The organism is Propioniciclava sp. LT432, assembly GCF_059515965.1.
The window spans coordinates 54,950-109,066 of the sequence record NZ_JCAKNE010000006.1 but is presented as its reverse complement, the minus strand read 5'-3'; the positions used below and the strand labels follow the sequence as shown (position 1 = coordinate 109,066).

Genomic DNA, 54,117 nt, shown 5'->3' with positions numbered 1-54,117 from the left:
GGCGTCCACATAGACCCAGCGCGCCCCGTTGGGCCCGGCCTGGAAGGGCGCGAGCGCCTCCTTGAGGGTGTTGTTGAGCTTGGTGAACACCTGGTCGAGGAGGAGCAGCGCCGGCGGCAGTTGCAGCCAGCGGGTCGTGCACGTGAGCGCGGTGTCGACCAACGGCGTGCACAGCAACGGGACGTTGGTCGTCGCCGACAGGGCGGACGGGTACGGGTTGGGGTAGTTGACCACCGCGATCACCAGCGCGGGCCGCTGGGAGGCCATCATCCGTGTGTACTGCAGGGCCGTGGTGTAGTTCGACCTCAGGTCACTCCAGATCGTGGGGTTGGCCAAGATGGCGGCCGCGCAGGCGTTGGCCTCCGCGAAGTCGTGGTCCTTGACCTTCTTGAAGCAACGGTCCACGAGGTCGACGATCGTCGCGTTCTGCTCGCCGAGCTGGATCGTCAGGAGGTCGGGACGCTTGTTGTAGGCATTCGCGACCCCGCCGCCGGTGAGGTAGGCCGACGACGTCTGACCGTTCTTCCCCTGGTTGTAGGCGACCCAGCCCACCTTCTGCAGGTGGTTCTCCAGGAGCTGCTCCGGATAGCGCTTGGCGTCGTCGTTCAGGTCGTGCCCGGCCGGGATGTCGTCGCCGCTCGCCACGTAGATGCGCGGCCCCACCGCGGCGTCCGCAGTGGTCGGTGCCACCACGGCGGACGCCGCCGCCAACCCGGCCAGCGTCAGGGCCAGCAGGGCCCGGACGCCACGGGTGCGGGTTGTGCTCATGGGATCCCCCTCAGCTGACGACCATGACGGTGTAGTCGGCGTAGTTGTTGGCGTTGGTGAACTCAGTGGTCAGGGCCGTCGGCGCCAATTCCACCCACGTCGAGGCGGCGAAGAAGTCCCCCGCGTTCGGGGCGGTCGCGGTCGTGGCGAACGTCGCTCCCGCGCCCCCTGCGAGGTCACCGGTGCACACCCACCAGTCGAACCCAACGACTGACGACGGGTCGAGCGCACACGTGAAGCCGGCCGGCGCCGCCCCCATCGACGAGGTGGCTGTGGCTCCGAACACGTAGAGGTTGACCTTCACGTTGGGCGTCCCCGCGTTCACGGTGGACAGGTCACCCACGTTGACCACGGTCGTGGTGAACGTCGCCGTGCCGCCCTGCTGGACGGGGCTGGGCGCCCCGACGACCTGGGCCGCGACGAGGTCGATGCACGGCGTGCCGGTGCAGAGGTCACCCTCGACCGTGGTGACGGCGGTCTCGTCATTGTTGCCCTCGTTGGACTCGGGCACATGGTGGCCCGGGTCAGCGGTGGCCGTGAGCGTAAGCGTCGGCGGAGTCCCGGGAACCACTCCGGCCACGACGGTGATCGTCGTGTTCCCACCGCCCGGCAGGACGCCGGTGCAGGTGAGCACGGCCCCGGACGGCGTCCCACACAGGAAGCCGTTGCTGCCGCCGGCGGACGTGAACGAAATGCCGTTCTGCGGCAGGTCGATCCGCACCTCCATCGGGTCGGCGGAGGTTCCCGCCTCCGCCGTTCCGGCGTTGGTCACGACGACCGTCCACGTCACGGCGTCGTTCACGTTGACCGGGTCCGGGGCGTCCGTGATCGGCGAGACGACGAGGTCGACACTCGCCCCACCCGCGGAGACGCCCACGCTGCCCGCGTTGTTCGCGGTGACGGTCTCGGCGCCATCGGTCGACACCGTGGCCGTGTTGGTGAAGGCCGCGGTCGCCGTGCTGTTCACGGTGGTGTGCACGGTGATGACCGTCGACTGACCGGCGGTCAGGCTGGGGCCGGTGCAGCTCACGTTGGGTGCGGCGCTCGCGGAGCAGTCGAACCCGTTGGTGCCGTCCGCGTTCACGAAGTCCACCTGGCTGGGCAGCGCGTCCGTCACCGCGATCGCACCGGTGGTGGGCCCGTCCCCGACGTTCGACACCGTGAGTATGTACGTCAACGAGTCACCGGCCGTGACCGTGCCCTTGTCGGCGGACTTGTTGATGCTCAGGTCCGGCTTGGGGGGCACCACCACGGTGATCTGGTGGGCACAGTTGTCGGTCTCGTTCGTCTCGGCGACGGTGCTGTCCGGGTCGACGCACGCCTCGTTGTCGAGCTGGCCGCTCTCGGCCGTCACGAACACGTGCACCGTGATCTCGACGTCACCTGGCGGCATGTCACCGATGCACGTCACGACGTTGACCGGGTTCTCGCTGACCGAGCACCGGAAGTTGGTGCCGGCGTCCACCCACAGCGGGATCAGCCCGATCGGCAGCGTGTCGACGACCTTGACGCCGTAGGCGTTGTCCGGTCCGCTGTTGGTCACGGTGATGCGGTAGTCCTGCTGGGTGTTCTGGCTGGCAGAGCTGGGGCCGGACTTGGCGATGGTGAGGTTCACCCCCGGCCGCACCTTGGTGGTCACGGACGCGGCGTTGTTGGTCTCGTCACTCTCCGGGATGGCGTTGCCCGGGTCGATGGTGGAGTTGTTGACCAGGTCGACGAACACGTCCGCCGGGGAAGCGGACAGGCTCGCCACGTCCAGCGGGGCGATCACGACCACGCTGATCGTCCGGGTGGTGGGCGCGGCTCCGCCCAGGTCGGTGCTGCCGTCGAGGGTGCCGCCCGTGCAGACGACGGACGTCCCCTGCAGGCTGCAGGCGAACGACCCCGGCGTGTTCGGAGCGGTGTCGGACGCCGACACGAACGTCGACTGGGCCGGGAGGTCATCGCGGACGACCACGTTGAACGCCGGGTCGGTGCCCGCGTTCGTCACCGTGAGGGTGTAGCTGATCTGTCCGCTCGGACGGACCTCGGCCGGGCCGCTCTTGGCGATGCGCAGGTCGATGAACCCTGCCCCGACTGTCACGGAGGTGGTGGCCTGGGCGGAGTTGTTCGACTCGTCACCCTCGGGGATGAGGTTCTCGGGGTCGACGACCGCGGTGTTGGTGTACGTGCCGGGGATCGGCGACGCGAACGCCTTGAGGTGGATCGTCCGCTGCTGGGGAGCGCCGGACTGGGAGAGCGCGGTCCCACTCAGCGTCGCGCCGGTGCACGTGACGACGCTCGCGGCGACCGAGCACGTGAACGCCAAGGGACCGGGCGTCGTGTCGGCGGCCTCGATGTAGGTGAAGCCCACCGGCAGGGTGTCGCGCAGCACCACGTTGGTGGCCGGATCGGTGCCCGTGTTGCCCACCACGAGGTCGTACTCGACGACGCTGCTCGTGGCGACCGTGTTGCCGGCCGGGGCGGTCTGCGTCTTGCTGATCGTCAACTCGTTGAAGGCACCGATCGTGGAGTCGCCTGTGCTGACGGTCGTGTCCTGGGTGGCCAGGTTGTTGGTCTCGTCGTACTCGCCGATCTCGTCGAGCGGGTCGACGCGGACCTCGTTGTGCATGGTGCCGACGGTCGGCATGGCGAACACGACGATCGTGATGGTGGCGAAGTCGTCCGTGTTGGGCGTACCGACCGGGCCGGCCGGGTCATAGAACTCGGCGTTGGTGCCGAGCAGGTGCCCGCCGACGCACTCGACGATGCCGCCGGTGGGTGAGCCGTCGTGGCTGCAGGTGAACCCATGTGCGGTGTCGGAGCCCACGGAGCGGAACCGCGTGCCCGCTGGCAGGGTGTCGCGCAGCCGGATGCCCGAGGCGTCCTGGGTGCCGACGTTGTCGACGGTGATCGTGTAGGTCTGGGTGCCGCTGGTGGCGACGGGGTCGAACCCCGCGGTCACGTTCTGGGCGCCCGGTGGGTCGACCAGGGAGTCGTCCTTGCGGACGACGAGGTCGATGCCCGTGCTGACCTGCGTGGTCTGGGAGAACGTGTTGTTGGTCTCGTCGGCCTCGTAGAGAGCGTTGTTCGGATCGACGGTGACCGTGTTGCTGATGGTGCCCACGCCGGCGGGAGGAACGACCAGCAGGGTGAGTGTGCGGGTCGACTCGGCGGGGATCGTGCCGCCCGTGCAGGTGACGACGCCCGCGGCGTCCACTGCACAGGTGAAGCCGGCGTCGCTGCTGTAGCTGTCCAGGAGCACGCCCGCGGGCAGCGGGTCACGCACGGTGACATTGCCGGCGACCTCGATGCCGCTGTTGCCGACGGTCACGGTGTAGGTGAGGCCGCCGAGGCAGCCGGGCGCCGCGAGGAGCGTCGGCACCGCGCCGCCGGCCGGGGCCATTCCGGTGGCGGTCTGGGCCAGGTGCGTGGCACCACTGGGCCACGAGGACGCGCAGACGGGGTCAGGGGCGTCCGCCTTGGTGACCGAGAGGTCGACGGCCGGCTTGACGACGGTCTGGGCCTGCGCGGTCGCCCGGACGCCGACGTTCTTGAGGTTCGCCGTCGCCGTCGCCGTGTTGAGGATCTTCGCGCCGGCCGGGAGGGTCACCTGGCCGGTGATGGTGATGGTCTGGCTGCCGCCGGGGTTGAGCGTGCGGAGCGAGCAGGTCACCTCCGGTGCGGACACCACGCAACCGCCCGTGTTGCCGATCGTGCCGTTGACCACGACTTGGCTCGCGGTGATGCTGGCGGCCTCCAGTCCCTGGGTACCGTCGACCGTCACCACGTCGTCGGCGCGCGTCGTCGACGTGTTGGTCACGACGATCGTGTAGGTCAGCAGGGAGCCGGGCGTGACCGGGTCCGGGGCATCGACGTTCGTGATGGTCAGGCCCTGCGGGGCCGGTGCGGACGTCACCGCGGTACTCACGGTCGCCGAGGCGTTGTTGAGTTCGTTCGACTCCTCGACCGTGTTGCCGGGATCGACCGAGGCGGTGTTCGCCAGGTTGGTCGCGCCCGCGGGGGCGGTCACGCGCAGGGTGATGGTGCCGTTGGCACCGGCGTTCACGCTGCCGCCGGTGCACGTCACGGTGACGGGGTCGCCGCTCGGCGAGCAGGTGAACAGGCTGGTGGCGTCCGCGGAGACGAACGCGACGCCGGCCGGGAGCGTGTCCACCACCGTGATGCCGGAGGCGGGCACGCCGCCCACGTTGTTGACGGTGAGCACGTAGTTGAACGACGAGTCGACGACCACGCTGGAGGGGCCCGTCTTGCTCAGGGTCAGGTCGGGCAGCGTGCCGCCTCCGCCTCCGCCGATCGTGCCCGACACGAGGGTCTGCAGCGTGGACGACGTCGTGAAGTTCTGCGCCGCCTTGGTTCCCGTCACCGACACGGTGTTGTTCAGGGTGCTGCCCGCGGGCGCGGTGACCACGCCGCGGATGGTGACCGTGGCCGACGCCCGGCCGCTGAGGCTGCCGAGGGAACAGGTGACCTTGAGGCTCGTCTGCGCGCAGGTTCCGGCCGTGCTGGTCAACACCAGTTGGGGCGGCGTGCCGATACCCCCGACACCGTTCACCTGGTCGGTCAGGTTGACGTTGGTGACCTGGGCCCCGCCGGCGTTGGTGACCGTGATGGAGTACGTCAGTTCGTTGCCCGAGGCGACGGGACTCGGCGTGGCGGTCTGCGTCACCACCAAGGGGCTGGCCGGATCCGCCTGCGCCGGCGCCGCGCCGAGCAGGCCCGAGAGGACCAGGACGAACGCGAGGACGAGGTGGACGACGGGGACTCGGAACTTCTTGGCGGATTCGGCGTTCATGACGTCGCTCCTGTCGGGCGCGTGGGAGTGGGGCACGGAAGCTGTCCTCGTCATCGTCGACCTGCCCGCGTGCAATCCACCTCCGGCCGGCGTGGGCGCGACTGGTGTGCGAGGTGCGTATGAGTTGCGTGCGACTGGGATGCGCCGTGGCACGCGACGGGGCAGGACCGCGGAGGCGGTTGGCGTGCCTCGGTCCGTCCTCCATGTGGGCGCCAGAATTGCCGCGGGGCCACTGAGCATGACCGAGGTCAGGACGGCCGTGACCGTCGAGCACCCCGGGTAGGAGTCGAACCTACTTCGCTAATCCTGATTCAAAGTCAGGCGGGCCCTGCCGAAAGACCAACCGGGGTTCGGACGCCGCCGGCGTCCGACAGCCGAGTCTAGGCCACAGGCAGGCCATCGTGCCCACTCGCGGGCCTGCGTGGAGCCCTCGGCACGGTCAAGGGGAGCCCTCGGCGCGGTGAAGGGGAGCCCTCGGCGCCGGGAAGCCGAGCCCTCGGCAGCTTGAAGGGGAGCCCTCGGCGGGGGTCCCATTGGCAGGTTTCGCCCGAGCAGGCCAGACTGGCCCGGTGACCTCGTCCAACCCCGCCACCGCGCGTGCCCGCCGCGGGCGCGTCCGCATGACGCGCGCGGAGCGACGGGAGCAGCTCATCGAGGTGGCCCGCGCGCTGTTCGCCGAGAAGGGGCTCGACGGCACCAGCGTCGAGGAGATCGCCGGGCACGCCGAGGTGAGCAAGCCCGTCGTGTACGAGCACTTCGGGGGCAAGGAGGGCCTCTACGACGTCGTCGTCGACCGTGAGGTCCGTCGCCTGCACGACTCGATCTATGCCGCGATCAGCCGCCCCAACACCGACCCCCGCTCGCTGATCGAGCTCGGCACGCTCGCCCTCCTCGACTACATCGAGGAGGAGCCGGACGGGTTCCGCATCATCAGCCGCGACTCGTCCCCGTACTCGCGGGGCGGCAGCTTCCAGACGATCCTGTCGTCCATCGCCAGTCGCGTGGAGGGCCTGCTCGCGGCCCAGTTCCAGCGCCGCGGCTTCGACCCCGGGACCGCTCCCCTGTACTCCCAGATGCTCGTCGGCCTGGTGGCACTGGCCGGGCAGTGGTGGGTGGAGTCCCGCGAGAACACCACCCTCACCAAGCCCCAGGTCGCCGCCCACCTGGTCAACCTGGCCTGGCACGGCATGCAACGGTTGCACCCTCAGCCGGTCCTGCGGGTCACCGACGTGGAGTGACGGGCTCCGCCCTCCGCCACCGGTTGGCTCAGCCGCCGATCAGCTCAGCCGCGTGATCGTCACCGCCACGGTCAGGTCGGCGTCCTGGTCGCCCAGGTACACGCCCTTGAAGGGCGCGACGTCCTCGTAGTCCCGCCCGCGCGCGACCGCGATGTGGCCGAGCGACACCGGTTGGTCGTTGGTCGGGTCCACGGCCCGCCAGCCCTCGCCGTCGAACCACTCCACCCAGGCGTGCGACTCGGACGTGACCGGCTGCCCCAGCGGGGCGGCGGCGTCCGGCATGAGGTAGCCGGACACATACCGGGCCGGGATGCCCAGGTGGCGCAGTCCGCCGAGCGTGGCGTGGACGAAGTCCTGGCACACACCCTTGCCCTCGGCCCACGCCTCGGCCGCGACCGTGGTCGCCACGGTCACGCCGGCCTGGTAGTCGAGGTGTCCGCGCACGACGGCGAGAACGGCCTCGACGGACGCCTCCGGGTCCCGCCCGTGGGCCGCCGCGGCGAACGCGTCGAGGACGTCCTCGGGGAGCGCGGTGAGCGGGCGCTTCTCCAAGTACTCGAAGCAGCGGTCGCGAACGGTCCAGTCGCGCAGCGCCTCCCAGGTCGCCGGCCCCAGGACGGGGTCCACGGGGTACCGCTCGACCGTCGAGATGGCCTCCAGCTCCAGCGCGTCGTGGAGGCCGGACGCCTCCAGCGCGGTCACCTGCGTGCCGAAGTAGTCGCGGTAGGAGTTCGACCAGGTGAGCGGACGGATGCGCAGCCGGGACTCCAGGGTGGCCTGACCCTCCTCGGTGAGCGGGGTCATCCGCACCTCGTTGTGGGAGGCACTGATGGGGCCGGTGTAGGCGTACGTGCTCGCGTGCACCACGCGGTAGCGCTGGGGGCTCACCGGTGCTCCTCCGTCCAGGACTGTTCCGGCCCGCCCGGGAAATAGCGGGCACCCACGGCGTCCGACACGGCCGTGACCATCTGTTGCACGCGCAGCATCTGCTGGGGCAACTCGTTCATGATGCTGGCCGGGAGGCGGTACTCCAGCGAGGTGCGGATCCGGCCCAGCAGGCGCCGCCCCTCCCCGGTGAACCCGATGGGGGTCTCGTCCGGATCGAGACGGGCCAGCGCCGACTCCGCCTCGGCGAGCGCGTACAGGACCGAGCGGGGGAACTGGCGGTTGAGCACCAGGAACGCGGCCACGTTGCGGTCGCTGAACAAGCCTTGGTTGCTCCGCATGAACGCCTGGTTGCCGCCGCAGGAGCTCAGGACCGACTGCCACGACAGGCCGCCGATCGGGAGGGTGCCGGTCGTGATGATGCGCGCGGTCATGTCGGCGCGCTCGAGGTAGCGCCCGAGCACCAGGAAGTCCCAGGCCTCGTCGTGGTTCATCGTCGAGTCCGCGATGCCGCTGATCAGGATGGACCGCTCGCGGGCCCACGACAGGTGACGCGCCGTTCCGTCCGGGGAGCCGAGGCGCCCCCACCGCAGCCACGCGGTGTTGATGGCCTCCCACAGGTCGGTCGACAGCGTCTCGCGGGCGCGACGCGCGTTGTCGCGGGCCGCGTTGAAGGACCCGGTGATGGAGCTGGCGCTGCCGGCGTCGAAGACGAGCCGGTCGCGAAGGTCGGTGTAGGTGACCTTCTCGTCCGGGTCGCCGCCCATGACGACGCTCAGCACCATGTTGGCCGAGTCGTCGTTCGGGCCGAACCCGCCCTCGAGCATCGAGAGCCGGACGACGTCGACCAGGCGCGCGGTGCCGTCGACGCGCTCGACGTAGCGGCCGATCCAGAACAGGGACTCGGCGATACGGCTCAGCACGACGATCCTCCAGCCTCGACGAGCGCCGCGACCCGGGCCGCCTGCTGCTGCTGCTTCTGCTGCTCCTTGACCGACCGGACGGCCTCCTCGGTGAATTCGTCGGGCGCGGCCATGACGACGATCTCGGTGGTCTCCAGGCCACCCTCGTCCGCGCCCTCGACCGGCTCGACGCGCTCGGGGCGGGCCAGGACCCAAGTGTCCTTGGAACCACCGCCCTGGGAGCTGTTCACCACCAACTCCCCCTCCGGAAGCGCGACCCGCGTCAACCCACCGGGCAGAACCGTCACCGTCTCGCCGTCGTTGACCGCGAACGGACGCAGGTCGACGTGACGCGGCTTGAACTCGCCGTCGACGAGCGTGGGCACCGTGGACAACTGGACGACCGGCTGGGCGATCCAGCCGCGCGGGTCCTCCTGGAGCCGGGCACGCAGCGTGTCGAGGGTCTGGCCATCGGCCTCGGGGCCGATGACCAGGCCTTTGCCCCCCGAGCCGTCCACCGGCTTGACGACCATCTGGTCGAGGTGGGCGAGCACGTGGCGCAGCGCGTCCGGCTCGACGCACCGGAAGGTGTCGACGTTCGGGATGATCGGGTCCTCGTCCAGGTAGTAGCGGATGAAGTGGGGCACGTACGAGTACAGGAGCTTGTCGTCGGCCACCCCGTTGCCGACGGCGTTCGCGACGGTCACGCGTCCGGCGCGGACGGCGTTGATCAGCCCCGGGACCCCCAGCATCGAGTCGGGGCGGAAGTGCACCGGGTCGAGGAAGTCGTCGTCCACGCGCCGGTAGATGACGTCGACCTGCTGGTCGCCGCGGGTCGTGCGCATGCGGACGGTGCCGCCGGTGCAGATGAGGTCGCGGCCCTCGACGAGCTCGACGCCCATCATGCGGGCCAGCAGGGAGTGCTCGAAGTAGGCGGAGTTGTAGACGCCCGGGGTCAGGACGACGACGGTCGGGTTCGGGTTCCCGTCCGGGGCCGCGGCGCGGAGCGCACGCAGCAGGTGACGGGGGTAGTCGTGCACCTGACGGATGCGCAACGCCTGGAACGCCTCGGGGAACGTGTTGGTCAAAGCCCGCCGGTTCGAGATGACGTAGGAGACGCCCGACGGCACGCGGACGTTGTCCTCCAGCACGCGGAAGGTGCCCTCCTCGTCGCGGATCAGGTCGATGCCCGACACGTGCACCCGGACGCCGTTGTGCGGCCGCAGACCCGACACCGCCCGGTGGAAGTGCTTCGAGCTGACGATGAGCTCGTACGGCAGGATCCCGTCGTCGACCACGCGCGGGAACTGCCCCTCGTGGGCGTACACGTCGCTCAGGAACGCCTCCAGGGCACGCACCCGCTGCTGGACGCCCCGGTCGATGACGTCCCACTCGTCCGCGGGGATGATGCGGGGCACCAGGTCGAGCGGGAAGGCCCGCTCCTCCCCGGCGTAGTCGAAGGTGACGCCCTGGTCGACATAGCTGCGCGCGAGTTGGTCGGCGCGCTCGGCGAGCTCGGCGGGACCGAGGCGGCTGAGGGTGTCGTGCATGACTTCGTACGGGGCGCGGGGCCCGCCGTCGCGGGCGATCATCTCGTCCCAGGCGAGGCCTTGGGGATAGGAGTGGAACAGCGCCATGGAGCGCAGCTTAGGGGGTCCCCCCGCGCTGGACGTCAAACCCCATCAGGCGAGCTGGCGGGCACCCGGAACCGGCCCGGATGCCCTGCGCACCGTCCGGCACATCCCCAGCGTGCTGATCTCGTTCGAGAGCCGGACGGCGGCGTCCTCATTGGCCGCCAGGAAGGCACAGGTGGGTCCTGAACCGGACACGATCCCGGCCAGCGCCCCGGCCGCGACGCCGGCGTCCAGCAGGTCGGCGAGGTGCGGGCGCAGCGAGATCGCGGCGGGCTGGAGGTCGTTCACGAGGTGCTGGGCGACGCGGCGGACGTCCCCGCAGGCCAGGCCCTCCAGCAGCTCGGGCGGGACGGGCGGGGGCGTCGGGTCGGCGTCCGGGTTCAGCTCGTCGAAGCGACGGAAGACGGCCGGCGTGGACAACTCCACGTCGGGCAGCGCGAGCACCCAGTGGTAGCCCCCGCGGCTGAGCACCGGGACGAGGTCGTCGCCGCGCCCGTGCCCCAGCGCGGTGGAACCCAGCAGGCAGAACGGGACGTCGGCGCCGAGTTCGGCGCCCAGCTCGAGCAGTTCGTCGGGGTTGATGTCGATCCCCCACAGCGCGGAGCACGCGACCAGCGCGGCCGCGGCGTTCGCGGACCCGCCGGCCATGCCGCCCGTCACCGGGATCGTCTTGCGGATCGAGAGGTGCGCGCCGTAGCGGTCCTCACCGCCGTGTCGGGCGGCCAGCAGGCGGGCCGCCCTCACGGCCAGGTTGGAGTCGTCCGCCGGGACGAGGTGGGCCTGGTCGCCGGCCACGGTGATGTCGTACGAGCCGGGCTCGGCCGCGCGTGCGCCGAGGTCGTCGAACAGGGAGAGCGCTTGAAACACCGTCGCCAAGGAGTGGTAGCCGTCCTCACGCAGGCCGCCCACCCGAAGGGCAAGGTTCACCTTGCCCGGGGCCCGAACCTTCACGTGGTCGGGCGCGGCCTCACTCGCGGTCATGAGCCCTTGTCTACCAGCCCCGCCGCCGGTGGGGAAGGTCGGGCGGCCACGGGATCAGGCCAGGGACGGCAACTGCTCCGCAATCCGGGCGAAGTCGGCGATGCCGAGGACCTCCCCCCGAGCCTGCGGATCCACCCCGGCGGCCTGCAAGGCCGCAGCGGCGGACGCGCTGCTCCCGAACAGCCCCGACAACGCGCCGCGCAGCATCTTGCGCCGCTGCGCGAACGCCGCGTCGACGACCTTGAACACGTCGCTGCGGGTGGCGGACGTGACGGGCGGCTCGCGGCGGGTCAGCCGGACCAACCCCGAATCCACGTTCGGAACCGGCCAGAACACCTTCGGCGGGACGGTCCCGACGCGGGACGACTCGGCGTACCACGCGAGCTTCGCGCTGGGCACGCCGTACACCTTCGAGCCCGGGGGCGCGACGAGCCGGTCGGCCACCTCGAGCTGGACCATGACCAGGCCCCGCTCGATCGACGGCCACAGCGCCAGCACGTGCAGCAGCACGGGCACGCTCACGTTGTAGGGCAGGTTCGCCACCACGGCGGTGGGCTGCGGGTCGGGCAGCTCGGTCACGTCGAGGGCGTCCGACTCGACGACGGTGAGCTTGTCGGCGCCCTCGGGGAGGCGTTCGGCGACGGTCCGGGGCAGGCGGCGCGCCAGCGACGGTTCGATCTCGATCACGTGCACGTGGCGGGCCACCTCGAGCAGGCCCAGCGTCAGCGAGCCCAGGCCAGGCCCGATCTCGAGCACGACGTCATCGGGCGTGATCCCGGACGCGGCGACGATGCGCCGCACCGTGTTGGCGTCGTGCACGAAGTTCTGGCCGCGCTGCTTGGTGGGGCGCAGGTCCAGCTCGGCGGCGAGCTCGCGGATCGTCCGCGGGTCCAGGAGTGCGTCAGCCATGGCTGTTTCCCAAGCTCTTCGACGGCACCCAATCGCCGAAGAGGGCCGTGGCGTTGGCGTCCAGGGCGGCGCAGAGGACGTCGGTGTCCTCGCCGCGCAGGTCGGCGAGGAAGCGCACGGTGTGGGGCAGCAGGTAGCTGGCGTTCGGACGCCCCCGCGACGGCACCGGCGTCAGGTAGGGGGCGTCGGTCTCGACCAGGAGGCGATCCAGTGGGGTGATGCGTGCGGCTTCGCGCAGGTCCCCGTTGGCCTTGAAGGTGACCGTGCCCGGGAACGACAGGTGCGCCCCGCGGTCCAGGCACCGGCGGGCGAACGTGGCGTCGCCGGAGAAGCAGTGCATCTGGACGCGCTCCGGCCACCCCTCGGCGTCCAGCACGCCGAGGACGTCGTCGTGGGCGTCCCGGTCGTGGATCACAAGGGCCAGGTCGTGTGCCCTGGCCCAGCCGATGTGGGCGGCGAACGCGTCCTTCTGGCGGGCGCGGCCGGTCTCGTCCTTGACCCAGTAGTGGTCCAGGCCAGTCTCCCCCACGCCGCGGATCCGGTCCGACGTGCCCAGCAGCGCCTCCACGCCACGCAACGCCTCGTCGAGGCCGTCACCGAGCTCGACGACGTCGTGCGGGTGGATCGCGATCGTGGCGATGACGGCGTCGAACTCCTCGGCCACGGCAACGGCGGCCCGCGAGCTGGGCAGGTCGTAGCCGACGTCGACCAGGCGGTGGACCCCCACGGCTCGGGCTCGGGCGATGGCGTCGGCCGTCGACAGCTCGGTCTTGCGCGTGGTCGTGCCGAGGTGGGTGTGGGCATCCGTGGTCGGCACGGCCAGTGGTTCGGGGGCCTGCGGCAGCTCAGCGGTCACCGCGCCATCTTCCCACGCACGACAGGGTGAACTTGTTCCCCGACTGCGGGGGACGACGTCACGGCGTCTGGCGCCGAGCAGTGAGCGCCGCTTCGTACAGCACGTTCTTGGCCAGCCCCGAGGCCGCAGCGACCTCGGCGACGGCCGGCTTCAGCCGCTCGCCGGCCTCCACGCGGGCGAGGACCTCGGCGACGGCGTCCTCGACGCCGACCGCCGGCCCGGACGCCCCGGACACGACCACGGTGATCTCGCCGCGGACCTCCCCGGTCGCCCACTCGGCGAGCTCACTCAGTCCGCCGCGCACGACCTCCTCGTACGTCTTGGTCAGCTCCCGGCACACGGCGGCGGGGCGGTCGGCGCCCAGCGCGTCGCGCGCGTCGGCGAGGAAGTCAGCCAACCGGTGCGGCGCCTCGAAGAACACCATCGTGCGCTCCTCGCGGGCCAACGCGGCCAGCGCGCGACGACGCTCCCCCTGCTTCCGGGAGACGAACCCCTCGAAGCAGAAGCGGTCCGTGGGCAGGCCCGAGATCGCGAGGGCGGTCAGGACGGCGGACGGGCCGGGGACCGCGGTCACCCGGATTCCCGCCTCGATGGCCGCCTGGACGATGCGGAAGCCGGGGTCGGAGACCGCGGGCATCCCGGCGTCGGTGGCGACGACGACGCGTTCCCCGGCGAGCAGGGCGTCCATCAGGGTGCCGACCCGCGAGGCCTCGTTCCCGTCGAAGTAGGACACGACGCGCGCAGCGGTCTCCACGCCGAGGCGGCGGAGCAGGTCGCGGAGCCTCCGGGTGTCCTCGGCGGCGATCACGTCCGCCTCGACCAGCGCCTTGATCATGGCTGGGCTGGCATCGGCGACGTCCCCGATGGGCGTCGCGGCAAGGACGAGCACACCGTCGGTCATGGGCCCCAGTATGGCGTGGATAGCATGGCCCGGTGACGAGCCCGGCCGCCCCCAGCACCCTGGACCGCCTGCGCGACGGCGTCCCGGGGAACCCGTGGACCGGCTGGGCCGTGACGCTCTCCATCGGACTGCTCGCCTTCATCATCCGCCTGGTCGACGTGGCGCGCCCCCACGCTGTCGTCTTCGACGAGACCTACTACGCCAAGGACGCCTGGTCCCTGCTCACGCTGGGCTACGAGGCGACGTGGGCCGCCTCTGACATCGCCAACCCGCAGGTGCTGGTCGGCGATGCGTCCTCGCTGGGAACCGCCGGGTCCTTCATCGCCCACCCCCCGGTCGGCAAGTGGCTGATCGCCCTGGGGGAGGCAGTGTTCGGGCTGAACACCTTCGGCTGGCGGATCATGGCGGTGGTGTTCGGGTCGCTGCTGGTGGTCGCCACGATCCGCCTGGCCCGGCGACTCTCCCGCTCCCTGCTCATCGGCGCGATGGCCGGCCTCATGCTGACCCTCGACGGGCTCGCGTTCACGATGAGCCGCATCGCGCTCCTCGACATCTTCCAGGCCACGTTCATCGTCGCCGGCGTCGCCGCGCTCGTGGCCGACCGGGACCACCACCGGCATCGCCTCGCCGATGCGGTGGAGGCCCGCGGCACGACGACGCTGGCCGGCTCCTTCGGCCCGCTCCTGTGGTGGCGTCCGTGGCGCTGGACGGCCGGCGTCCTGTTCGGCCTCGCCACGGGCGTGAAGTGGAACTCCGTGTACGTGATCGCGATCTTCGGCATCCTCACCGTCCTGTGGGACGTCGGGGCCCGCCGACTGGCCGGCGCCGGGTTCCGGTCCTGGACGGCCCTGTTGCGCGAGGGCGTGCTCGCGTTCGTGTCGATCGTCGTCACCGCCCTCGTCGTCTACGTGGCCTCGTGGGCGGGCTGGCTGACCAGTTCGGGAGCCTGGGGGCGTGACTGGGGGAGCAAGAACCCCGACCACCCGTGGGTGTCCGCGTTCGGCGAGGGCCTCGCCTCGCTGTTGAACTACCACCGCGAGATCCTCGCGTTCCACACCGGTGACTACATCCGGAGCCAGGAGCACGCCTACAACGCGCACCCGGCGGGCTGGCTGCTCATGTTGCGGCCCACGAGCTTCCACTCCGAGAACGACATCCTCGGCGGGACCCAGGGGTGCCCCCCGGGCACCGAGAAGTGCGTCGCCGTCATCACCGGCATGGGCACCCCGATCCTGTGGTGGATGGCCGCCGCCGCCCTGGTCGTCGCCCTGATCTGGTGGCTGGGCGGCCGCGACTGGCGGTTCGGCGTCCCGGTCCTGGGCGCCGCCGCGACCTACGTGCCCTGGTTCGCCACCACCGACCGCCCGGTCTTCTTCTTCTACGCGATCACCATCATCCCGTTCTCGACGATCGCGCTGGCCATGGCACTCGGGCTGGTGCTCGGCCCTGCCCGGGCCCCGAGCCGACGGGTCGGCGCGATCATCGCCGGCCTGGCTGTCGGTCTCGTGGCCGCGAACTTCGCCTACCTGTACCCGGTGCTGGCGGACGTGGTGATTCCGCACGGGCAGTGGTGGGCCCGCATGTGGTTGCGCTCCTGGATCTGAGTCCTTGTCCGAATCGTGACCGTTGGTGCCTGAATCGTGACCGCAACACGGCATGCCCGTCGCTCGCCGGAACTAGGGTGAAATCCGTTGTCCCAGCCTCAAGGACCCCCAGGAGGATCCACCCGTGAGAAAGCCGCCGCGCCCCCACGCGCTCGCCGGCGCCCTCGCGGCCATGCTCCTGGTGGCGTGCACGGCCCAGACCGTTCCGGAGCCGAGCACCCCGCCCCCCGTGTCCGCCGACGCCGAGCGCGACATCAACCCCCAGCCGCGGGAGCGCGTCCGTGACGGTGGCCTGCTGCGGTTCCCCATCAGCCACCTGCCGACGCAGTGGAACCCCCGCCACCCGGCCGCGGACGCCGACACCCAGCGCGTCCTCGCCCCCCTGACACCCGCGCACGTCACGCTGGACGCCGCGGGCCGGGCGACGGCCAACCCCGACTTCATCTCCGACCTCACCGTCTCGCACGGCGGCGGCCACACGGTGGTGACCCTGCAACTCGACGAGCGGGCCGTCTGGGGCGACGGGAGCCCGATCACCGCTGCCGACTGGGTCGCCACGTGGCGCGCGGCGTCGGGCCAGGTCGACGGCGTCCGCCCCGCCACCACGGACGGCTGGGAGCGCGTGGCGGAGGTCCGCCAGGGGCAGAACCCGCACGTCGTCGTCATCACCCACACCGCGGTCGACCCCGACTGGGCTCAGCCCTTGGTCGCGGGACCGGAGCGGGCCGTCGACCTCGCGAGCGCCGACGCCTTCTCGTGGGGGAGCTACGGGGCCGCCCGGTACGCCGGACCGTTCATGGTCACCCACGTCGACAAGGTGCAGGGCCTGGTCACGCTCGAGCGGAACCCCCTGTGGTGGGGCGACCGCCCGAGGCTCGAGACCATCATGTTCCGGACGGTTCCGGACGAGGCCCTGGCCGCCGCGTTCCAGCACAACGAGCTCGACGTCTGGGAGACGGGCGCCGACTCCGACCGCCTCACGCAGTCGCGGGTCGCCGCGGACACGGCCGTCCGGTCCGCTCCCGGCACCACCGGCCGCGCGCTGCGGGTGTCGCGTACGGGAGCGCTCGCGGACGTGGCCGTCCGGCAGGCGATCCTGATGGCGCTCGACCGCTCCGCGGTGGGTCTCACCGAGCTTCCCCAGGGGACCGAGCCACCGCGCGCCTGGTCGAACACCCTGCTGCTCCCGACCCAGCCCGGCTACGCAGACCAGGCGCGCGCCACCGGACTGGGCTTCGACCCCGTCCGGGCGGGCAAGATGCTGGACGAGGCGGGGTGGGTGCTGGACGGCAGCCGCCGGCTGAAGGACGGCCGCGCCTTGGTGGTGACCTTCCAGCGGCCGGTCGGCGACGCCCATGCCGCTGCCGAGCTCAGTGACCTCACCCAGCAACTCGGCGCCGTGGGTGTCACGGTCATCCCTGTCACGGGCGACGCCGACCTGGCGCCGGTGTCGGTCCGCATGAGCGCGTTCCCCCTGGCCCGGCTCCCGGAGGGCACCGGGGACGTCGCCGGGGCGTCCGACCTGGCCAAGCGGGTCGGGAGCGAGGTCGATCCGGTCCGGCGCGCCGACCAGGCCAGCCAGCTCGCCCGTCTGTTGTGGCAGGACGTCGTGACGATCCCGCTCCACCAGGAGCCCGAGTACGTCGCCGTCCGCTCCGGGGTCGCGAACCTCGGGGCGCACGCGTTCGCCACCGTGGAGTGGGAGGACGTGGGCTGGACCTCCTGACCCGCGGGGCATCCGGGGAGTAGAGTGCAGCCGTTTGCCCGGACGCTGGTTCCGGGCACGGAGGTGAGGACGCGGCATGGCCCTGTGGAAGCTGCACGGAGACGGAACCCTCAAGCCCGGGGCGGTCGTCGCCCCTGACGAGCGGCTGGGTTGGGGGAAGACCATCGGGTTGGGCGCCCAACACGTGGTCGCGATGTTCGGGGCGACGTTCGTGTTCCCGATCCTGATGGGTCTCAACCCCCAGCTGGCGATCATGATGTCCGGCATCGCGACGCTGATCTTCCTGGCCGTGGTGAAGGGTCGGGTGCCGTCCTACCTGGGCTCGTCGGCGTCCTTCGTCGGTGTGGCCACGGCGATCTACGCCGCCGGCGGCAACCCGACCCACGTGTCCGGCGCGATGTTCTGGGTGGGCGTCGCGCTGCTCATCGCCGGCGTCATCGTCCACTACGCCGGCTCGGGCGTGATCCACAAGGCTCTGCCGCCCGTGGTCACCGGCGCCGTCGTCATGCTGATCGGCTTCAACCTGGCCCCCGTGGTCGCCAGGACCTACTGGCCGCAGGACCAGTGGGTGGCCGTCATCACGATGCTCGTCGTCGTGGTCCTGTCAGTGGGCGTGCGCGGATTCATGAGCCGCATCGCGATCTTCCTGTCGCTGATCATCGGCTACGTGCTCTCGTGGATCCTCGACCTCGCGACCGGGCCCATCACCTCGTTCTCCCCCGCCGCCGGCGAGGCGACGACGCACTTGCGGGTCGACTGGTCCGGGGTGGCTGCGGCGCCCTGGTTCGGCCTGCCGCCCGTCACCGACCTCGGCTCGTGGACCCTCCACGGCGCGAACAACGTGGTCGGCTTCCACCTGCCGACGTTCAACGTCGCCTTCGCGCTGATCGCGCTGCCCGTCGTGATCGCCCTCATCGCCGAGAACACCGGCCACGTGAAGGCCGTCGCGGAGATGACCGGCGCCGACCTCGACGGCGAGATGGGCAAGGCCATCGGCGCGGACGGCTTCACCTCGATGATCGCGACCGCCGCGGGCGCCGGCCCCACCACCACGTACGCCGAGAACATCGGCGTGATGGCGGCCACCCGCGTCTACTCCACCGCCGCCTACGTCGTCGCGGCGGTCGTGGCGATCGTGTTCGGCTTCTCCCCCAAGTTCGGCGCCATCATCTCCGCCACCCCGGGTGGCGTCCTGGGCGGCATCACGGTCGTGCTCTACGGCATGATCGGCCTGCTGGGCGCCAAGATCTGGAAGGAGAACCAGGTCGACTTCGGGAATCCCCTGAACCTCGTCCCGGTCTCGGCGGGCATCATCATCGGCGTCGGTGACGTCACCCTCCAGTTCAGCGACAGCTTCGTCCTCGGCGGCATCGCCTTCGGCACCCTCGTGACCGTGCTCGTCTACCACCTCGCCCGGTGGCTGGCGCCCGCGGAGATGAAGGCGGCCGCCGATGGTGCGGTGCTGATCGTGGACGCCCCGGGTGCCTACAAGGACCACGACACGCGCGTGTGACTGGGCGCCCGCGTCACCCGAGGTTCTGTCGCACACCCTTGCGACGGCGCAGTACCACGAGCCGGGTGACCACCCCGACGAGGTAGACGGCCACACCCACCACCACCGACGGCCAGGGCAGCGTCACCACGAGGACGGCGCACAGCACCATGCCGAGCACCTGGGCCGCCTTGGGGTACAGGCGCCCTTGGGTCTGGGTGAACGCGGCCGCGTTGGCGACGAAGTAGTACAGCAGGACGCCGAACGAGGAGAACCCGATCGCGCCGCGCAGGTCCACGGAGAGCACCACCAGCGACACGATGACGGCGAGAGTCACCTCGGCCACGTGCGGCACCTGGTACCGCGGGTGCACCGCCGCGAGCGGACGCGGTAGGTCCCCGTTGCGCGCCATCGCCAGCGACGTCCGTCCGATGCCCGCCACGAGCGCCAGCATCGAACCAAGGGCCGCGATGGCGGCGCCGATCCGCACGACGGGTCCCAGCCAGGGCGCCGGGCCGGCGGCCACGGCGTCCAGCACGGGGACGGTGCTCGCGGCGGTGCGCTCGACTCCGAGGACGCCGACGATGCCGGTTCCGACCAGCACGTACACGACCAGGGCCCCGACCAGCGCGACGATGATCGCCCGCGGGATGGTGCGGCGAGGCTCCATGACCTCCTCGCCCATGGTGGCGATCCGGGCGTAGCCGGCGAACGCGAAGAACAGCAGCCCGGCCGCCTGCAACACGCCGTAGGGGCCGGACGCGTCGAGCCGCACGGTCGCCCAGGCGGCGGGCGTCCAGCCCGTCCAGGTGGCGACGACGACGCCCGCGAGGACGACGAGCACGATCGTCACGATGATCCGTGTGAGCCGTGCGGTGCGGGAGACACCGTGGTAGTTCACGGCCGTCAGGGCGATGATGGCGAGCGCGGCGAGGGGCCGCTGCCACCAGCCCTGGGGCACCAGGTAGGCGGCGAAGGTGAGCGCCATGGCGGCCACCGAGGCCGTCTTCCCGATCACGTAGCCCCATCCGGCGAGGAACCCCCACCAGTCGTTGAGTTGCTCGCGCCCGTAGACGTAGGTGCCGCCCGAGGTCGGGTACGCGGCTGCCAACTGGGCCGAACTGGTGGCGTTGCACCAGGCGACGAGGGCGGCCAGCGCGAGGCCGATGAACAGCGCTCCCCCGGCTGCGGACGCGGCCGGGGCCCAGACGGCGAAGACGCCCGCTCCGATCATCGATCCGAGGCCGATGACGACGGCGTCGGTGAGGTTGAGGCGGCGCGCGAGTTGGGTCACCGGTGCACTGTAACCACGTCCGCGTGACCGGAGGGTGACCCGGTCTGCCCCGAGGGCTCAGTCCTGCAGGGCCCGGCCCAGGGCGTCCAACCGGCGCTCCAGCGACGACACCCGCTCCCCGAGCGGGCGGAGGTCCTCGGCGTCCGCGTGGCCGGCTTGCAGCGATTCAGTGGCCGGGGAGCGGCGGATGAACGTCAGGTACCCGATGCCGACGGTCACGACGAGCGCGGCCAGGGCGACGAAGAAGCGGGCCAACTGCCCCTGCGCGCTCGACATCGACTGCCCCACGGCGTAGATCATCGTGAAGATGCCGCCGAGCAACAGTCCGTTGGAGATCACGGCCATGCGGGCCGGACGCCACAGCGACACGGCGAGGATCAGCGTGGCGGCAACCAGCAGGATGATGCTCGTGGTGAGCGACCACTGCTCCTGCGCGAGCTGAGCCGCGCGCTGGGCGGCCTCCTGCTCCGCCATCTGCTCCGGCGTCGGGGCGCCGTCGAACTTGTCGTACGGGAACTCGGGCCAGCGCGGCTGGGGATGGAACGTGTTGATCCCGATGGCCACGAGCCCCACGACCACCAGGCCCAGGAAGAAGGAGTAGATGACCTGCAACAGCGACACGGCTTTCATGGCGGCCTCCTGCAGTCATGGTCCCACTGCGGGGTCGGCCGTGACAGGGTTTCGGCTCATCCCCCGCCGGCGACAGGGCCTGCCTATTGTCTGGGCATGGACAGACCAGCCTGGGCCGAGGCCAGCGACCTCATGCGCGACTACTACGACCACGAGTGGGGCTTGCCGGTGCGGGACACGCCGGGTGTCTACGAACGCATCGTGCTGGAGGGGTTTCAGTCGGGGCTCTCGTGGGCCGTCGTCCTGCGCAAGCGGCCCGCCTTCCGTGCGGCGTTCAGCGACTTCGACCCCGAGGTCGTGGCGCGCTACACCGAGGCCGACGTCGAGCGGCTGCTCGGCGACGAGGGCATCGTTCGCAACCGGCGCAAGATCGAGGCGGCGATCACCAATGCGCGCGCCACCGCGGCGATGACGGACGCCGGAGTCGACCTGGCCGAACTCGCCTGGTCGTTCCGGCCCGACGATCCCACCCTGGGCGCGGACGCCAGCCAGTCACCGGAGTCGGTCGCGTTGTCGAAGGCCCTGAAGAAGCATGGCTTCGTGTTCGTTGGCCCGGTGACGATGTTCGCCCTCATGCAGGCGATCGGCATCCTGGAGCACCGCGGCCCGGGGGCCGCGGTGCCCGACGCCGGTGGTCAGGCGTGCGCCTGACCCGGGGTCGAGCCCTTCGTCGGGGCCGGCGGCACGCCGTCCGCGTCGGAGCGCACCGCGTGCCCGCCGAACTGGTTGCGCATCGCGGCGATCATCTTCATGGTCGGGCTGTCGTCCTGCTGGCTGACGAAGCGGGCGAACAGCGCCGCCGAGATCGTCGGCACCGGGACGCCGAGGTCGACGGCCGCGTTCACGGTCCAGCGGCCCTCGCCGGAATCGGCGGCGTAGCCCTCGATCTTGTCGAGGTGGGGGTCCTCGTCCATGGCGCGCACCATCAGGTCGAGCAGCCAGGAACGGATGACGGTGCCCTCGCGCCACGACTCGAAGACCGCCGGCACGTCGGTGACGATGTCCGCCTTCTCCAGCAGTTCCCAGCCCTCGGCGTACGCCTGCATGAGGCCGTACTCGATGCCGTTGTGCACCATCTTGGCGAAGTGGCCCGCACCGACCTCGCCCGCGTGCACGAAGCCGAAATCCCCCTCGGGCTTGAGAGCGTCGAAGATCGGCTGTGCCGCGGCGACGGCGTCCGCCGAGCCGCCGACCATGAGCGCGTACCCGTTCTCGAGGCCCCAGACGCCACCGGAGGTGCCACAGTCGACGAAGCGAATTCCCCGGGCGGCCAGTTCCTCGGCATGGCGCTGGTCGGCGGTCCACTTGCTGTTGCCGCCGTCGATGATGATGTCGCCCTCGGACAGCCGCCCGGCCAACTCGCCGATGACGGCGTGTGTGACCTTGCCCGCGGGGACCATGACCCACACGACCCGAGGCGAGTCCGTCAACTGGGCGACGAGGTCCGCCTGGTCCTTGGCGTCCGAGATCTCCGGGTTGGTGTCGTAGCCGATGACGGTGTGGCCGGCGCGACGCAGGCGCTCGCGCATGTTCCCGCCCATCTTGCCCAGTCCGATCAGCCCCAGCTGCATGATGCACCCCTTCGTCGTTTGGCACTTCCTTGTCGCCTGTCGTACGCCGCGAGCCTAGTGGGGGCGCGGACGGCACGCCACGGAACCAGCGGGTCCGAGCGGGCACCGTGTCGGGAAGTGGCAGCCGCGCGGACTAGACTCTCGGCCGAGGCCGATGCCCCTGCCTCGGTCCCCCTGATCCATCGAGGTAGTTCGTGAGCACGCCGCAGCCGTCGTCAACCGTTCCGAGCCGACGGAGCACCGCCGTCCTGTTGTCCCTGGCGGGAGCCGTCGTGGCGGCCTACCTGGCGGTCTGGTGGGTGGGTCTGGGCCTGGCGACGCGTCCGCCGCTGCCGGCCCGCATCCAGGCCGACGAGGTGACGGGCCTGATCTCCCTCGTCGGCGACCTCACCGCCCGGCTGGCCGCCTTCGGCACGCTCGGCGCGCTGGCCGCCATCGTCAGTTTCACCCCCCGCGACGACGACCACCTGGTCGCCGACGCCGGGCACCGCCTGCTGCGATGGGCGGGACGCCTCGGTCAGGTGTGGTTCGCGGCATCGGTGCTGAACACCTTCGCCAACCCCGCCTACGTCAACGGGGTCCCGATCGGCGTCACCATGCGTCCGGGCGCGTGGTGGACGTTCCTGTGGGCCTCCCCGTCCGGCTTGGCCTGGCTGGCGTCCGCCCTCGTCGCGGTCGCGATCGTCGTGGCGTCCTACGTGAGCCGGCACTGGGCCACGAGCCTGATCGGCTTGGTGGCCGGCGTGGTCGCGATCGCGTTCGTCACGGTCACCGGCAATGTCACGGTCGGCCTGAACCACGACTGGGCGACGGACGCCGCCGTCGCCGTCGTGTTCACGGTGGTCCCGCTCATGACGGCGGCGGTCGGGGCGTGGCTGGGCGGGACGCCGGCGTCCGTCAGGCGCTACCAGCGGCTGGTGCCGCTCCTGTTGCCCGTGGCCATCGCCGGGCACGCCGTCATCGCCTGGCAGCAGTTGGCCGGGGTCCCGATCACGGCCACCGAATACGGGTGGTGGACGATCGGCATCTTCGTGGTGCTGGGCCTCTTCGCCCTGAGTTGGGCCGTCCGGCAGTTCGTGGGTGGCCGGACGGCGGGCAGCATCGGGCGCGACGTCGTCCTCGCCGTCGCGTACGTGACCTGCGTGACCGCCGAGAACCACATCCCGACGCCGCGGTTCCTCGAGCCGCAGTCCATCATGGTCAACTACCTGGGCTACGAGGTGACGGTCGCGCCGACCATTGAGCGCTTGGTGTCCATCGCCCGCCCGAACCTGCTGTGGGTCGCCATCGTCGTCGTCGCCCTGGCCGCCTACGCCGTCGGCATGGTCCGCGCCCGCAAGCTGGGCACCCGGTGGCCCGTGATGCGCGCCGTGGCGTGGGCGGGCGCGTGGCTGCTGACCCTGTTCCTGGCGATCACCGGCATGTGGGAGTACTCGACGGTCCAGTACAGCTGGCACATGGTCGTCCACATGACCGTGAACATGCTCGTCCCGGTGCTCGGGGTGCTGGGGGCGCCGCTGGCCCTGATCCGCGCCGCCTCTCAGCCGTCGGAGCACCACGTCTCGCTCGGTGACGCCCTCGACTCGCTCGAGTCACACCGCCTGTGGCAGTTCCTGACCAGCCCGCCCGTGGCCTGGGTGGCGTACGTCGGGAGCCTGTTCGCGGTCTACTACACGCCGGCCTTCGCGTGGCTCATGAAGTACCACTGGGCCCACCAGCTCATGCTGCTGGTGTTCATGATGACCGGCTACTTCTTCTTCACGATGATCATCGGTGCCGACCGCACCAGCAAGCAGCTGCCGCACCTGCTCAAGCTCGCCCTGGTCATTTCGATCATGCCGTTCCACGCCGTCTTCGCGGTCGGCATCCTCTCCTCCCAGACCCTGCTCGGCGGCCCGTTCTACGAGACGATCGAAGTGCCCTGGCTGCCCGACCGCGCCGCGCTGATGGCCGACCAGAACATCGCCGGCCAGGCGACCTGGTTCCTGGGCGAGATCCCGCTGTTCCTGGTCATCGCCGCTCTGGCGGCCCAGTGGTTCCGTTCCGACAGCCGCGAGGCCACCACGATCGACGAGGCGGTGGACGTCGGCGCCGACGACTCCTTCGATGCCTACAACGACATGCTGGCGGAGTTGGCCCAGCGCGACGAGCGCATGGCCCGCGAGGCCAAGCTGAAGCGGTTCGAGTCATGACCACCACCCCGGACGCCCCGGTCACCAGCGGTCTCGACCAGCGTGTCGAGCTCGACGTCTCCGGCATGACGTGCGCCGCCTGCGCCAACCGCATCGAGAAGAAGCTCAACAAGATGCCGGGGGTCCGCGCGACGGTGAACTACGCCACCGAGCGCGCGGTGATCCTCGGACTGTCGCCCGACCAGGCTCCCGAAGCCGTGGGCGTCGTCGAGGCGGCGGGCTACGGCGCCTCCCCCGTGGTCGAGGGTGAGGAGGGGCAGGGATACGCCGACCGCGTGAAGATGCTCCGCAACCGGCTCATCGTGGCGGCCCTCCTCACCGTTCCGCTCGGCGACGTCGCGATCGTGCTGGCGCTGGTCCCGCAGATGCGGTTCCCGGGCTGGCAATGGGTGCTGCTCGTCGCATCCCTGCCCGTGGTGTTCTGGAGTGCCTGGCCGTTCCACAAGGCGGCTTGGCGCAACCTCCGCCACGGCTCGACATCCATGGACACCCTGGTCTCGCTCGGCATCCTGGCGGCGTTCACGTGGTCGCTGGTCTCCACCATCCTCGGCAGTGAGGACACGACCGGCTACTGGCTCGGCTACGGCATCGCACCCGCCGGCGCCGACTCGCTCTACCTCGAGGTCGCCGCCGCCGTGACGACGTTCCTGCTGGGCGGCCGGTACATGGAGGCGCGCTCCAAGAAGTCGGCGCGGTCCGTCCTCTCCGCCCTCGGACGCCTCGCCCCCACCTCCGTGCGCGTCATCCGCGAGGGGGTGGAATCGGTCATCCCGATCGGCGACCTCCGCGTGGGCGACCGCTTCGGCGTCCGACCAGGCGAGCGGATCGCGACGGACGGCACCGTCGTCATGGGCTCGTCCGCGGTCGACACCTCGATGATGACCGGCGAGCCGGTCCCGCACGAGGTCACCGAGGGTGACGCCGTCCTCGGTGGCACCATCAACACCAACGGTGCCCTCATCGTCCGTGCCGATCGTGTGGGCGCCCACACCCAGTTGGCCCAGATGGCGGCGACCGCCGAGCAGGCCCAGGCGCGCAAGGCGTCCGTCCAAACCATGGTGGACAAGGTCGTGGGCTGGTTCGTCCCGGCCGTGCTGGGCATCGCCGTCGTGACGCTGGTCGTCTGGCTGCTCGCCGGCGGCGGCACCCGGGCGGCGTTCTCCGCCGCGCTGTCGGTGCTGATCATCGCGTGCCCGTGTGCCCTGGGCCTGGCCACGCCGACCGCGCTCATGGTCGGCGTCGGCCGCGGCGGGCAACTCGGCATCCTCATCAAGGGTCCCGACGCCCTGGAGGCCTCCGGGGTCATCGACACCGTCGTCCTCGACAAGACCGGGACGCTGACGACCGGCGAGATGAGCGTCGAGTCGGTCCACGCCCTCCCGGCGGCCCAGGGCCGGCCTGCCCCCGAGGCCGACGCCGTGCTGGCCCTCGCCGCGGCCGTCGAACACCACTCCGAGCACCCCATCGCGCGCGCCATCACGCGACGAGCCGCCGCCGCGGGCGTGGTGGTCCCGGACGCCACCGGCGTCAGCGCGTTGCCCGGCCTCGGTGCGAGCGGCCAGGTCGACGGCGCGACGGTCCTCGTGGGCAACCTGGGCCTGTTCCGCGAGCGCGGGTTCGCCGTCGAGGCGTCCGTCGAGACCGCGCTGGAGGAGTCCGCCCGCACCGGGCGCACCGCCGTCCTGGTCGGGGTCGGCGACGAGCTCATCGGCACGATCGAGGTCGCCGACACGATCAAGGAGTCGGCCACCGCCGCCGTCTCCCGCCTCAAGGAGATGGGCCTGCGGACGGTCCTGCTCACCGGCGACCGCCGCGCCGCTGGCGAGGCCATCGGTGCCATCGTGGGGGTCGACGAGGTGATCGCCGAGGTCCTGCCGACGGACAAGTCCGCCGTCATCGAGCGACTCCAGGGCGAGGGCCGCCGGGTCGCCATGGTGGGCGACGGCATCAACGACGCCGCGGCGCTGGCGTCGGCCAACCTCGGCCTCGCCGTCGTGTCGGGCACCGACGTGGCGATGAAGTCGGCCGACATCATCCTGGTCCGCCGCGACCTCAACGTGATCCCGGACGCCGTCGCCCTGTCCCGGCGCACGCTGCGCACGATCAAGGGCAACCTCGTGTGGGCGTTCGGCTACAACATCGCAGCCATCCCGCTCGCGGCGCTGGGGCTGCTGAACCCGCTCATCGCGGGGTTCGCCATGTCACTGTCGTCGGTGTTCGTGGTGTCGAACTCCACGCGGCTGCGGCGGTTCACCCCCGCGCGCTGAGCGGGACTGCCCGGCGCCCCGGGCGTTCCCGAACCGCCCACCCCGTCAGAAGTCGGACGCGCTGGCCACGAAGTCCGCGGGGAGGGAGCGATCCGCGGAGGCGGACGACCCCGGACGCACGCGCGGGTCGTCCTTCGTCTCGGCCATCCTCCAGTAGACGACCGCGGACCCGAGGCAGAGCAGGACCATCACCACCTGGAAGACCCAGAAGGCTCCTTGGGCGACCATGGCCGTCGCGAGCACCGGGGACAACCCACCGAAGAGGGCCACCGCGATGCCGTAGGGCAGCGAGATGCCGGCCGTGCGCACCTCGGTCGGGAACTGCTCGGCCATCACCGCGGCCAACGAGCCCGCGTAGGCCGCCAGCAGCACGGCGCTGACCGAGACGGCGACGAGCGCGCTGGACATCGTCTCGCCGACCGTGTTCAGCAGCGGGATGAACGTCACAGCCGAGCCGATGGCGAAGAACAACAGCATCGGGCGGCGTCCGAGGCGGTCGGAGAGGTAACCCGACACGGGCTGCAGGATCGTGAACAGCGCCAGACCGAGCATCGCCGCCAGCTGTGCCTCGCGGAGTTCGGCGCCGGTGTGCAGGTGCAGGATGGAGGGCAGGGAGACGAACCAGAACTGCACCAGCGCTGTCCCGGCCGCCACCAGGCCGATGACCCGCAGGACGGCCCGGGGGTGCTCGCGCAGCACGGCCGTGAGGGGGCGGCGCACCAGGCGCCCGTTGTCCCTGACGCGGGTGAACGCCTCGGTGTCGGGCACCGACATGCGCACCCACAGGCCGAGCAGACCGAGCAGCCCCCCGACCCCGAAGGCAACGCGCCAGCCCCAGGACGCCAGGGCGTCGTCGGACAGGCTCGCGAACATCACGGCGGCGAGGATCGACGCCGCAAGGGTGCCCGCCCCCACCGAGACCTGCTGCCAGGACCCGGCCCACGCACGGCGTCCGGTCGGCGCGTTCTCGACGAGGAAGGCCGAGGACGTGCCGAACTCACCCCCGGCCGAGAAGCCCTGGATGCAGCGGCCCACCGTCAGCAGCACCGGGGCCGCGACACCGATCTGTCCGTACGTGGGGATCAAGGCGATCATCAGGCTGGCCCCCGCCATCAACACGATGGCCAGGGTCAGGCCGGCGCGGCGTCCGTGCCGGTCGGCGTACGAGCCGAGGACGGCCCCGCCGAGGGGCCGGAAGAAGAAGCCCACGGCGAAGATCGCGAAGCCCGCGAGGATCTGCGCGAATGGGTCCTCCATGGGGAAGAACGAGGCCGCGAAGACGGGCACGAAGAACCCGTAGACGGCCCAGTCGAACCACTCCACGAGGTTCCCGACGGTACCGGCGAAGAGGGAGCGGCGCCTCGTGCGGGCGCGCTCCGCCTCACGCCGGGCAGCCTTTCCTCGCGCAGCAGTCATCGTGTGCAACGTCCCCTCCCCAAACTCTGTGCAGCGTACTCGCCGACGGCGCGTCGATCCACCTTGTGGGTGGGGCGGAGGGGGAGGACGGGCATGGTCAGGACGTCCTTGGGGCGCTCCGCGGGTGCGAGGTGCGCGGTGGCCGCACGTACCGCGTCCGGGTCGGGCGGGACGCCGTCCGTGACGGCCACCACGCGTTGTCCCCAGTGGGGATCCTGCACGCCGACGACCACCCACCGCCCGCCCAGAGCGGCCAAGGCGTCCTCGACGCGCGCGGGGTGGACGTTGACGCCGCCGGAGATGATCACGTCGTCGGCGCGGCCCAGGACGCTGAGGCGCCCCTCCTCCCACGCCCCCACGTCGTTGGTGACGAGCCAGCCGTCCTCGGAGAACGGCTGGTCGGCCGAGTCGAGGTGGCGCGTGAGCAGCGTCTCCCCGGCGAGGTGGATCCGCCCGTCGACGAGCCGCGCGCGCACGCCCTCCAGGGGGACGCCGTCGTACACGCAGCCGCCGCTGGTCTCGGTGGAACCGTAGGTCCGGACGATCCGGACTCCCGCCGCTGCGGCGCGGCCGGCCAGCTCGGGCGTCAGGGCCGCCCCTCCGACGAGGATCGCCGCGAACCCGCGCAGCAAGTGGGGTGCCTCCTCGACGATTCCGTGCAGTTGGGTCGGCACGAGGGACAGGTAGTGCGGGATCCCGGGCACCAGGCGGGCCAGGGCATCCTCGAAGAGGGCCGCGTCGAACCCGCGCTCCGGCGCGTAGACGACCGGACGGTGGCCGGCCAGCACGCTGCGGTTGACCACTTGGAAACCGGCCACCCCGTGCACCGGCAGCGACGTCACCCACTGGCCGGGCCCGTCGAGTCGGGCATGGGTGGCGCGGGCGGAGGCGTCCAGCGCCGCGCGCGACAGGCCCACCAGGTGGCCACGCCCATCGGTCGACCCGGACGTCTGGATGACGACGTCGACCCCGTCGAGGGGCTGGGTGACGCGGGACGCCGCGTCCTCGAACGCGGTCTCCGACGGTGCCATGACGATGACCGGTGCCTGTGGGCGTCCACTCGAGTCACGAAGCCGGTCGTAGAGCGCTTGCACTGCCGCGGCGGACGTGCCGCCGCCGCCCCAGGTGAGGGGACGCATCAGAAGTAGTAGGGGTAGCCCGTCCAGTCCGGGTCGCGGCGTTGGACGAAGGCGTCGCGCCCTTCCTGGGCCTCCTCGGTCATGTAGGCCAGGCGCGTCGCCTCGCCGGCGAACACCTGCTGGCCGGCGAGCCCGTCGTCGGCGAGGTTGAACGCGAACTTGAGCATCCGGATCGCCTGGGGCGACTTGGTGGCGATGGTCCGCGCGTACTCCAGCGCGAGGTTCTCGATCTGGTCGTGGTCGGCCACCTCGTTGACGACGCCCCAGCGCTCGGCGTCCTCGGCGGAGTACTCGCGGGCCAGGAAGAAGATCTCGCGGGCCCGCTTGTCGCCGGCCTGCCGGGCGAGCAGCGCCGAGCCGTAGCCGGCGTCGAAGGAACCCACGTTGGCGTCGGTCTGCATGAAGCGGGCCTCCTGCCGGGAGGCGATCGACAGGTCGCAGACGACGTTCAGGGAGTGCCCGCCGCCGGCGGCCCAGCCGGACACGACGGCGATGACGACCTTCGGCATGGTCCTGATCAGTCGCTGCACCTCGAGGATGTGAAGGCGTCCGGCACGCGCGGGGTCGATCTGCTCGCGCCGTTGGGCGGGGGCGGCCTCGTCGTCGGCGCCGTCCACCTCGTAGCGGTAGCCGTCCTTGCCGCGGATGCGCTGGTCGCCGCCCGAGCAGAACGCCCAGCCGCCGTCCTTGGGCGAGGGTCCGTTGCCCGTCAGGATCACCGTGCCCACGTCGGAGGTCATCCGCGCGTGGTCGAGGGCGCGGTACAGCTCGTCGACGGTGTGCGGACGGAACGCGTTGCGCACCTCGGGGCGGTCGAAGGCGATGCGCACCACCGGAAGGTCGGCCCCGTCCCTGCTGATTCCCCGGTGGTAGGTGATGTCGGTCAGGTCGAAGCCTTCGACAGCGCGCCAACGGGTCGGATCGAACGGGTTTCCCATGGGGCCCCAGCCTAGCCACGGCGACGGTAAGGTGAGCCATCGTGACAATGGCCGAGTTGAGCGACCCCCTCCGGGTCGAGGAGCCCTTCGCAGCCTCCCTGCGCCGCGGGCTCCCCCTGGTGTGGGCGACCGGCGCCGGCAAGCACCTGACGGCCATGCTCGGGTGGGGCGAGGCCTTCCGCGCCACGGCCCACGGCATGGACCGCTTCGAGCGCCTGGACGAGGCGTTCTCCCGCTGGACCGCCACCCTCCCCGCGGACGCCAACCCGGTGGCCTTCGCCACCTGCGCGTTCGCCGACGACTCCTCGGCCGAGTCCGTCCTCATCGTCCCGGCGCTGCTGGGCCGCTGGGCCCAAGGCGTCCTGACGGTGACCGCGAACGGCGTCCCCACGAGCGAGTCGCTCCCCCGGCCGAGCGAGCCGCACGAATTCGAGGAGCTCGAACTCCTGCCCGGCACCCTCACCCGCCAGCGCTTCCGGCAGGCCGTGCAGGCGGCCGTCGACCGGATCGCCGACGGCGAGGTCGAGAAGGTGGTGGTCGCGCGCGACCTGTTCGCGAGCTCGCCGGACCCCCTGGACATCTCCGCGCTGCTCGCCCGACTTCAACTGGCCAACACCTCCAGCTGGACGTTCCACGTCGACGGGTTGGTCGGTGCCTCTCCGGAGATGCTCATCGCGGCGTCCGGCCCCCACATCCGCTCCCAGGTGCTGGCCGGCTCGGCCCCGGTCACCGGCGACGTCGGAACGGACGACGTGACCGCCACCAGACTCGCCGCCTCGGCCAAGGACCACGCCGAGCACGCCTACGCCGCCCGCTCGGTCGCGGACCGGCTGGCCACCGTCGCCGACGTGGCCACGCGTGACCCGGAGGTCAAGCGGCTGACCCGCATCATGCACCTGGCCACCGACATCACCGGCACGCTCCGGCAGCGCCACTCCGCCCTGGCCCTGGCGGGGATCGTCCATCCCAGCGCCGCGGTGTGCGGCACCCCGACCGACGTCGCGTTCCGGGTCATCGCCGAGCTCGAGGGCTTCGATCGCGGTCGCTACGCCGGGCCCGTCGGCTGGGTGGACGCCTCGGGCGACGGTGAGTTCGTCATCGCCCTGCGCTGCGGCCAGGTCACCGAGGACGGCACCGGCATCCGCCTGTTCGCCGGCGGCGGCATCGTGGCGGGGTCGGTCCCCAGCGACGAGCTCGCCGAGACGGCCCGCAAGTTCCTGCCCATGTACGAGGCCCTGTCCCCCGTGGACCGCCCGTGATCCTCACCTGGGCCTCACCGCTGCGCGACCGCTTCCGCAACCTCACCGAGCGCGACGGGGTCCTGCTGCGCGGTCCCGCCGGCTGGGGTGAGTTCTCCCCCTTCTGGGACTACGACGACGCCACGTGCGTCCCGTGGTTGCGGGCGGCGGTCGAGGCGGCCACGCTCCCCTTCCCGGACGCCGTGCGTGACGCCGTGCCCGTCAACGCCACCGTCCCGGCGGTGGGGCCCGCGCGGGCCGCCGAGATCGTCCGCGCCTCCGGCTGCGCGACCGTGAAGGTGAAGGTCGCCCAGGCCGGGCAGTCGCTGGCCGACGACCTCGACCGCGTCGCGGCGGTCCGGGACGCGCTGGGGCCGGCCGGGCACGTCCGTGTGGACGCCAACGCCGCCTGGTCGCTCGAGGAGGCCCTCGAGGCCCTGCCCCGCCTCGACCGGGCCGCGGGGGGCCTGGAGTACGCCGAGCAACCCGTCGCCACCGTGGACGACCTCGCCCGCGTCCGCCGGGCCGTCTCCGTTCCCATCGCCGCCGACGAGTCGATCCGGCGGGCGTCCGACCCCTACGCCGTCGTCCGCGCCGAGGCCGCCGACGTGATCGTCGTGAAGGTGCAGCCGCTGGGTGGCGTCCGCGCCTGCCTCGCCCTGGCCGAGGAGCTGGGGCTGCCGGTCACCGTCTCGTCCGCCCTGGAGTCGTCGGTCGGCATCGCCGCCGGCGTTGCCCTGGCGTCCGCGCTGCCCCGGACCAACGCTGCCGGTTTGGCCACGGTCGCGATGTTCACCGCGGACGTCGCGACCACCCCGCTCCTCCCCTCCGGCGGCGCGCTGCCCGTCCACCGCGTCACCCCGGACGCCGTGCGCCCGGCCCCGGCCGAGGTCGACCGCGCCTGGCGCGAGCGGCTCGACCGGGTGGCCCGGCTGGCCGGGATCGACCTGGAGGAGGTGCAGTCATGACCTCGACGGCCATGGCCCGCGAACTCGTCACCCAGCTCGCCGCCGCCGGCGTCCGCGACGTGGTGCTGTCCCCCGGCTCCCGCTCGGCCCCCCTCGCCTACGCGGTGGCGGACGCCGAGGGCGCCGGCTGGGTGCGCGCGCACGTCCGCGTGGACGAGCGGAGCGCCGGGTTCCTCGCCCTCGGCCTCGCCAAGGCGTCCCTGCACCGCGGCGACCCGCGGCCGGTCGCGGTGGTCACCACCTCCGGGACCGCCGTCGCCAACCTCCACCCGGCCGTGCTGGAGGCCTCCCACGCCGGGGTTCCCCTGCTGGTCGTGAGCGCCGACCGCCCCCATGAGTGGCATCGCACGGGCGCCAACCAGACCACGGTCCAGACGGGGCTGTTCGCGGACGCCCCCCGCGCGGTCGCCGAACTACCCGCACGCGCCAACCCGGCGGCCGTTCGCGGGCACGTCGCCCGGCTGGTTGCGGCGGCGCTGGGCACGCTCACCCGCGACCCGGGGCCGGTGCACCTGAACGTGTCGTTCGCCGAGCCGCTCGTCCCCGACGCCCCTTGGACGCCCGGCGAACTTCCCGCACCCCTCGGCGTCGCCCCTCTCAGCGCCCCCACCCCGACCCATCTGTCCGCAGGGCGGCGCACCCTCGCCGTCGCCGGTGACGGGGCGGGTCCGGACGCCGCACGCCTGGCCCACGACGCGGGCTGGCCCCTGCTCGCCGAGCCGTCGTCGGGGGCCCGGACGCCGGGCGCGATCGTCCACTACCTGCGCCTGCTCGCCGACAGGTTGGCCGACGAGGTCGAGCGCGTGGTGGTGTTCGGGCACCCCACCCTGAGCCGGCCAATCTCGCGCCTGCTGGGACGTCGGGAGGTCGAGGTCGTCGTGGTCTCCCCCACCGCCCGCTGGACTGACGTCGCCGGCGCCGCCTCCCTCGTCACCGGGGCGGTCACCGCGGCCGCACCCGAGGCGTCCGACCTCGCCTGGCTGCAGCGTTGGCAGGACGCCGACGCGGCGGCCGCGCCGGAGCCGAGCCCCCTCCAGCGGGCCGCCCTCGCGCTCTGGGACACCCCGGAGGTCCTCATGCTGGGCTCGTCCAACACGGTCCGGGCGTTCGACGCGGTCACTCCCGGCGCCGATCGGGCCGCGCGCGTGTTCGCCAACCGAGGGCTCGCCGGCATCGACGGCCTGGTCTCCACCGCGCGGGGGCTGGCCACCGGACTCGGCGAGCCGGTCCGCGTGGTGCTCGGTGACCTGTCGTTCCTGCACGACGTGGGCGGTCTGGCGCGCGGCGACCTCGAGACGGACGCCGACCTCCAGGTGGTCGTCCTCGACGACCACGGCGGCGGGATCTTCGGCACGCTGGAGCACGCCGCGGCCCCCGCCAGAACGTTCGCCCGCTTCTTTGCCACGCCACAGGCCGTCGACGCGGTCGCAACAGCCCGCGGCTTCGGGGTGCCGGCCGAGCGGGTGGCGGTGGACGACCTGCCCGGCGTGTTGTCCCGTCCGATCCGGGGCACCAGCTTGGTCGTGGTGCCCCTGCCGCCGCTCACCGCGGGGCGTGGCTGACCCTTCGCGCGCTCGTGCGGTGGCCCCCCGCGGCGTCGCCGTTGCCCGGTTCCCAGCTTCACGGGAGCTTCACACAATCACCACGATCGCCCCCCTCGAAGCAACACACCGGTTGGGTCTACTTGATGTCACAAGCAGTTCAGACCATGAACCAGGAGGAGACATGTCCACCACACGCAAGATCGCCCTCGGCATCGCCGGCGGCGCCATTCTCATCGGGGGGGCGCTCGGGGTGGCTTCGTTGGCCAGCGCCGAGACCCCCGAGAGCCCGTCGCCCACCGCCCCCGCGGCGGGTCCGGCTTGGCAGCGCGGCGGCGGCTTCGGCCGCATGGCCGGCACCGAGACGGGTGCTGCGGGCCTGCGCAACGGCGCCGGCTACGGGGCGACCCAGAACACGCAGTACCTCGCCGGGAAGCTCGGCGTCACCCAGGAGGCGCTGACCGAGGCCCTGCAGAAGTACCACGCCGACAACCCGATGCCCGTCCGCGGGCAGGAGCTGAGCGAGGAGGAGCAGGCGGCGCGCCACGAGGCACTGGCCACCTACCTCGCCGGCGAACTGGGGGTCGACAAGCAGCTCGTCATCGACACGCTCAACGCGCAGCAGGGCGCCCGCCAGGCGGAGCGCACCGCTCAGATGAAGGAGCGGCTCGCCGAGGCGGTTGAGTCCGGTCGCCTGACCCAGGAGCAGGCGGACGCCATGACGGCGGCCCACGAGGCCGGCGTGGGGATGGGACGCATGGGCGGAGGACCGCGGCGTTGAGCCCTAGCCGGTAAGACCCGGCGACTGGCCCCCAGTATACCCCCCGGGGTATACTGGGGGCCAGTCGAACAAGGAGAGCATGTGACCGAGACCGACACGCAGGACGGGGCGCTGGTCGCCCGCCTTCGCGACAGTGAGAGGACGGCCATCGGCCGGCTCGCGGGCGCCGCCGGCAACGCGTCACTGTGCGCCCTGTCGCGCTCGGGGTCACCCCAGCCCGCCGCCAAGTACCACGAGGGCGCAGCCGTCGCGCTCGCCGAGGCCCGCCGGGCAGCCGTGAAGAGCGGGGGTTCCGAGGCGGACGCCGCGGCCTCCGTTGCGCGGGTCCGGCAGGAGTGGATCGACCGACGCGACACCTCCGTGACCCAGACCCCGGACTGGCGCGCCTACTTCGAAGGCGGTGTGGATGCGTTGGACGAGGCACTCGCGCCCGCGAAGCCGATGACCCGGCCCACCTCCCCCCAGGCGATGGTCGTCGAATCCCCCACCCAGCTGACTGAACCGGCCCCCGCGTCCGACCCCCAGAGCCGCACCTGGACCCCCCTCAGCCGCGGTTCCAGCAACCCTGCGGACTTGATCCGGGACGCCCTGGGGTCCCGCCGACGCATCGTGACCATGGTGGCGTTGACCCCGGCTCTCTTCGCTGGGTTCGCCGCCGCCGGAGGCTTCCCCACAGCCCCCGGGTGGCTGGCGTTGCTGGCGGTCGTGTCCCTGCTCGCGGCGGCCGTCGTCGCCACCTACGTTCCGGAACGGGGGTGGCGCCCCAACGTGGGCTGCACCCCGTGCGCGGCCGTCTCGGCCGGCGCGGTGGTGTTCGCCGCCTCGTTGATCGCCGGGGCACCCGAGGCGACCAACGGAGCGCTGGCCCTCGGCGTCGTGCTGTTCGGCCTGTACCAGCGCCTCACCGGGGCTGGGGCGTCCTGCCGCGCCTGACGCCCCAGCGCTCACCGCGCCGGAGCGCTCACCGCTCCGGCTGCGGCTTGCGCCCGGACTAGTTCTGCGCGGCCGTGGCTTCGGCCATCTGCGCGTGAATGGTGGGCATGTCGAGCTCGCGGACGTTCTCGATGAGTCGCTCGAGCGCCGACTCGGGCAGCGCCCCGGGCTGGCCGAACACGAGGACGCCCTCGCGGAACGCCATCAGCGTCGGGATGGACATGATGCCCGCGGCCGAGGACAACGCCTGCTCGGCCTCGGTGTCGATCTTGCCGAACACGACGTCGGGGTGCTTCTCCGACATCTTCTCGTAGGTGGGGGCGAACATGCGGCACGGCCCGCACCAGGCCGCCCACCAGTCGATGAGGACGATGTCGTCCTCGGCGAGGGTCTTCTCGAGCGTGTCGCTGGTCAGGTCGACGGTGGCCATGGGCTTCCTCCTGCTGGGCTGTGATGAGATGTGACCCCACGATACCCCCGGGGGTATCGTGGTACAACTTCACGAGAGTCGCGGAAGAACGCACGAGGACGCCTCGCCTCAGACCGCGGCGCTCCCGTCCACGGTGCTGCTCGAGATCTTCGTCGCCGCGGTCCAGTCGCGGAGCCACGCCGGGACGTCGAGGTGCCCCGGGAAGCCACCGATGACCTCCTCCATCTCTGCGTGCTCCACCGAACCGCCGCCCTTCTTGAGGAACCGGGCGCGGACGACCGCATGGGCGTACACGGTGTCGCCGACCACGAACGTCTGGTCGAGGTAGATCCAGCGGTCGTCCAGGCCGAGCACCCGGGTGAGCAGGTCGAACCGCTGGAACGGGTTGAGCGACTTCCGGTACGTGATCGTCTGCCCGGCGACAACCGGGTACCAGCCGCGTCTGGCCATCTCGCCCCACAGGCGGGACCGGAGCAGGAGGTCCATGCGACCCAGATCCATGAGCGTCAGGTACTTGCCGTTGTTCATGTGGAACAGCAGGTCCAGGTCGGTGGGGACCACCCGGAACCGCGTCCGCGCGGTGTCCCAGACGCTCATCCTCGGCGCCCGCAGGAGGCGTAGCCGAAGCAGGAGCAGCCGCCAGTACAGGTTCATGGGACGACACCCTACGGGGCAGCAGATTTCGCAGCTCAGGGCGGGGTGGTGACCGGCCTGTCGTTGACCCCCTCGGCCGGGGCGACCCAGCGGCGCCGCAGTTCCGTGGCCCAGAACACGATGAACAGGCCCAACTCGAGGGTCTCCACCCACAGGACCGCGCTGGAAACACCCGCCCATCGGAGCACCCACCACAGCGGCAGCCCGAGGACCATGCCGACGACCAGCCCGCGGTACAGGGTGGCGACCCCTCCGTCCGCGTTGTTGTCGTCGACCCGGACGCGGCCCTGGTGCCTCTCAGGGACGAGGTGGCTCGCCACCGCGATCCCCAAGCTCGCGATCAGCAGGACCGCCGCCGTCAGGTGCACCCCCTCGAAGCGCGTTCCCGGCTCGAACAACCGGACGAGCAGCAGGACGACCATGATGCCCACAGCGAGCAGCGCCGACAGCACCAGCGCGCGAGCAACGAGGGACCCCCGCCAGAGCCGACCCATGGCCCAAGTGCCCTTGAAGTAGTCGAATATGACAAAAGCGAGGGCCGTCGCGAGGTAACAGACCAGGATCACCTTCAGTGACACCGTCGGATCGGCCGCTCCCTCGACCCGGACCGTGGGTTCACTGGCCGCGAAGTTGAAGGGGACGAAGGCCACGATCGGCGCATAGAACCCCGCGGCGTTGAGGGCGAGATCCTCAAGGTCCGACGTCCCGCGGAACGCTGCCACGCCCAGCGCGGTCGCCAGCATGCAGCCGACGAAGACGTCGCGGGCAGGGCCGCCGTAGTAGGCGCTGATCGAATCATTGAACTCTCCGGCAAGGGCGGAGAACGCGAGGATGGTGAGCAACAGGAGCGAGATGGGCGCGAGGATCAACAGGCGCAACGTCCGCTGCCCGTCCGCACCGTCCCATGGCCAGGGGGTGTCCATGTCCGGCATCCTGCCACGCGCCCCCGACACTTCCCCTCGCGACGCGGGGTTGGGAGCACGGGCAGGATGGTCGGCATGGCCCGAGTTGCTCGTCCTGCACGGTGTTCGCGTGCTGGGTTCGCCATCCGTGGGTGATGTCGCTGGCTTGTACGGGCTCGAGCAGGCGTTCGTCGGCGAGCACTTGCTGGACGCCGAAGCCTACGGCTGGGTGCGCCGTTACGACTGGTACGGCACGACCAGTTGGTCGCTCACCGAGCGCGGCAAGACCGAGAACGAGCGTCAACTGGCCGCCGAACTTGACGCCGTGGGTGGCAGGGAAGCTGTCGATGCAGCCCACCGGCAGTTCCTGCCGCTCAACCGACGCCACGGTGTCGTGTGCACGCGCTGGCAGGTGAACGGGCACTTGGACGAGCGGGCTGACGCGGCGGTCCTGCGGGAGCTGAGCGCGTTGGCGCGCGGATTTGACCAGCTCTCGGGGCGACTGGCGGGCGTCCTCGACCGATTCCCCGTACACGCGCCCCGTTACCGGACGGCCCTCGACCACCTGCTCGCAGGCGAGAACGAGTGGCTCGACGCACCGGACCGTCCTTCGTCCCACCTGGTGTGGATCTCGCTCCACGAGGACCTGTTGGCCACGCTGGGCATCGAGCGCGGAACCGACGATCCACAGGGGTGAAGTTGCCTGGACCACTGGAACTGGCCGGGTGAAGACCCAGCCAGTCCGTTGGTGGAGCCAAGGGGATTCGAATAACCTGACCTCCTCATAGGAATGGCATCTGGCCTTGTGAAAGAAGGCTTGCTTGGGCCTCCGCCTCCCCCGCAGGCCCCACCAATGGGCACAGTGTTGGGCGCGGCGTTGGTGCTTGTTCGACCCGTTGGTGCCCGGGGGGTTTCACGGCGGAGGTGGTGGGTAACCACCACCTCGTCGGCACGACAACCGAAAGGGACTGCACCATGATGAAACGTATGAAGATCGCGGGCGTCGGAGTTGCGCTCGCCCTCACGGCGACATTCGGCGTCCTCCCGGCTGCGACGGCCCACGCCGCTCCCGTCTCCCATGCACAGCCCGCAGCTACAAGCCTCCCGGTCACTGGAACCAACTTTGACGGCCGGATCAGCGACCTGACCGTGAGGGCGGTCGACGGGGCCCTCGAGCTCACTGGCACCATCACGGGCGACCTCAACGGTGCGCCGGTCACTGACACCTTCACCGCCATCATCGACACGGCGCAGGTGAGCGGTGCCTGCACCATCCTCGATTTGGACCTCGGGCCTGTTCACCTCGACCTTCTTGGTCTCGTCATCGACCTCGACGAAGTCCACCTGGACATCACTGCCGTGGAGGGGGCCGGGAACCTCTTGGGCAACCTGCTCTGCGCGGTGACGGGTCTGCTGGATCGAGACGGTCCGGTCACCGGGATCGCCGCCCTGCTCAACCGGCTCCTCACCGGACTTGGGCTCTGACAGCTCGCCTTCGAAGTCCCCGGCGCCTCCCCCTTGGCGCCGGGGACTTTACTGCGCCTACCGGAAGATCGCCAAGGACAGCAAAGACTCTCTCCCTAGTGGGAGAGGGTTCCTGTGTGGTGGAGCTAAGGGGATTCGAACCCCTGACCTTCTCATTGCGAACGCGAGGATCACCCGCTCAACACGCCTAGCTGAGCGGTAATTGCACCGCTGGGATGGGCTGGTGCATGCTGGGGGTGGATCACAACATGGTTCACACGGACGGGAATAATCGAACAAAGCATGACCGAAGAGAAGAAGCCGCGCCGCGCCCCCGGGACGGGGTCGGTCTACCAGGACACCCGCGGGTACTGGTACGCCCGGGTCGAAGCCGGCTGGACACCCCGCGGCACCCGCCGCTACGTCCGCCGCGTCGCCAAGAGCCGCAAGCACGCCGAGAAGCTCGCCCTCCAGCTGCTCCGCGCCGACCCCGCCACGCTCGTCACCACCACCCGCACCACCGTAAAGTCCTGGGCCGACACCTGGCTCGGCATCCACGTCAACCGCGTCCGCCCCAACGCCTACGCCACCGACCGCAGCGCCGTCGCCAAGTGGATCATCCCCACCATCGGACACAAGCGCCTCTCCACGCTCACGCCCGGCGACATCCGCGCAGTCGACAAGGCCCAGCAGGACGCCGGCCTCGCCGCCTCGTCGGTCGTCCGGACCCGCGGCGTCCTGGTGAAGATGCTCCGCGACGCCCGCCTCGAGGGCCACCAAGTTCCCGAGCGCATCTTCGACGTGCAGTCCCCCGGCCTGGGCGAGAGCAGCCGTGGCGAGATCCCCCTGCACCACGCCCTCGACATCCTCGACGTCGCCGCGACCCTGCCCGAGGCGTCCCGGTGGGCGATGGCGTTCCTCCAGGGCGTCCGGCCAGCCGAGGCCCGCGGCCTCACCTGGGCGATGGTCGGCGAGGACCACGTCGACATCAGCTGGCAGCTGATGTCGCTGCCCTACCTCGACCCCAAGAACCGGGCCGCCGGCTTCCGGCTGCCCCCCAACTTCGTCGCCCAGCACCTGTGGAAGTCCTACCACCTGGTTCGACCGAAAACGTCGTCCGGACGCCGTATCATCCCGCTCACCAGCTGGATGAGCGCCTCCCTCGCTGACTGGCGCGACCGGCAGAAGCACAGCCCCCACGACCTGGTGTGGCCCCGGCCGACCGGCGAGCCCCTGTCCGACACGATGGACCGTGACCGGTGGCGCGAACTCCTCGAGCTCACCCGCGACCGCCAGCGAGAGGCCCACCCGAAGGCGGCCCGGATGCCGGACTACGACCTGTACTCCGCCCGGCACAGCACCGTGAACCTGCTGCTGCGCGCCGGAGTCGACAAGCACGTCGTCGAGGCGATCGTCGGGCACTCCAAGCTGGTCGACAACTACCGGCACGTCAACAGCGCGGAAACCCGCCAGGCGATCGAGCGTCTCGCCGGAGCGCTCGGCCGCGGGTAAGCAGCCGGGTGCGACAATCGCCCGAATCGTTTTCGAGCCGATGTCACACCTCGGCGCAGGCCTTCCCCCGGTAGACCGCGAAGCCCGTCCCGTCCGCCTCGTTGACCGTGACCGACGTCGACGCCAGACCATCGACGACCGCCTGGCAGATCGCCACCGCCTGCCGGGCAGGCTCGCTCCCGGCAGCCCCGCGGGGATCCACGATCGTCGTCTGGACGCGGACCAGCTGGCCGTCGAGCTCGGCCTTCGTGACGAGCTCGCCGAGCTCGGCGGCGGCCTCCTTGACCTTCGCGGTGACGTCCTCGGTCGCCGCGACTGTGGCGGGCGCGGGGGTCGTGGCCGGCGTCGGGGCTTGGGGGGTGGCGGACGCCGAGCAGCCGGCCAGCATGATGGCGGCCGCGACCGCGGACAAGGACTTGATCGTGATCATCTGGGCTCTCCTTCGTTGGGGATTCACTGCACGCCCAGGCGGACGTGCAGGTAGTGGCGTTCGTCGTCGTCCAGGTCGGCCAGCCGCGCCTCCAGGGTGGGTACGTCCACCCACAGCTCGTCGGCGACCTCGTGGGGATCCTGCGACCACGCTAGGGCGTCGGCGAGCGCCCGGACGTCGATGAGCCGGCGCGCCGCGATCCGGTCGACCTCTTGCTCTTCGCGGGCGACCCACCATGGCGCGTCGAGGGTCGGTCCTCGCTCGGCATGGGTGAGCTCGTGGGCGATCGTCGAGCGCCGTTGCGCCTGGAGCTGGCAGGGGTCGAGGACCATCCGTCGCTCTCGGAAGTGGGTGATCCCGAGCATGTCCTCAGGAAGCGGCTTCCACTCGAGGTCCCACTCGGCCAGCTGCTGCAGGTGTCTCCAGGGGTGGTACATGTCAGCACACTGACCGATGACGAATCTGGTGTCCAGATCAGTTGACCGCGCCCAACCCAATCGGGCCTGCTCACCCCTCTGCGTCTGGGTCCTGGCTCTCCTCGCCGACTTCGGGACCCCGCCGCCCTTTCGCCCCGAGACCGCCGCGCCGCGCCGCGACCCTCTGGAGCCCGTCCTGCCGGGCCCTCCACGCCTCGAGCTCCTCGACACGTGCCTCCAGTCCAGCGATCCAGCCCTCCACCTGCTTGGCGTACTCCGGGTCTGCGGGCGCGTCGAAGACGGTCCGCACCTCCCCCGGGATCGAGTGGATCCGGCGCCAGTCGCCCAGCGTGGCCGGCCACAGGACGCGGACGGCGGCACGAAGGCGGTCGGCTCGCACGGGTTGGCCGCTCTCGATCCGGTCCCAGGTGGCGGGGTTGAGCTTGGCGGCCTGGTAGGCGGCGATCTTGGTGTCGTAGATCTCGGCTCGTCTCTCGCGGATCAGCATGCCCAGCTCGACCCGTTCCTCATCGGTCATGTCCATGCGCCCAGCGTTCCAGAAACAACTAGGAACAGCTAGCGCTGCACAGGAACACCGAATCGAACACGCAGCTACTAGGGGGAATAACACCGATGTGCTTCCGCTAGCCGTGCCGGGCTCTCGAGTTCTTTCGTCAGGTGTTGCCAGCTGTTCCTAAGTGTGGTTAGCTATGCCCATGAACGCAGCACAGACCACGATCGAGGTGCATGGCCCGGCCATCCGCGCCATCCGCATCCGCTCCGGGCTGGGCGTCGCCGATCTGGCCGAGGCCGTCGGCGTCAACCGCCCCTACGTGGCCAAGATCGAACTCGGACACTCCCGTCGGGTGTCCCCGAAGGTGTTCAACGCGCTCGTCGCAGCCTTGGCTCTGGAAGACCGGCGTGCGATCTTGGCGAACCCCTACGGGGCGAGCGTCGAGGCGGTGTCGGCATGACCTGGGCCACCACCGACCGTCTTCGCGCCCTTGCTGAGGGTCCCGCGCTCGACCTGCCGCCCATCCGCTGGAAGGCGCCGGTGGAGGTCTACGGCGAGGACGGCCGCGGCCCGTCCGCCCGCTGGGGCGCCCTGCCCTGGGAGAGCACGCCGGAGGTCGCCTGGCTACCCACCGTCTACCTCTGCGCCTACGACATCCGAGGCATCGACGGCCCGTTCCTCGAGGTCGGCGAGGAGCGCTACACCATCGCCGAGGCGCGCGAACTGCTCGACCGCCTCGCCTCCGCGATCGCCACGGCCGAGGAGGTCAACGGCGACTGCCGCTGCCAGGGTCCCGTCCATCACCCGTCCTGCGTCCAGCGCACCGCGAAGAGCCAGGCGGTGTCCCCGTGACCGGCCCGGTGTTCGAGGCGGTCGTCCGGGGCCCGTACCACCCGATGCTCACCGATCGCCACTACTGGCTCGCCGGCATCAAGAGCCAAGGCGCGACCCGCCCGGGCCGCCTGTGCCGGCACGAGCACCCCACCGAGCACGAAGCCCGGGCCTGCGCCGACCGGCAGCTGGCCGAGCGAGAGGAACGCACCCGATGACCACCACCGCCGACACCCTGACCCCGTTCGCCTACGGAGACCAGCCCGTCCGCGTCGTCACCATCGCCGGCGAGCCCTGGTTCGTCCTCGCCGACCTGTGCCGCGTCCTCGAGCTCAGCAACCCGAGCATGGTCGCCGACCGCCTCGACGACGATGCCCTAAGCACTGCTGAGGTCATCGACTCGATGGGCCGCGAGCAGTCCGCCCGGATCGTATCCGAGCCCGGCATGTACGCGGTCGTCTTCATGAGCCGCAAGCCCGAGGCGGCCGCGTTCCGCCGGTGGATCACCAGCGAGGTCCTGCCCGCCATCCGCAAGCACGGCGCCTACCTCACGCCCGACACCATCGAGCAGGCCCTGACCGACCCGGACACGCTCATCCGCCTGGCGACGAACCTCAAGGAGGAGCGCGCCCTGCGCCGCCTCGCCGAGGCCGAGAGGCTCGTCGCCCAGCAGCGTGCCGGCGAACTCGAGGAGCGGGTCACCGCGGACGCCCCGAAGGTCATCTTCGCCGACGCGGTCGCCGCGTCGCACACGTCGATCCTCGTCGGCGACCTGGCGAAACTCCTGCGCGGCAACGGCGTCCAGGTCGGCGCGACCCGCCTGTTCAAGGCGCTCCGCCGCGACGGCTACCTGATCAACCGGAACGGGTCCGACTGGAACATGCCCACCCAGAAGTCGATGGAACTGGGCCTGTTCGAGATCAAGGAGACCGCCATCACCCACGCCGACGGCCACGTGACCGTCTCCCGGACGCCGAAGGTCACCGGCAAGGGCCAGCGCTACTTCGTCGAGCGGTACCTCGACGGCCGCCTGAGAGTCGAGGCAGCAGCATGACGGCCCAGACCAAGCCCACCCGGCTCCTGCGCGGCCAGGACCGGATCTCCTACTCGATCCCCCAGGCAGCCGAGGCGACCGGCTACAGCGCCGACGTCATCCGCCGAGCCATCAACGCCGGCGACCTCCCCACCGTCGTCGGGACCATCCACGGCCGCGGCATCTCCAAGCCCGTCATCCGCCGCACCGACCTCGAAGCCTGGCTGATCGACCGGCCCGACGACGAGCAGTAGCCACCCACCTCTCGAAGCAAGACCCCCAAGCCCAGCAAGACGAAGGAGAACCCCATGGACACCAACACCGACCTCGCTCCCGGCAAGTACGCGCACGACCACGAGCGTTCCCCCCTCGACATCCTCGACGGCGGCTGCCTGCTGTGCGACCTGGCCGACCTCACCCAGGAGGACGCCCGATGATGCACGAACTCGTCACCAGAGCGATGCTCCTCGCCCTCACCATCGGCCTGTTCGCCGCCGCGCTCGGCGTCCTCGAGGTCCTCGTCCCGGACGTGCTGTTCGAGCCGGCCGCTGAACTCGCGGAGGACTGATCGCGATGGCCCACGAAGACCGCATCACCACCATCGTCGACAGCATCCTCACCGCCTGGGTTGGCAGCCAGCCGAACTCGCGCGAGGTGTCGTCCGGCATCGTCCGGACCGTCCTCGCCCTCAAGCCCCGGGACACCAAGCGCACCGACGAGGACGTCCTGGCCTACGCCGAGTGGAACCCCGACGTCCGGTACATCCCCGGCGGAGTCGCCTACAGCTCACCACGCCGAGCCGGGAAGACGAAGGCCGCCGAGGCCGCCCGCACCCGCCACGAGTCGGGAGGCAAGCCGTGAGCCAGCCCGTCACCATCACCATCGAACTCGTCGACCGCGAGATCCTCACCGCCAACGACCGCCACGGCCACTGGGGATCCCATTCGACCCGCACCCACACCATCCGCGCCAAGGCCGCCGGCGCCTGGATGCGCGCCGGACGCCCCCAACTCGACCGAGCCCACTGCACCGTGTGGGTCACCTACCCGTCCACCAAGCCGCCCGTCCGCGACGTCCACAACCTCGGCCCCACGTTCAAGGCCGCCATCGACGGCATGGTCCACCCCCGCAAGGGCGTCCGCGGCCTCCTGCCCGACGACAACGACCGCTACCTGGTCGGCCCCGACCCGCGAGTCCACGAGGACAGGATCCTCATCGCGCCCGGGAGGCTCCCGAGGACGCGGTTCACGTTCTCGTTCGCCGAGCAGCTGGTAGAGCTCTCCGGCGACCAACTGGCGGCCGAGTTCATCCACGGCACTGACGACGTCCTGGACCTGCCCGAGGGGATCACCCAGACGGCCGTGACCGCTGCGGCTGGCTATGCCGCCCTGTACCTCACCGCAGGCGGGGAGCAGGCCCAGCTCGCCGGCCGGGCCCGCCACGTCCTGGACACGTGCATCCGCTGGGGCGTCTTCCATGGCTAGGAAGGGTCACCGCGTGAACGTGGTCACCGAGGTCGACGTCGACCTGGAGATCGAGGACATCCTCGCCGGCCTCGACGAGGAAGGCCTCCGCCAGCTCGCCGAGGACATCGACGCCCAGCTCAACAACCGGGCGCCGCACGCCCGGTCCGACTCGGTCAGTGAGGCCATCCAACGCCGCCACTACACCGAGCACGACGGACCCGGATGGCTGTGCAAGGACGCCGTCTGTGAAGCCTGGGAGGGAAACCGATGAACGACCTCGACAAGAGCATCAGACTCGCCGCTGGCGCGTCCGCCGGCCCGTGGACGACGACCTGGGCGAACGCCGCCGAGTACAGCCTGTCCGGCCGGACCGTCGACGGCCCCAAGTACGCCCAGGGCTACGTCAACCACGAGATGGATGCCGCTGACGCCGAGTTCATCGCCCACGCCCGCACCGCCCTGCCCAACTACGCGGCCGCGCTCAAGCGGATCCTCATCGCCCACGCGCCGCGGGACATCTACGACGACTGCGACTGCGACGAGGACGCCCGCGAGGACGGCCGGCACGAGCGCGTCGAGGGCATCGGCTTCACCTGCAACAAGGTCGCCACCGTCTGCCGCGAGTGCTGCTGCGACGGCGACAGCGCCCGCACCCTGGTGTGCGAAGAGACCCACCTCCACCAGCCGGGTGAGGACTACCACTGCGCGACCGCCCACCTCGCCGCCGGAGTACGGCCATGACGCTCCCCATGATCGTCGCCGTCATCTTCGCGCTCGTCTTGGCCCTCGTCATCATCGTCATCATCGCGACCATCGCCACACCCGTGGTCGCCCGCCTCGCCGACAGGACCCCCATCGCCCACCGGCGCACCCTCCCCGGCCTCGCGCTCTGCCTGATCGGCCGGCACCGCACCCGCACCTTCCTGCTCATCAACAGCCCCACCTTCATGCACGTCACCATGTGCATCCGCTACGGCTGCCACTGGAGCACCCAAGAACAGGCCCAACGATGACCAGCCACACGCGCACCTTCACGCCCGACCACGTCGACGCGGACGGCACGAAGCACATCGTCGTCAAGCGCGTCTGCAACGGCTGCGGGCGCGTCCTGGGCGACGCCACAGACCAAGAGCTGACCTGCGGCATCCGCCACCCCCTGCCCGGCGTGACCGTCGAGTGCGGCTGCCAGGACGAGACCGAACGCCGCGACGAACTCGTCCGGCTCCTCTACCTGATGGTCGACCGTGCCCGAAACACCGGCTGGAGCCACGCCGAAGGCCACGACGGCGTCGACGAGTTCGCCGCCCGCCGGACGACCGCCGAGCTCGAGTTCGACGTCGTCCACCTCCGAGAGCACCTCCGCAGACAGAAGAACAGGAGCCAAGGATGAGCATGATCACCCTGCCAATCGACCTCATCGACCCCCACCCCGACAACCCGCGCCGCCAGCTGGGCGACCTCGCCGAACTCGCTGACAGCATCCGCGCCCAGGGTGTCCGCCAGAACCTGCTGGTTGTGCCCGTCTGCGCCGGATGCCCCGACATGGACCAGACCGGCCTGAAGGTCAAGGACGACGGCACCAGCTGGTGCACGCGCCACAAGCGCGAGGGGCGCCTGAGGACCGTCATCGGACACCGCCGCCTCGCCGCCGCGAAGCTGGCCGGCCTCACCGAGGTCCCCGCGGTCATCGATGAGGGCCTGTCGCCCGCCGACCAGCTGGAGCTGATGCTCGTCGAGAACGTCCAGCGCTCCGACCTGTCACCGGTCGAGGAAGCCGAGGGCTACCAGGGCCTGCTCGACCTGGGCGTCCCGGTCACCATGATCGCCAAGCGCACCGGCCGCAGCGCCACCACCGTCCGCTCCCGCGTCAAGCTCCTCGCCCTGCCCGACGAGGCACGCGAGAAGGTCCACACCGGCCAGGCGACGCTGGAGGACGCCGCGGTCGTCGAGGAGTACGCCAGCGACCCCGAGTACGCCGAGGGCCTCACCAACGCCTTGGGCACCGACAACTTCGACTGGCTGGCCAAGAAGGCCGCCGAGGCCCGCAAGCGCGCCGAGGGGCGCGACAAGCTCGTCGCGAAGCTGGCCAAGATGGGCGCCACCGAGGCAGCCGAGGAGCGCGCCGGGCACGCCGTCGTCCACCACTGGTACACCTACGACCTCACCATCCCCAAGGGCTTCGAGATGCCCGAGGGCGCCCTCGTCGTCGCCGGTGACCACGTCGTCACGCTGTACCGACCCAAGACCGAAGCCGAGCTGGCCAAGGACGACAAGAGCGAGGCCGCCAAGGCCAAGCGCAAGGCCGAAGAGGAAGCAACAGCGCTCGCCCAGGCTGCACTGGAGCAGGAACGCACCACCGCCGTCGCCCTGCGCGAGGACTTCTGCCGGAGCCTGCTGGCCCGCAAGCGGTTCACCAAGGACGAGACCGACGCCGTCCTCGCGACGTTCGTCCCGCGCATGGTCGCCCAGAACCTGGGCGGCTACAGCCTCAACCAAGAACTAGACGACCTCGACATCGACCTGTCCGACGTACCCGAGGAAGCCATCCTCGTCTACGCCCTCCACGTCAGCGTCGGCCAGCACCGATGGGGAGGCGCTTGGGCGAGGGTCCACGAGGACGACGCCGTCCGTGCCCTGTACCGGCTGCTGGGCCAACTGGGCTACACCCTCTCCGACGCCGAGCGGGCGCGCATCTTCCCCGACGAGGCCACAACCCCGGACGCCGAGCAGCCTGTCCCGGACCTGGGCGACTGCCCCGACTGCCACCACCCACTCGCCGACCACGAAGACGGCGAACCTGGCATCTGCTGGACCGACACCCCGTGCACCGGACCGTGCGGCAACCACCTGGACGCATGATGGCACGCGAAGATGATGCCTGCTGGGAGCACGGACTCGGCCACGTCGATCGCCACCCCAAGGTCGAGCGAAGCGAGCGCACTGCCCTGCCCGGGCACCTTTGGTGGGGTGTCGTACACCGCGACGACCAGACTTGCCAGTGGTGCTCCATCAAGGCCGCCCCGGAAGCGCTCGAAGTCGACCACATCCTGCCCTACTCGGCCGGTGGCCTCGACAACACGCCCAACCTCCGCACCCTGTGCCGACCCTGCAACCAGAACCGTTCCAACTTCGCCACCTACGAATGGAAGCGACACCTCCCGGTCGTCGCGAACTGCCAGGGGACGCCAAGCGAGTCGAGCGATACCCGTGTGACCGTCTACTGCCTCGGTCATCGGCGCATCGAGAGCGTCCCGGACTACTTCGCGCAGTCGTTCGAGCTGGCGCGCACATTGGGACGCGAGGTCCCGGCTCGCCCGGCTGACCGCATCTCGTACCCCCACGAGGCCCCGGGGTGGCTGCCCGAAATGAAGGAGCCCTGATGGCGCGGCGAATCCCTGGGGAGTTCGTCCCCCTAGACGTCAACCTGCCCTCCGACCCGAAGATCCGACGCGCCGGACCTGAAGCCGAGCTCGTCTACGTGCGCGGCCTCATCTACCTCAAGCGCACCAACAGCGACGGCTTCCTTCCCGAGTACGACCGGGACGCCTTCGCCGTGGGCTGCCGCAACGTCAGCAAGTCGATCGCGGCCCTTCTGCGCGTCGGGCTGTGGGAGGAGGCCGAGAAGGACGGGGAGCCTGGCTGGGTGTGCCGCTCCTGGCTGAAGTGGAACGCGTCGCAGCAGGAGATCGCGGCGATGCGTGATGAGCGGAAGGCCGGGGCCCTGCGGACCAACCATGGCAAGGGCCTGCACGAGCGACCCGTGAGCGGGTGCCCCGACTGTGAAGGAGTGGCCGCATGAGCGTCCACATCGGAGAGCGCTATAGCGCCCGCTACAGCGCCCGGACCAGCACCCGGACCAGCGGCGCAGAGATAGAGATAGACCGTAGACCAAAGACAGTAGAGATAGACCGTAGACCTTTCTGCTGCCGCGGGAGCAAAAAGCGCTCCCTTGCCTCCGATACCCCTGCCGCACTCCCTGCCCCCCGGGGAGAACTGAAGTCTGCTTCCAAACCACAGACCGCGCGCGCGCCCCGCCGCTTGGCTGCAAACACCTCGCCCACGGAAGGACCAAACGATCATGAACGAGCCTGAGACAGAGCAGACCCAGCTCCCGCGAAGGCACAGTGGTGTGGGCCCCACGCCCGAGCAGCGAGCCGCCATGGACGCCGCCATCCGGGCCGGGCGTGAGGCGACCGCCCAGCGCAAGGCTCAGGCCGGCCAGTACCTCGCTGCTGCGCTCGAAGGGTTCGAGTCGTGACGGCGCTGTGGCACGGTGGCGTCCCCGGCCTTCGGGTCGGTGAGCTGATCGAGCCGGGGCACCGGCGCAAGACACACCCGGGCTGCGCCTGGTGTGCTGCCCGCGAGGCTCAGGAGGCCGGTGGTGCCGTCCCGGCGGTCGACCCGCTGGCCAAGCCCGGCTTGGTCTATGTGACGCCGCACCGGCTGTACGCGAAGCACTACGCGAGCTTGTTCGGTCGTGGCTGGCTGTACCGCGTCGAGCCGGTGGGCGTCGTCGAGCGCTCGACGGAGGACTCGGTGGAGTCGTACACGTGCCCGGCTGCTCGGGTCGTGTCGGTGTACGAGCGGGCCGTGCGGCTCACGATGACCGAGCGGCGCCGGTTGTGGCGGGAGTGGTCGATCGCCGACCAGGAGCACGAGGCTCTCGCTGACGCGCTCGTGGCGGGAGGTGCGCGATGACGGCGACCAGACCGGGCGCCGGTGCGCGCCGTGCGGCGATGGTGCCGATCGACTCGATTGAGGCGCACCCGACGAACATCCGCCAGAACCTGGGCGACCTGCGGACGCTCGCTGCGTCGATCGAGTCCGAGGGCATCCTCGTGCCGCTGATCGTCGAACGCCGCGGGGACCTGTACCGGGTTCGGGACGGGCACCGTCGGCTTGCCGCCGCCCGGATGGCCGGCCTGCAGCGGGTCCCCGTGTTCGCGTGGGAGGACTCCCTCGGGCTGGCTGACTGGGTGCGTCAGGCGGTCATCGTCAACAACCAGCGGGCCGACCAGAAGGCCGCCGAGCGACGCGACTCGATCAAGCGACTGCGGGCCCTGGGCCTGACGTGGCAGGACATCGCCGACGCGTACGGCGTCCACGCCAAGACCGTCCAGAACTGGCTGGACCCGAAGGACGTCGGCAAGCACGGCGCCAACGGCGTCCGGAACCTGCCCATCCCGCGCAAGCACCTCCGGTCGTTCATCGACGACTGGCGGCCCAAGGTCACCGGTGTCCCGGGGATCGCCGTCCTCGACGCGCTCGAGCAGCTGCTCGACCCCGACGTCGAGGCGTCCGACAGCACCCCCTCCACCGAAGGAGACCCCTCATGAACCGCGCCATCCCCCACCCGCCGCCCGGACGCCAAGCGGCGACCACGAAGTCCGAGCTCACCCAGATCGTCCGCGACCGCTTCACCCAGGGCGTCCACGTGCCCGTGCCCGCACCGGGGATCCCGTACAGCCGGCGGCCGGCCGAGGCGCCCGAGGTGTTCATGGCGACGATCGTCGCCGACTCGCGGACGGAGGTCCTCGAGCGGGCCCGCGCCCAGGCGCGCGCCTGGTTAGGCACCGACGACGTCGAGCTCCGCAACCTGCGCGCCTGCATCACGTTTTCCGAGGCCGGCCGGCCCGATCGGTACAAGAGCGACTCCTGGTGGGTTGCCGGGAGCGATGGGGGTCGGGCGTGAGCAGGTTGGAGTTCTCGGGTGAGGTCGTGGTCGTGCAGTTCGTGTCCGACGGCGAGTCGGACGGCATCGGCGCGGGGCCGGGCACCTATGTGACGATCCTGCTGGACGATCCGGACACGCCGATCCGGCACGCGCACGTGGTCGTCCGGGAGCAGAAGGTCGACGGGCTGACCGCGGGGCCGGTCGTGATGGACGAGGCAGCCAAGTTCGTCCAGGCGGCCGAGGACGCCGCCTGGCAGCCCGGCGAGGAGCAGGTCGAGGCGTGGATGCGCCTGGCTCGCCAGAAGGGCTACCTGAAGTCGGGGGGTGGCCAGCATGGGTAGACCAGCAGCCCAAGACACGCGGGCGTGCCCGTACTGCGGCGCCCACAACCGTCGTGGTGCCGGCGTGTGCCGCGTGTGTGCTGAGCAGACGCGCCGGCGCCTGCGTGAGCTGCCCGGCTGGTGGGACGAGCTGCAGACGACGATCATCCGCCAGAGCAAGCTCCAGCCCGCCGGTGGCGGGTCGGCGTCCGGCGACGACTGGAAGTGGCCCTACGACATCCGGGCGAGCCACGCCGCGGACGCCGTCCGGGCCACCCTCGCCGCCTGGGTCCGCACCAACGTCCACATGATGGGCGAGGACGCACCCAGTGACTCGGTGCCCGCCTACTGCGCCTACCTGAGCGCCTGGCACGCGATGCTCGCCCGCCGAGACGACTACGTCGACTTCGTCGACGACATCCACCGGATCACCGGCCGGATCATGCGGGTCGTGGACTACTCCGACGTCCGAGCCAGCATCCCCGTCGGACCATGCCCCCTGCCCGACGACGAGGGCGGCTACTGCACCGGCAGCGTGTACGCCCACTTCCCGCAGTCCGACCGGGACGGCTGGCCGCCCATCATGGGCTGCGACCAGGTCGACGAGCACTGGTGGGACGCCCTCCGGTGGCGTCGCGCCGGTCGTGGCATCGCCGCCCGCAAGGCCGAGCTGGCGAAGGCCCGCGAGCTCGCCACCCAGATCGGCGGACGCCGATGAGCAGCAACCACGTCACGCTGGCCCGGCTCATTGCCCGCGAGACCGCCTGCACAAGGGCCGAGGCGTCCCGGCTGGTCGACTACGCCGCCCGATCGGGCCTGTCCGCCCGCGAGCTGACCCGCTGCTACCGGCACGCCGGCCTCCTCGGGCTGGAGATCCTCGTCATCGCCGGAGCCATGCACCCCGACTACCTGCGATGCCATCGCGACCAGCCCGTGCCCGCCAAGCCCATCGGCCGGCACGGTTCCCGAATCCAACGAGCCCACCACCGAACCAGGAGCACGAGATGACCCACCTCCGCACCGACCCCGCCTGCATCCAGCACAGGCCGCCCCGCACGCCCTGGGGCGTCTGGTGGTTCGACTACAACCGCGGACGCGCCTGCCTGGTCTGCGAGCGCGCCGAACAGCAGCGTCTCCGCCAAGCCTGGGGTTTCCCCGAGCGTGCAGAGCAGCGAGCCGAGCGTGACGCGCTGGCTGCTGCGGTCGAGCGCGTACGGGCGCTGCACGGTCCGAGGGTGGTCCAGGTGCTCGGCGCCGTGTGCTCCGCTGAGGAATGCGACCACGAGGACGCCTGCCCACTCGTGGACTACACCGTGTGCGGACACTGCTACGACGTGGGCGACGGGGCGCACCCCTACGCCTACGAGGAGGGCGGCCTCCAGGACGTCGCCCACCCCTGCCCGACCGTCTGCGCACTCGAAGGGGGTGCCGAGTCGTGAGCGACAAGAGCAAGATCGAGTGGACCGACGCGACCTGGAACCCCGTCACCGGCTGCACCCGCGTGAGCCCCGGCTGCGAGAACTGCTACATCGACTGGGCGCCGCCGTTCCGCATCGAGGGCCGCCACTTCACCGTGCCGTGCGAGCACTGCGGTGGCACGGGCTTCGAGCCGATGACCGGCAAGTTCCGGGACAGTCACGCATGCTCCATCTGCAAGGGCGAGGGCAAGGCGCGGTCCCACGCCATCGGCTCGACGACCGGCGTCCGCGTCCACCCCGAACGCCTTGACCAGCCGCTCCGCTGGAAGAAGCCGCGACGGATCTTCGTCAACAGCCTGTCCGACCTGTTCCACGACGACGTCTCGGACGCCTACATCGCCCGCGTCTGGGCTGTGATGGCGCTCGCCCCGCAGCACACCTTCCAGGTCCTCACCAAGCGCCACGCGCGCATGCGGGCGCTGCTCAACTCGCCCGACTTCCAGGTGGCCGTGTCGCGTGCCCAGGGGTGGTGGGTTGACTTCCACGACGACCCCGACCCCGCCGACGGCGGCATCTGCGAGCGGTGTCGTGATGACGTTCCCCACTGCCCCGTCCCGTGGCCCCTCCCGAACGTCTGGCTGGGGGTGACGGTCGAGGACCAGAAGCACGCCGACATCCGCATCCCGGCCCTCATGGAGATCCCCGCCACGGTTCGCTTCCTGTCCTGCGAGCCACTGCTGGAGCCGGTCACGCTCACCCACTTGCACTCGTACTGCCCGACGCACGACTTCGCGGGCGGGTACTGCATGGGCTACTGCCCGGACCGGCGGTGGCCGGACTGGGTGATCGTCGGTGGTGAGTCTGGCCGCGACGCCCGACCCATGAGCATCGACTGGGCGCGGTCCCTCCGCGATCAGTGCCAGGCGGTCAGCATTCCGTTCCTGTTCAAGCAGTGGGGTGACGCGAGCGCCTGGCGCGACCGGCAGGGCGACGTCTGGCACCAGCGCAACGGCGGACGCCTCGAGACGGCCGAGACCGCCCCGTTCTCCCGCGAGCACGTCAAGAAGAAGTGGGGGCCGCTGGTCCGACTCGGCAAGAAGGCCGCGGGGCGCGAGCTCGACGGCCGCACCTGGGACGAGTATCCCGGCACCGCCACCCAGACGGGAGGCGAGTCGTGAGCGGCTGCAACTGCGCCGAGTGCGTCGCGCGCATCGTCAACCCTGACCTGCCGCCCGATACGCCCCACTGGTCCCAGCGGTGTGTCGAGTGCGGCGCATGGGTCCGTACAGAGGCCGAGGTTCTGAGCGGCTACCTCTCTGCACGCCTCGACCTGCCCAGCGCCACCAAGGCCCACGCCGCCACCCACGGGCGCACCGACAATGAGTGCTTCCCCAGCCTGACCATCGAAGGAGACGAGTCATGACGAACCTTGTACCCCCGGATCGGATCGAGGA

General features: G+C 70.9%; 63 protein-coding genes and 1 tRNA gene (2 of these 64 only partly in view). 42 read left to right on the top strand and 22 right to left on the bottom strand.

Annotated elements, in window-relative coordinates; genetic code table 11:
• From AC5YDV_RS04740 to AC5YDV_RS04730, 3 genes are all read right to left on the bottom strand, one after another.
• On the bottom strand, positions 1 to 768 hold the 5' portion of the coding sequence (locus AC5YDV_RS04740; RefSeq protein WP_496183210.1) for an SGNH/GDSL hydrolase family protein. 354 nt of this gene lie to the left of the window's left edge; only the first 768 of its 1,122 coding nucleotides appear in the window; the start codon lies at positions 766 to 768; its stop codon lies beyond the left edge, outside the window.
• Between the two features lie 10 nt (positions 769 to 778).
• Positions 779 to 5,563 (bottom strand): CARDB domain-containing protein, encoded by a 4,785-nt coding sequence (locus AC5YDV_RS04735; RefSeq protein WP_496183209.1) that lies wholly within the window; start codon positions 5,561 to 5,563, stop codon positions 779 to 781.
• 271 nt (positions 5,564 to 5,834) lie between these two features.
• Positions 5,835 to 5,913, bottom strand: a tRNA-Gln gene (locus tag AC5YDV_RS04730).
• A 270-nt stretch (positions 5,914 to 6,183) separates the two neighbouring features.
• Between AC5YDV_RS04730 and AC5YDV_RS04725 the strand changes: the two genes are divergently transcribed.
• A complete protein-coding gene (locus AC5YDV_RS04725; RefSeq protein ID WP_496183232.1) occupies positions 6,184 to 6,801 on the top strand; it encodes a TetR/AcrR family transcriptional regulator in 618 nt (205 codons plus the stop codon).
• A gap of 39 nt (positions 6,802 to 6,840) precedes the next feature.
• On the opposite strand, the gene AC5YDV_RS04720 is transcribed toward AC5YDV_RS04725, so the two are convergent.
• Genes AC5YDV_RS04720 through rsmI form a run of 7 tightly spaced genes read right to left on the bottom strand, consistent with a single transcriptional unit; the run spans position 6,841 to position 13,878 of the window.
• Positions 6,841 to 7,689, bottom strand: a complete 849-nt coding sequence (locus AC5YDV_RS04720) for a transglutaminase family protein (RefSeq protein ID WP_496183208.1) — start codon at positions 7,687 to 7,689, stop codon at positions 6,841 to 6,843.
• Positions 7,686 to 8,609 carry an alpha-E domain-containing protein gene (locus AC5YDV_RS04715; RefSeq protein WP_496183207.1) on the bottom strand — a complete coding sequence of 308 codons (924 nt, stop codon included), beginning with the start codon at positions 8,607 to 8,609 and terminating at the stop codon, positions 7,686 to 7,688. Before AC5YDV_RS04715 ends, AC5YDV_RS04720 begins: the two co-directional genes overlap by 4 nt.
• Complete coding sequence (locus AC5YDV_RS04710) at positions 8,603 to 10,225, bottom strand: circularly permuted type 2 ATP-grasp protein (protein ID WP_496183206.1); 1,623 nt, start codon at positions 10,223 to 10,225, stop codon at positions 8,603 to 8,605. Before AC5YDV_RS04710 ends, AC5YDV_RS04715 begins: the two co-directional genes overlap by 7 nt.
• Positions 10,226 to 10,270: 45 nt before the next feature.
• Positions 10,271 to 11,203, bottom strand: coding sequence for a 4-(cytidine 5'-diphospho)-2-C-methyl-D-erythritol kinase (locus tag AC5YDV_RS04705; protein ID WP_496183205.1), 933 nt, complete (start codon positions 11,201 to 11,203; stop codon positions 10,271 to 10,273).
• Between the two features lie 54 nt (positions 11,204 to 11,257).
• Positions 11,258 to 12,112, bottom strand: coding sequence for a 16S rRNA (adenine(1518)-N(6)/adenine(1519)-N(6))-dimethyltransferase RsmA (gene rsmA / locus AC5YDV_RS04700; protein WP_496183204.1), 855 nt, complete (start codon positions 12,110 to 12,112; stop codon positions 11,258 to 11,260).
• Positions 12,105 to 12,968: a TatD family hydrolase gene (locus AC5YDV_RS04695; RefSeq protein WP_496183203.1), complete on the bottom strand. Its 864-nt coding sequence runs from the start codon at positions 12,966 to 12,968 to the stop codon at positions 12,105 to 12,107. Before AC5YDV_RS04695 ends, rsmA begins: the two co-directional genes overlap by 8 nt.
• A 58-nt stretch (positions 12,969 to 13,026) precedes the next feature.
• Complete coding sequence (gene rsmI / locus AC5YDV_RS04690) at positions 13,027 to 13,878, bottom strand: 16S rRNA (cytidine(1402)-2'-O)-methyltransferase (RefSeq protein WP_496183231.1); 852 nt, start codon at positions 13,876 to 13,878, stop codon at positions 13,027 to 13,029.
• A gap of 23 nt (positions 13,879 to 13,901) precedes the next feature.
• Between rsmI and AC5YDV_RS04685 the strand changes: the two genes are divergently transcribed.
• The 3 genes from AC5YDV_RS04685 to AC5YDV_RS04675 all read left to right on the top strand — a co-directional run bounded on the left by AC5YDV_RS04685 (position 13,902) and on the right by AC5YDV_RS04675 (position 18,712).
• Positions 13,902 to 15,473 carry a dolichyl-phosphate-mannose--protein mannosyltransferase gene (locus AC5YDV_RS04685; RefSeq protein ID WP_496183202.1) on the top strand — a complete coding sequence of 524 codons (1,572 nt, stop codon included), beginning with the start codon at positions 13,902 to 13,904 and terminating at the stop codon, positions 15,471 to 15,473.
• Positions 15,474 to 15,597: 124 nt separating this feature from the next.
• On the top strand, positions 15,598 to 17,199 hold the full coding sequence (locus tag AC5YDV_RS04680; protein ID WP_496183201.1) for an ABC transporter substrate-binding protein: 1,602 nt from the start codon (positions 15,598 to 15,600) through the stop codon (positions 17,197 to 17,199).
• A gap of 76 nt (positions 17,200 to 17,275) precedes the next feature.
• Positions 17,276 to 18,712, top strand: a complete 1,437-nt coding sequence (locus tag AC5YDV_RS04675; RefSeq protein WP_496183200.1) for a uracil-xanthine permease family protein — start codon at positions 17,276 to 17,278, stop codon at positions 18,710 to 18,712.
• A gap of 13 nt (positions 18,713 to 18,725) precedes the next feature.
• On the opposite strand, the gene AC5YDV_RS04670 is transcribed toward AC5YDV_RS04675, so the two are convergent.
• Positions 18,726 to 19,985 (bottom strand): APC family permease, encoded by a 1,260-nt coding sequence (locus AC5YDV_RS04670; protein WP_496183199.1) that lies wholly within the window; start codon positions 19,983 to 19,985, stop codon positions 18,726 to 18,728.
• 57 nt (positions 19,986 to 20,042) lie between these two features.
• Positions 20,043 to 20,615 (bottom strand): hypothetical protein, encoded by a 573-nt coding sequence (locus tag AC5YDV_RS04665; RefSeq protein WP_496183198.1) that lies wholly within the window; start codon positions 20,613 to 20,615, stop codon positions 20,043 to 20,045.
• Positions 20,616 to 20,711: 96 nt separating this feature from the next.
• Between AC5YDV_RS04665 and AC5YDV_RS04660 the strand changes: the two genes are divergently transcribed.
• Positions 20,712 to 21,266, top strand: coding sequence for a DNA-3-methyladenine glycosylase I (locus AC5YDV_RS04660; RefSeq protein WP_496183197.1), 555 nt, complete (start codon positions 20,712 to 20,714; stop codon positions 21,264 to 21,266).
• Here the strand turns inward: AC5YDV_RS04660 and gnd are convergent.
• Complete coding sequence (gnd, locus tag AC5YDV_RS04655; RefSeq protein WP_496183196.1) at positions 21,251 to 22,186, bottom strand: phosphogluconate dehydrogenase (NAD(+)-dependent, decarboxylating); 936 nt, start codon at positions 22,184 to 22,186, stop codon at positions 21,251 to 21,253. The two genes, AC5YDV_RS04660 and gnd, sit on opposite strands and share 16 nt — an antisense overlap.
• A gap of 194 nt (positions 22,187 to 22,380) precedes the next feature.
• Here gnd and AC5YDV_RS04650 point away from each other — a divergent pair, with 194 nt between their 5' ends.
• Positions 22,381 to 24,378 (top strand): cytochrome c oxidase assembly protein, encoded by a 1,998-nt coding sequence (locus AC5YDV_RS04650; protein WP_496183195.1) that lies wholly within the window; start codon positions 22,381 to 22,383, stop codon positions 24,376 to 24,378.
• Entirely contained in the window at positions 24,375 to 26,645 is a 2,271-nt protein-coding gene (locus AC5YDV_RS04645) for a heavy metal translocating P-type ATPase (RefSeq protein ID WP_496183194.1), read from the top strand. Before AC5YDV_RS04650 ends, AC5YDV_RS04645 begins: the two co-directional genes overlap by 4 nt.
• Before the next feature lie 45 nt (positions 26,646 to 26,690).
• On the opposite strand, the gene AC5YDV_RS04640 is transcribed toward AC5YDV_RS04645, so the two are convergent.
• From AC5YDV_RS04640 to AC5YDV_RS04630, 3 genes are read right to left on the bottom strand one after another with little or no spacing between them, the layout of a single operon-like run.
• Positions 26,691 to 28,061, bottom strand: coding sequence for an MFS transporter (locus AC5YDV_RS04640; protein ID WP_496183193.1), 1,371 nt, complete (start codon positions 28,059 to 28,061; stop codon positions 26,691 to 26,693).
• On the bottom strand, positions 28,058 to 29,200 hold the full coding sequence (locus AC5YDV_RS04635; protein ID WP_496183192.1) for an AMP-binding protein: 1,143 nt from the start codon (positions 29,198 to 29,200) through the stop codon (positions 28,058 to 28,060). Before AC5YDV_RS04635 ends, AC5YDV_RS04640 begins: the two co-directional genes overlap by 4 nt.
• Positions 29,200 to 30,138, bottom strand: coding sequence for a 1,4-dihydroxy-2-naphthoyl-CoA synthase (locus AC5YDV_RS04630; RefSeq protein WP_496183191.1), 939 nt, complete (start codon positions 30,136 to 30,138; stop codon positions 29,200 to 29,202). Before AC5YDV_RS04630 ends, AC5YDV_RS04635 begins: the two co-directional genes overlap by 1 nt.
• A 56-nt stretch (positions 30,139 to 30,194) precedes the next feature.
• Between AC5YDV_RS04630 and AC5YDV_RS04625 the strand changes: the two genes are divergently transcribed.
• The 5 genes from AC5YDV_RS04625 to AC5YDV_RS04605 all read left to right on the top strand — a co-directional run bounded on the left by AC5YDV_RS04625 (position 30,195) and on the right by AC5YDV_RS04605 (position 35,599).
• A complete protein-coding gene (locus AC5YDV_RS04625; RefSeq protein ID WP_496183190.1) occupies positions 30,195 to 31,397 on the top strand; it encodes an isochorismate synthase in 1,203 nt (400 codons plus the stop codon).
• Positions 31,397 to 32,344 (top strand): o-succinylbenzoate synthase, encoded by a 948-nt coding sequence (locus AC5YDV_RS04620; protein WP_496183230.1) that lies wholly within the window; start codon positions 31,397 to 31,399, stop codon positions 32,342 to 32,344. The genes AC5YDV_RS04625 and AC5YDV_RS04620 overlap by 1 nt, the downstream gene beginning before the upstream one ends.
• On the top strand, positions 32,341 to 33,906 hold the full coding sequence (gene menD, locus AC5YDV_RS04615) for a 2-succinyl-5-enolpyruvyl-6-hydroxy-3-cyclohexene-1-carboxylic-acid synthase (protein WP_496183189.1): 1,566 nt from the start codon (positions 32,341 to 32,343) through the stop codon (positions 33,904 to 33,906). The genes AC5YDV_RS04620 and menD overlap by 4 nt, the downstream gene beginning before the upstream one ends.
• A gap of 163 nt (positions 33,907 to 34,069) precedes the next feature.
• Entirely contained in the window at positions 34,070 to 34,666 is a 597-nt protein-coding gene (locus AC5YDV_RS04610; RefSeq protein ID WP_496183188.1) for a helix-turn-helix domain-containing protein, read from the top strand.
• Between the two features lie 81 nt (positions 34,667 to 34,747).
• Positions 34,748 to 35,599: a hypothetical protein gene (locus AC5YDV_RS04605; RefSeq protein WP_496183187.1), complete on the top strand. Its 852-nt coding sequence runs from the start codon at positions 34,748 to 34,750 to the stop codon at positions 35,597 to 35,599.
• A 58-nt stretch (positions 35,600 to 35,657) separates the two neighbouring features.
• Here the strand turns inward: AC5YDV_RS04605 and trxA are convergent, their stop codons facing one another.
• The 3 genes from trxA to AC5YDV_RS04590 form a co-directional block, all read right to left on the bottom strand.
• Positions 35,658 to 36,029 carry a thioredoxin gene (trxA, locus tag AC5YDV_RS04600; RefSeq protein ID WP_496183186.1) on the bottom strand — a complete coding sequence of 124 codons (372 nt, stop codon included), beginning with the start codon at positions 36,027 to 36,029 and terminating at the stop codon, positions 35,658 to 35,660.
• 108 nt (positions 36,030 to 36,137) lie between these two features.
• Positions 36,138 to 36,683 (bottom strand): acyl-CoA thioesterase, encoded by a 546-nt coding sequence (locus tag AC5YDV_RS04595; protein WP_496183185.1) that lies wholly within the window; start codon positions 36,681 to 36,683, stop codon positions 36,138 to 36,140.
• A gap of 35 nt (positions 36,684 to 36,718) precedes the next feature.
• Positions 36,719 to 37,606: a hypothetical protein gene (locus tag AC5YDV_RS04590; RefSeq protein ID WP_496183184.1), complete on the bottom strand. Its 888-nt coding sequence runs from the start codon at positions 37,604 to 37,606 to the stop codon at positions 36,719 to 36,721.
• 127 nt (positions 37,607 to 37,733) lie between these two features.
• Between AC5YDV_RS04590 and AC5YDV_RS04585 the strand changes: the two genes are divergently transcribed.
• From AC5YDV_RS04585 to AC5YDV_RS04575, 3 genes are all read left to right on the top strand, one after another.
• Positions 37,734 to 38,282 (top strand): transcriptional regulator, encoded by a 549-nt coding sequence (locus tag AC5YDV_RS04585; protein ID WP_496183183.1) that lies wholly within the window; start codon positions 37,734 to 37,736, stop codon positions 38,280 to 38,282.
• A 278-nt stretch (positions 38,283 to 38,560) separates the two neighbouring features.
• Positions 38,561 to 39,070, top strand: a complete 510-nt coding sequence (locus AC5YDV_RS04580) for a hypothetical protein (RefSeq protein ID WP_496183182.1) — start codon at positions 38,561 to 38,563, stop codon at positions 39,068 to 39,070.
• 282 nt (positions 39,071 to 39,352) lie between these two features.
• Entirely contained in the window at positions 39,353 to 40,561 is a 1,209-nt protein-coding gene (locus AC5YDV_RS04575; RefSeq protein WP_496192400.1) for a tyrosine-type recombinase/integrase, read from the top strand.
• A gap of 43 nt (positions 40,562 to 40,604) precedes the next feature.
• Here the strand turns inward: AC5YDV_RS04575 and AC5YDV_RS04570 are convergent, their stop codons facing one another.
• The 3 genes from AC5YDV_RS04570 to AC5YDV_RS04560 form a co-directional block, all read right to left on the bottom strand.
• Positions 40,605 to 40,991, bottom strand: a complete 387-nt coding sequence (locus tag AC5YDV_RS04570) for a hypothetical protein (protein ID WP_496192399.1) — start codon at positions 40,989 to 40,991, stop codon at positions 40,605 to 40,607.
• 23 nt (positions 40,992 to 41,014) lie between these two features.
• Positions 41,015 to 41,428 carry an ImmA/IrrE family metallo-endopeptidase gene (locus tag AC5YDV_RS04565; protein WP_496192398.1) on the bottom strand — a complete coding sequence of 138 codons (414 nt, stop codon included), beginning with the start codon at positions 41,426 to 41,428 and terminating at the stop codon, positions 41,015 to 41,017.
• 70 nt (positions 41,429 to 41,498) lie between these two features.
• Complete coding sequence (locus AC5YDV_RS04560) at positions 41,499 to 41,951, bottom strand: hypothetical protein (protein WP_496192397.1); 453 nt, start codon at positions 41,949 to 41,951, stop codon at positions 41,499 to 41,501.
• Positions 41,952 to 42,123: 172 nt separating this feature from the next.
• Between AC5YDV_RS04560 and AC5YDV_RS04555 the strand changes: the two genes are divergently transcribed.
• From AC5YDV_RS04555 to AC5YDV_RS04425, 27 genes are all read left to right on the top strand, one after another.
• Positions 42,124 to 42,381 (top strand): helix-turn-helix domain-containing protein, encoded by a 258-nt coding sequence (locus AC5YDV_RS04555; protein ID WP_496192396.1) that lies wholly within the window; start codon positions 42,124 to 42,126, stop codon positions 42,379 to 42,381.
• Positions 42,378 to 42,773 carry a hypothetical protein gene (locus AC5YDV_RS04550; RefSeq protein WP_496192395.1) on the top strand — a complete coding sequence of 132 codons (396 nt, stop codon included), beginning with the start codon at positions 42,378 to 42,380 and terminating at the stop codon, positions 42,771 to 42,773. The genes AC5YDV_RS04555 and AC5YDV_RS04550 overlap by 4 nt, the downstream gene beginning before the upstream one ends.
• Positions 42,770 to 42,970, top strand: a complete 201-nt coding sequence (locus AC5YDV_RS04545; protein ID WP_496192394.1) for a hypothetical protein — start codon at positions 42,770 to 42,772, stop codon at positions 42,968 to 42,970. Before AC5YDV_RS04550 ends, AC5YDV_RS04545 begins: the two co-directional genes overlap by 4 nt.
• Positions 42,967 to 43,806, top strand: coding sequence for a phage antirepressor (locus AC5YDV_RS04540; protein WP_496192393.1), 840 nt, complete (start codon positions 42,967 to 42,969; stop codon positions 43,804 to 43,806). Before AC5YDV_RS04545 ends, AC5YDV_RS04540 begins: the two co-directional genes overlap by 4 nt.
• Positions 43,803 to 44,039, top strand: a complete 237-nt coding sequence (locus tag AC5YDV_RS04535; protein ID WP_496192392.1) for a helix-turn-helix domain-containing protein — start codon at positions 43,803 to 43,805, stop codon at positions 44,037 to 44,039. Before AC5YDV_RS04540 ends, AC5YDV_RS04535 begins: the two co-directional genes overlap by 4 nt.
• Positions 44,040 to 44,093: 54 nt before the next feature.
• The gene (locus tag AC5YDV_RS04530; protein WP_496192391.1) at positions 44,094 to 44,222 is read left to right on the top strand and encodes a hypothetical protein; all 129 of its coding nucleotides are present in this window, start codon (positions 44,094 to 44,096) and stop codon (positions 44,220 to 44,222) included.
• On the top strand, positions 44,219 to 44,353 hold the full coding sequence (locus AC5YDV_RS04525) for a hypothetical protein (RefSeq protein ID WP_496192390.1): 135 nt from the start codon (positions 44,219 to 44,221) through the stop codon (positions 44,351 to 44,353). Before AC5YDV_RS04530 ends, AC5YDV_RS04525 begins: the two co-directional genes overlap by 4 nt.
• A gap of 5 nt (positions 44,354 to 44,358) precedes the next feature.
• Entirely contained in the window at positions 44,359 to 44,646 is a 288-nt protein-coding gene (locus AC5YDV_RS04520) for a hypothetical protein (RefSeq protein WP_496192389.1), read from the top strand.
• A complete protein-coding gene (locus tag AC5YDV_RS04515; RefSeq protein WP_496192388.1) occupies positions 44,643 to 45,269 on the top strand; it encodes a hypothetical protein in 627 nt (208 codons plus the stop codon). The genes AC5YDV_RS04520 and AC5YDV_RS04515 overlap by 4 nt, the downstream gene beginning before the upstream one ends.
• A gap of 13 nt (positions 45,270 to 45,282) precedes the next feature.
• A complete protein-coding gene (locus tag AC5YDV_RS04510) occupies positions 45,283 to 45,522 on the top strand; it encodes a hypothetical protein (RefSeq protein ID WP_496192387.1) in 240 nt (79 codons plus the stop codon).
• Complete coding sequence (locus tag AC5YDV_RS04505; protein WP_496192386.1) at positions 45,519 to 45,992, top strand: hypothetical protein; 474 nt, start codon at positions 45,519 to 45,521, stop codon at positions 45,990 to 45,992. Before AC5YDV_RS04510 ends, AC5YDV_RS04505 begins: the two co-directional genes overlap by 4 nt.
• The gene (locus tag AC5YDV_RS04500) at positions 45,989 to 46,264 is read left to right on the top strand and encodes a hypothetical protein (protein ID WP_496192385.1); all 276 of its coding nucleotides are present in this window, start codon (positions 45,989 to 45,991) and stop codon (positions 46,262 to 46,264) included. The genes AC5YDV_RS04505 and AC5YDV_RS04500 overlap by 4 nt, the downstream gene beginning before the upstream one ends.
• Positions 46,261 to 46,641 (top strand): hypothetical protein, encoded by a 381-nt coding sequence (locus AC5YDV_RS04495; RefSeq protein WP_496192384.1) that lies wholly within the window; start codon positions 46,261 to 46,263, stop codon positions 46,639 to 46,641. The genes AC5YDV_RS04500 and AC5YDV_RS04495 overlap by 4 nt, the downstream gene beginning before the upstream one ends.
• Before the next feature lie 2 nt (positions 46,642 to 46,643).
• Positions 46,644 to 48,110, top strand: a complete 1,467-nt coding sequence (locus AC5YDV_RS04490; RefSeq protein ID WP_496192383.1) for a ParB/RepB/Spo0J family partition protein — start codon at positions 46,644 to 46,646, stop codon at positions 48,108 to 48,110.
• Positions 48,107 to 48,631, top strand: coding sequence for an HNH endonuclease (locus AC5YDV_RS04485; protein WP_496192382.1), 525 nt, complete (start codon positions 48,107 to 48,109; stop codon positions 48,629 to 48,631). Before AC5YDV_RS04490 ends, AC5YDV_RS04485 begins: the two co-directional genes overlap by 4 nt.
• The gene (locus AC5YDV_RS04480; RefSeq protein ID WP_496192381.1) at positions 48,631 to 49,050 is read left to right on the top strand and encodes a hypothetical protein; all 420 of its coding nucleotides are present in this window, start codon (positions 48,631 to 48,633) and stop codon (positions 49,048 to 49,050) included. The genes AC5YDV_RS04485 and AC5YDV_RS04480 overlap by 1 nt, the downstream gene beginning before the upstream one ends.
• Positions 49,051 to 49,329: 279 nt before the next feature.
• Complete coding sequence (locus AC5YDV_RS04475) at positions 49,330 to 49,509, top strand: hypothetical protein (RefSeq protein ID WP_496192380.1); 180 nt, start codon at positions 49,330 to 49,332, stop codon at positions 49,507 to 49,509.
• The gene (locus AC5YDV_RS04470) at positions 49,506 to 49,949 is read left to right on the top strand and encodes a hypothetical protein (protein WP_496192379.1); all 444 of its coding nucleotides are present in this window, start codon (positions 49,506 to 49,508) and stop codon (positions 49,947 to 49,949) included. Before AC5YDV_RS04475 ends, AC5YDV_RS04470 begins: the two co-directional genes overlap by 4 nt.
• Entirely contained in the window at positions 49,946 to 50,587 is a 642-nt protein-coding gene (locus AC5YDV_RS04465; RefSeq protein WP_496192378.1) for a ParB/RepB/Spo0J family partition protein, read from the top strand. Before AC5YDV_RS04470 ends, AC5YDV_RS04465 begins: the two co-directional genes overlap by 4 nt.
• Positions 50,584 to 50,943, top strand: coding sequence for a hypothetical protein (locus tag AC5YDV_RS04460; RefSeq protein WP_496192377.1), 360 nt, complete (start codon positions 50,584 to 50,586; stop codon positions 50,941 to 50,943). The genes AC5YDV_RS04465 and AC5YDV_RS04460 overlap by 4 nt, the downstream gene beginning before the upstream one ends.
• The gene (locus tag AC5YDV_RS04455; protein ID WP_496192376.1) at positions 50,940 to 51,266 is read left to right on the top strand and encodes a hypothetical protein; all 327 of its coding nucleotides are present in this window, start codon (positions 50,940 to 50,942) and stop codon (positions 51,264 to 51,266) included. Before AC5YDV_RS04460 ends, AC5YDV_RS04455 begins: the two co-directional genes overlap by 4 nt.
• Positions 51,259 to 51,963: a hypothetical protein gene (locus AC5YDV_RS04450; protein ID WP_496192375.1), complete on the top strand. Its 705-nt coding sequence runs from the start codon at positions 51,259 to 51,261 to the stop codon at positions 51,961 to 51,963. The genes AC5YDV_RS04455 and AC5YDV_RS04450 overlap by 8 nt, the downstream gene beginning before the upstream one ends.
• A complete protein-coding gene (locus AC5YDV_RS04445) occupies positions 51,960 to 52,253 on the top strand; it encodes a hypothetical protein (protein WP_496192374.1) in 294 nt (97 codons plus the stop codon). Before AC5YDV_RS04450 ends, AC5YDV_RS04445 begins: the two co-directional genes overlap by 4 nt.
• Entirely contained in the window at positions 52,250 to 52,684 is a 435-nt protein-coding gene (locus tag AC5YDV_RS04440) for a hypothetical protein (protein ID WP_496192373.1), read from the top strand. The genes AC5YDV_RS04445 and AC5YDV_RS04440 overlap by 4 nt, the downstream gene beginning before the upstream one ends.
• The gene (locus AC5YDV_RS04435; RefSeq protein ID WP_496192372.1) at positions 52,681 to 53,841 is read left to right on the top strand and encodes a DUF5131 family protein; all 1,161 of its coding nucleotides are present in this window, start codon (positions 52,681 to 52,683) and stop codon (positions 53,839 to 53,841) included. Before AC5YDV_RS04440 ends, AC5YDV_RS04435 begins: the two co-directional genes overlap by 4 nt.
• Complete coding sequence (locus tag AC5YDV_RS04430) at positions 53,838 to 54,086, top strand: hypothetical protein (protein WP_496192371.1); 249 nt, start codon at positions 53,838 to 53,840, stop codon at positions 54,084 to 54,086. Before AC5YDV_RS04435 ends, AC5YDV_RS04430 begins: the two co-directional genes overlap by 4 nt.
• Positions 54,083 to 54,117: the 5' end (the start) of a hypothetical protein gene (locus AC5YDV_RS04425; RefSeq protein WP_496192370.1), read on the top strand. The gene runs 274 nt beyond the window's last position; the window shows 35 of its 309 coding nt (coding positions 1-35); its start codon is at positions 54,083 to 54,085; the stop codon falls past the right edge of the window. Before AC5YDV_RS04430 ends, AC5YDV_RS04425 begins: the two co-directional genes overlap by 4 nt.

Coding starts and splice junctions, on each gene's coding strand:
- AC5YDV_RS04635 (WP_496183192.1), bottom strand. CDS start 29,200: ATGCGTCCCCTCACCTGGGGCGGCGGCGGCACGTCCGCCGCGGCAGTG.
- trxA (WP_496183186.1), bottom strand. CDS start 36,029: ATGGCCACCGTCGACCTGACCAGCGACACGCTCGAGAAGACCCTCGCC.
- AC5YDV_RS04610 (WP_496183188.1), top strand. CDS start 34,070: ATGTCCACCACACGCAAGATCGCCCTCGGCATCGCCGGCGGCGCCATT.
- AC5YDV_RS04590 (WP_496183184.1), bottom strand. CDS start 37,606: ATGGACACCCCCTGGCCATGGGACGGTGCGGACGGGCAGCGGACGTTG.
- rsmA (WP_496183204.1), bottom strand. CDS start 12,112: ATGGCTGACGCACTCCTGGACCCGCGGACGATCCGCGAGCTCGCCGCC.
- AC5YDV_RS04440 (WP_496192373.1), top strand. CDS start 52,250: ATGACCCACCTCCGCACCGACCCCGCCTGCATCCAGCACAGGCCGCCC.
- AC5YDV_RS04540 (WP_496192393.1), top strand. CDS start 42,967: ATGACCACCACCGCCGACACCCTGACCCCGTTCGCCTACGGAGACCAG.
- AC5YDV_RS04575 (WP_496192400.1), top strand. CDS start 39,353: ATGACCGAAGAGAAGAAGCCGCGCCGCGCCCCCGGGACGGGGTCGGTC.
- AC5YDV_RS04525 (WP_496192390.1), top strand. CDS start 44,219: ATGATGCACGAACTCGTCACCAGAGCGATGCTCCTCGCCCTCACCATC.
- AC5YDV_RS04450 (WP_496192375.1), top strand. CDS start 51,259: ATGGGTAGACCAGCAGCCCAAGACACGCGGGCGTGCCCGTACTGCGGC.
- AC5YDV_RS04725 (WP_496183232.1), top strand. CDS start 6,184: ATGACGCGCGCGGAGCGACGGGAGCAGCTCATCGAGGTGGCCCGCGCG.
- AC5YDV_RS04445 (WP_496192374.1), top strand. CDS start 51,960: ATGAGCAGCAACCACGTCACGCTGGCCCGGCTCATTGCCCGCGAGACC.
- AC5YDV_RS04480 (WP_496192381.1), top strand. CDS start 48,631: ATGGCGCGGCGAATCCCTGGGGAGTTCGTCCCCCTAGACGTCAACCTG.
- AC5YDV_RS04580 (WP_496183182.1), top strand. CDS start 38,561: ATGATGAAACGTATGAAGATCGCGGGCGTCGGAGTTGCGCTCGCCCTC.
- AC5YDV_RS04465 (WP_496192378.1), top strand. CDS start 49,946: ATGACGGCGACCAGACCGGGCGCCGGTGCGCGCCGTGCGGCGATGGTG.
- AC5YDV_RS04520 (WP_496192389.1), top strand. CDS start 44,359: ATGGCCCACGAAGACCGCATCACCACCATCGTCGACAGCATCCTCACC.
- AC5YDV_RS04495 (WP_496192384.1), top strand. CDS start 46,261: ATGACCAGCCACACGCGCACCTTCACGCCCGACCACGTCGACGCGGAC.
- AC5YDV_RS04570 (WP_496192399.1), bottom strand. CDS start 40,991: ATGATCACGATCAAGTCCTTGTCCGCGGTCGCGGCCGCCATCATGCTG.
- AC5YDV_RS04640 (WP_496183193.1), bottom strand. CDS start 28,061: ATGACTGCTGCGCGAGGAAAGGCTGCCCGGCGTGAGGCGGAGCGCGCC.
- AC5YDV_RS04490 (WP_496192383.1), top strand. CDS start 46,644: ATGATCACCCTGCCAATCGACCTCATCGACCCCCACCCCGACAACCCG.
- menD (WP_496183189.1), top strand. CDS start 32,341: ATGACCTCGACGGCCATGGCCCGCGAACTCGTCACCCAGCTCGCCGCC.
- AC5YDV_RS04460 (WP_496192377.1), top strand. CDS start 50,584: ATGAACCGCGCCATCCCCCACCCGCCGCCCGGACGCCAAGCGGCGACC.
- AC5YDV_RS04530 (WP_496192391.1), top strand. CDS start 44,094: ATGGACACCAACACCGACCTCGCTCCCGGCAAGTACGCGCACGACCAC.
- AC5YDV_RS04475 (WP_496192380.1), top strand. CDS start 49,330: ATGAACGAGCCTGAGACAGAGCAGACCCAGCTCCCGCGAAGGCACAGT.
- AC5YDV_RS04485 (WP_496192382.1), top strand. CDS start 48,107: ATGATGGCACGCGAAGATGATGCCTGCTGGGAGCACGGACTCGGCCAC.
- AC5YDV_RS04675 (WP_496183200.1), top strand. CDS start 17,276: ATGGCCCTGTGGAAGCTGCACGGAGACGGAACCCTCAAGCCCGGGGCG.
- AC5YDV_RS04595 (WP_496183185.1), bottom strand. CDS start 36,683: ATGAACCTGTACTGGCGGCTGCTCCTGCTTCGGCTACGCCTCCTGCGG.
- AC5YDV_RS04665 (WP_496183198.1), bottom strand. CDS start 20,615: ATGAAAGCCGTGTCGCTGTTGCAGGTCATCTACTCCTTCTTCCTGGGC.
- gnd (WP_496183196.1), bottom strand. CDS start 22,186: ATGCAGCTGGGGCTGATCGGACTGGGCAAGATGGGCGGGAACATGCGC.
- AC5YDV_RS04500 (WP_496192385.1), top strand. CDS start 45,989: ATGACGCTCCCCATGATCGTCGCCGTCATCTTCGCGCTCGTCTTGGCC.
- AC5YDV_RS04555 (WP_496192396.1), top strand. CDS start 42,124: ATGAACGCAGCACAGACCACGATCGAGGTGCATGGCCCGGCCATCCGC.
- AC5YDV_RS04735 (WP_496183209.1), bottom strand. CDS start 5,563: ATGAACGCCGAATCCGCCAAGAAGTTCCGAGTCCCCGTCGTCCACCTC.
- AC5YDV_RS04565 (WP_496192398.1), bottom strand. CDS start 41,428: ATGTACCACCCCTGGAGACACCTGCAGCAGCTGGCCGAGTGGGACCTC.
- AC5YDV_RS04535 (WP_496192392.1), top strand. CDS start 43,803: ATGACGGCCCAGACCAAGCCCACCCGGCTCCTGCGCGGCCAGGACCGG.
- AC5YDV_RS04550 (WP_496192395.1), top strand. CDS start 42,378: ATGACCTGGGCCACCACCGACCGTCTTCGCGCCCTTGCTGAGGGTCCC.
- AC5YDV_RS04705 (WP_496183205.1), bottom strand. CDS start 11,203: ATGACCGCGAGTGAGGCCGCGCCCGACCACGTGAAGGTTCGGGCCCCG.
- AC5YDV_RS04645 (WP_496183194.1), top strand. CDS start 24,375: ATGACCACCACCCCGGACGCCCCGGTCACCAGCGGTCTCGACCAGCGT.
- AC5YDV_RS04710 (WP_496183206.1), bottom strand. CDS start 10,225: ATGGCGCTGTTCCACTCCTATCCCCAAGGCCTCGCCTGGGACGAGATG.
- AC5YDV_RS04630 (WP_496183191.1), bottom strand. CDS start 30,138: ATGGGAAACCCGTTCGATCCGACCCGTTGGCGCGCTGTCGAAGGCTTC.
- AC5YDV_RS04560 (WP_496192397.1), bottom strand. CDS start 41,951: ATGGACATGACCGATGAGGAACGGGTCGAGCTGGGCATGCTGATCCGC.
- AC5YDV_RS04505 (WP_496192386.1), top strand. CDS start 45,519: ATGAACGACCTCGACAAGAGCATCAGACTCGCCGCTGGCGCGTCCGCC.
- AC5YDV_RS04660 (WP_496183197.1), top strand. CDS start 20,712: ATGGACAGACCAGCCTGGGCCGAGGCCAGCGACCTCATGCGCGACTAC.